General features: G+C 70.6%; 51 protein-coding genes, 6 tRNA genes and 1 riboswitch (2 of these 58 running past the window's edge). Of the genes, 31 read left to right on the top strand and 26 right to left on the bottom strand.

Annotated elements, in window-relative coordinates; genetic code table 11:
* Positions 1-114 carry the 3' end of a DUF6401 family natural product biosynthesis protein gene (locus C4V41_RS07240; RefSeq protein ID WP_103954989.1) on the top strand. Its footprint begins 153 nt before the window's first position, so only the last 114 of its 267 coding nucleotides appear in the window; its start codon lies off the left edge, out of view; its stop codon occupies positions 112-114.
* Between the two features lie 21 nt (positions 115-135).
* Here the strand turns inward: C4V41_RS07240 and C4V41_RS07235 are convergent, their stop codons facing one another.
* Positions 136-915 (bottom strand): mechanosensitive ion channel family protein, encoded by a 780-nt coding sequence (locus tag C4V41_RS07235; protein ID WP_103955668.1) that lies wholly within the window; start codon positions 913-915, stop codon positions 136-138.
* A gap of 130 nt (positions 916-1,045) precedes the next feature.
* Here C4V41_RS07235 and C4V41_RS07230 point away from each other — a divergent pair, with 130 nt between their 5' ends.
* On the top strand, positions 1,046-1,429 hold the full coding sequence (locus C4V41_RS07230) for a VOC family protein (protein WP_103955667.1): 384 nt from the start codon (positions 1,046-1,048) through the stop codon (positions 1,427-1,429).
* A gap of 51 nt (positions 1,430-1,480) precedes the next feature.
* The gene (locus tag C4V41_RS07225) at positions 1,481-4,609 is read left to right on the top strand and encodes an AAA family ATPase (protein ID WP_103954988.1); all 3,129 of its coding nucleotides are present in this window, start codon (positions 1,481-1,483) and stop codon (positions 4,607-4,609) included.
* Here the strand turns inward: C4V41_RS07225 and C4V41_RS07220 are convergent.
* The 9 genes from C4V41_RS07220 to C4V41_RS07180 all read right to left on the bottom strand — a co-directional run bounded on the left by C4V41_RS07220 (position 4,557) and on the right by C4V41_RS07180 (position 12,950).
* Positions 4,557-5,138, bottom strand: a complete 582-nt coding sequence (locus C4V41_RS07220) for a hypothetical protein (protein WP_146103579.1) — start codon at positions 5,136-5,138, stop codon at positions 4,557-4,559. The genes C4V41_RS07225 and C4V41_RS07220 overlap by 53 nt on opposite strands.
* 100 nt (positions 5,139-5,238) lie before the next feature.
* On the bottom strand, positions 5,239-6,003 hold the full coding sequence (locus C4V41_RS07215; protein WP_103954986.1) for an HpcH/HpaI aldolase family protein: 765 nt from the start codon (positions 6,001-6,003) through the stop codon (positions 5,239-5,241).
* Entirely contained in the window at positions 6,000-7,079 is a 1,080-nt protein-coding gene (locus C4V41_RS07210) for a sialidase family protein (RefSeq protein ID WP_103954985.1), read from the bottom strand. Before C4V41_RS07210 ends, C4V41_RS07215 begins: the two co-directional genes overlap by 4 nt.
* Positions 7,076-7,996, bottom strand: a complete 921-nt coding sequence (locus tag C4V41_RS07205; protein WP_103954984.1) for an aldo/keto reductase — start codon at positions 7,994-7,996, stop codon at positions 7,076-7,078. Before C4V41_RS07205 ends, C4V41_RS07210 begins: the two co-directional genes overlap by 4 nt.
* On the bottom strand, positions 7,993-8,811 hold the full coding sequence (locus C4V41_RS64060; protein ID WP_235029958.1) for an ATP-binding cassette domain-containing protein: 819 nt from the start codon (positions 8,809-8,811) through the stop codon (positions 7,993-7,995). Before C4V41_RS64060 ends, C4V41_RS07205 begins: the two co-directional genes overlap by 4 nt.
* Positions 8,808-9,596, bottom strand: a complete 789-nt coding sequence (locus C4V41_RS64055) for an ABC transporter ATP-binding protein (protein WP_103954983.1) — start codon at positions 9,594-9,596, stop codon at positions 8,808-8,810. Before C4V41_RS64055 ends, C4V41_RS64060 begins: the two co-directional genes overlap by 4 nt.
* 1 nt (position 9,597) lies before the next feature.
* Entirely contained in the window at positions 9,598-10,449 is an 852-nt protein-coding gene (locus tag C4V41_RS07190) for an ABC transporter permease (RefSeq protein WP_103954982.1), read from the bottom strand.
* Positions 10,446-11,381, bottom strand: a complete 936-nt coding sequence (locus C4V41_RS07185; RefSeq protein ID WP_103954981.1) for an ABC transporter permease — start codon at positions 11,379-11,381, stop codon at positions 10,446-10,448. Before C4V41_RS07185 ends, C4V41_RS07190 begins: the two co-directional genes overlap by 4 nt.
* A 3-nt stretch (positions 11,382-11,384) precedes the next feature.
* Entirely contained in the window at positions 11,385-12,950 is a 1,566-nt protein-coding gene (locus C4V41_RS07180) for an ABC transporter substrate-binding protein (RefSeq protein WP_103954980.1), read from the bottom strand.
* 90 nt (positions 12,951-13,040) lie between these two features.
* On the opposite strand from C4V41_RS07180, the gene C4V41_RS07175 reads away from it, so the two are divergent.
* The 4 genes from C4V41_RS07175 (at position 13,041) to C4V41_RS07160 (ending at position 17,445) form a co-directional block, all read left to right on the top strand.
* Positions 13,041-14,237 carry a four-carbon acid sugar kinase family protein gene (locus C4V41_RS07175; protein ID WP_103954979.1) on the top strand — a complete coding sequence of 399 codons (1,197 nt, stop codon included), beginning with the start codon at positions 13,041-13,043 and terminating at the stop codon, positions 14,235-14,237.
* Complete coding sequence (pdxA, locus tag C4V41_RS07170; RefSeq protein ID WP_103954978.1) at positions 14,234-15,232, top strand: 4-hydroxythreonine-4-phosphate dehydrogenase PdxA; 999 nt, start codon at positions 14,234-14,236, stop codon at positions 15,230-15,232. The genes C4V41_RS07175 and pdxA overlap by 4 nt, the downstream gene beginning before the upstream one ends.
* Before the next feature lie 20 nt (positions 15,233-15,252).
* On the top strand, positions 15,253-16,035 hold the full coding sequence (locus C4V41_RS07165; RefSeq protein WP_103954977.1) for a DeoR/GlpR family DNA-binding transcription regulator: 783 nt from the start codon (positions 15,253-15,255) through the stop codon (positions 16,033-16,035).
* Positions 16,036-16,152: 117 nt separating this feature from the next.
* Positions 16,153-17,445, top strand: a complete 1,293-nt coding sequence (locus C4V41_RS07160; RefSeq protein WP_103954976.1) for a DUF4276 family protein — start codon at positions 16,153-16,155, stop codon at positions 17,443-17,445.
* Between the two features lie 90 nt (positions 17,446-17,535).
* Here C4V41_RS07160 and C4V41_RS07155 read toward each other — a convergent pair whose 3' ends face one another.
* From C4V41_RS07155 to C4V41_RS07145, 3 genes are all read right to left on the bottom strand, one after another.
* Complete coding sequence (locus C4V41_RS07155; protein WP_103954975.1) at positions 17,536-18,072, bottom strand: GNAT family N-acetyltransferase; 537 nt, start codon at positions 18,070-18,072, stop codon at positions 17,536-17,538.
* Between the two features lie 78 nt (positions 18,073-18,150).
* On the bottom strand, positions 18,151-18,615 hold the full coding sequence (locus C4V41_RS07150; RefSeq protein ID WP_103954974.1) for a tetratricopeptide repeat protein: 465 nt from the start codon (positions 18,613-18,615) through the stop codon (positions 18,151-18,153).
* A 293-nt stretch (positions 18,616-18,908) separates the two neighbouring features.
* The gene (locus tag C4V41_RS07145) at positions 18,909-19,316 is read right to left on the bottom strand and encodes a hypothetical protein (protein WP_103954973.1); all 408 of its coding nucleotides are present in this window, start codon (positions 19,314-19,316) and stop codon (positions 18,909-18,911) included.
* Positions 19,317-19,743: 427 nt separating this feature from the next.
* Between C4V41_RS07145 and C4V41_RS07140 the strand changes: the two genes are divergently transcribed.
* Positions 19,744-20,376 (top strand): GNAT family N-acetyltransferase, encoded by a 633-nt coding sequence (locus tag C4V41_RS07140; protein ID WP_103954972.1) that lies wholly within the window; start codon positions 19,744-19,746, stop codon positions 20,374-20,376.
* Positions 20,377-20,394: 18 nt separating this feature from the next.
* Entirely contained in the window at positions 20,395-21,123 is a 729-nt protein-coding gene (locus C4V41_RS07135; RefSeq protein WP_146103578.1) for a hypothetical protein, read from the top strand.
* 135 nt (positions 21,124-21,258) lie between these two features.
* Here C4V41_RS07135 and C4V41_RS07130 read toward each other — a convergent pair whose 3' ends face one another.
* A complete protein-coding gene (locus C4V41_RS07130; RefSeq protein ID WP_103954970.1) occupies positions 21,259-22,305 on the bottom strand; it encodes a saccharopine dehydrogenase family protein in 1,047 nt (348 codons plus the stop codon).
* Positions 22,306-22,406: 101 nt separating this feature from the next.
* Between C4V41_RS07130 and C4V41_RS07125 the strand changes: the two genes are divergently transcribed.
* Positions 22,407-23,339: an AraC family transcriptional regulator gene (locus tag C4V41_RS07125; protein WP_103954969.1), complete on the top strand. Its 933-nt coding sequence runs from the start codon at positions 22,407-22,409 to the stop codon at positions 23,337-23,339.
* Positions 23,340-23,358: 19 nt separating this feature from the next.
* Here the strand turns inward: C4V41_RS07125 and C4V41_RS07120 are convergent.
* The 5 genes from C4V41_RS07120 to C4V41_RS07100 form a co-directional block, all read right to left on the bottom strand.
* Positions 23,359-23,430, bottom strand: a tRNA-Val gene (locus C4V41_RS07120).
* A gap of 21 nt (positions 23,431-23,451) precedes the next feature.
* Positions 23,452-23,523 (bottom strand) — tRNA-Gly (locus tag C4V41_RS07115).
* Between the two features lie 50 nt (positions 23,524-23,573).
* A tRNA-Cys gene (locus C4V41_RS07110) sits at positions 23,574-23,644 on the bottom strand.
* Positions 23,645-23,659: 15 nt separating this feature from the next.
* A tRNA-Gly gene (locus C4V41_RS07105) sits at positions 23,660-23,731 on the bottom strand.
* Positions 23,732-23,822: 91 nt separating this feature from the next.
* Positions 23,823-25,835 (bottom strand): N-acetylmuramoyl-L-alanine amidase, encoded by a 2,013-nt coding sequence (locus C4V41_RS07100; RefSeq protein WP_103955665.1) that lies wholly within the window; start codon positions 25,833-25,835, stop codon positions 23,823-23,825.
* A 248-nt stretch (positions 25,836-26,083) separates the two neighbouring features.
* Here C4V41_RS07100 and C4V41_RS07095 point away from each other — a divergent pair, with 248 nt between their 5' ends.
* The 6 genes from C4V41_RS07095 (at position 26,084) to C4V41_RS07070 (ending at position 32,113) form a co-directional block, all read left to right on the top strand.
* On the top strand, positions 26,084-27,223 hold the full coding sequence (locus C4V41_RS07095; protein WP_200823811.1) for a DUF418 domain-containing protein: 1,140 nt from the start codon (positions 26,084-26,086) through the stop codon (positions 27,221-27,223).
* An 11-nt stretch (positions 27,224-27,234) separates the two neighbouring features.
* Positions 27,235-28,437: a sensor histidine kinase gene (locus C4V41_RS07090; RefSeq protein WP_103954968.1), complete on the top strand. Its 1,203-nt coding sequence runs from the start codon at positions 27,235-27,237 to the stop codon at positions 28,435-28,437.
* Positions 28,434-29,057, top strand: a complete 624-nt coding sequence (locus C4V41_RS07085; protein ID WP_103955663.1) for a response regulator — start codon at positions 28,434-28,436, stop codon at positions 29,055-29,057. Before C4V41_RS07090 ends, C4V41_RS07085 begins: the two co-directional genes overlap by 4 nt.
* An 81-nt stretch (positions 29,058-29,138) precedes the next feature.
* Positions 29,139-29,420: a hypothetical protein gene (locus C4V41_RS07080; RefSeq protein WP_103955662.1), complete on the top strand. Its 282-nt coding sequence runs from the start codon at positions 29,139-29,141 to the stop codon at positions 29,418-29,420.
* 12 nt (positions 29,421-29,432) lie between these two features.
* Positions 29,433-31,253, top strand: a complete 1,821-nt coding sequence (gene glmS / locus C4V41_RS07075) for a glutamine--fructose-6-phosphate transaminase (isomerizing) (RefSeq protein WP_103954967.1) — start codon at positions 29,433-29,435, stop codon at positions 31,251-31,253.
* A gap of 71 nt (positions 31,254-31,324) precedes the next feature.
* On the top strand, positions 31,325-32,113 hold the full coding sequence (locus tag C4V41_RS07070) for an SAM-dependent methyltransferase (RefSeq protein ID WP_235029957.1): 789 nt from the start codon (positions 31,325-31,327) through the stop codon (positions 32,111-32,113).
* Here the strand turns inward: C4V41_RS07070 and C4V41_RS07065 are convergent.
* Positions 32,098-36,003, bottom strand: a complete 3,906-nt coding sequence (locus C4V41_RS07065) for a S8 family serine peptidase (protein ID WP_103954966.1) — start codon at positions 36,001-36,003, stop codon at positions 32,098-32,100. The two genes, C4V41_RS07070 and C4V41_RS07065, sit on opposite strands and share 16 nt — an antisense overlap.
* A 158-nt stretch (positions 36,004-36,161) precedes the next feature.
* On the opposite strand from C4V41_RS07065, the gene C4V41_RS07060 reads away from it, so the two are divergent.
* The 9 genes from C4V41_RS07060 to C4V41_RS07025 all read left to right on the top strand — a co-directional run bounded on the left by C4V41_RS07060 (position 36,162) and on the right by C4V41_RS07025 (position 45,618).
* Positions 36,162-37,130, top strand: coding sequence for a helix-turn-helix domain-containing protein (locus C4V41_RS07060; protein WP_103954965.1), 969 nt, complete (start codon positions 36,162-36,164; stop codon positions 37,128-37,130).
* 90 nt (positions 37,131-37,220) lie between these two features.
* Complete coding sequence (locus tag C4V41_RS61720) at positions 37,221-37,610, top strand: hypothetical protein (protein WP_160150209.1); 390 nt, start codon at positions 37,221-37,223, stop codon at positions 37,608-37,610.
* Between the two features lie 101 nt (positions 37,611-37,711).
* Complete coding sequence (locus C4V41_RS61715) at positions 37,712-38,680, top strand: Bug family tripartite tricarboxylate transporter substrate binding protein (protein ID WP_160150208.1); 969 nt, start codon at positions 37,712-37,714, stop codon at positions 38,678-38,680.
* 4 nt (positions 38,681-38,684) lie between these two features.
* A riboswitch (cobalamin riboswitch) is annotated at positions 38,685-38,891 on the top strand.
* A 119-nt stretch (positions 38,892-39,010) separates the two neighbouring features.
* Positions 39,011-41,164, top strand: a complete 2,154-nt coding sequence (locus tag C4V41_RS07050; protein ID WP_103954963.1) for a ribonucleoside-diphosphate reductase subunit alpha — start codon at positions 39,011-39,013, stop codon at positions 41,162-41,164.
* A gap of 10 nt (positions 41,165-41,174) precedes the next feature.
* Positions 41,175-42,170, top strand: a complete 996-nt coding sequence (locus C4V41_RS07045; RefSeq protein WP_103954962.1) for a ribonucleotide-diphosphate reductase subunit beta — start codon at positions 41,175-41,177, stop codon at positions 42,168-42,170.
* A 78-nt stretch (positions 42,171-42,248) separates the two neighbouring features.
* Positions 42,249-43,250 carry a mechanosensitive ion channel family protein gene (locus tag C4V41_RS07040; protein ID WP_235029956.1) on the top strand — a complete coding sequence of 334 codons (1,002 nt, stop codon included), beginning with the start codon at positions 42,249-42,251 and terminating at the stop codon, positions 43,248-43,250.
* A 188-nt stretch (positions 43,251-43,438) separates the two neighbouring features.
* Positions 43,439-43,514, top strand: a tRNA-Pro gene (locus C4V41_RS07035).
* A 116-nt stretch (positions 43,515-43,630) separates the two neighbouring features.
* Positions 43,631-43,704 (top strand) — tRNA-Leu (locus tag C4V41_RS07030).
* Positions 43,705-44,064: 360 nt separating this feature from the next.
* Complete coding sequence (locus tag C4V41_RS07025) at positions 44,065-45,618, top strand: carboxylesterase/lipase family protein (protein WP_103954960.1); 1,554 nt, start codon at positions 44,065-44,067, stop codon at positions 45,616-45,618.
* A gap of 334 nt (positions 45,619-45,952) precedes the next feature.
* On the opposite strand, the gene C4V41_RS07020 is transcribed toward C4V41_RS07025, so the two are convergent.
* Entirely contained in the window at positions 45,953-46,309 is a 357-nt protein-coding gene (locus C4V41_RS07020) for a hypothetical protein (RefSeq protein ID WP_146103577.1), read from the bottom strand.
* A 210-nt stretch (positions 46,310-46,519) separates the two neighbouring features.
* Between C4V41_RS07020 and C4V41_RS07015 the strand changes: the two genes are divergently transcribed.
* Positions 46,520-48,616 (top strand): tetratricopeptide repeat protein, encoded by a 2,097-nt coding sequence (locus C4V41_RS07015; protein WP_103954958.1) that lies wholly within the window; start codon positions 46,520-46,522, stop codon positions 48,614-48,616.
* An 11-nt stretch (positions 48,617-48,627) separates the two neighbouring features.
* On the opposite strand, the gene C4V41_RS07010 is transcribed toward C4V41_RS07015, so the two are convergent.
* Genes C4V41_RS07010 through C4V41_RS07000 form a run of 3 tightly spaced genes read right to left on the bottom strand, consistent with a single transcriptional unit; the run spans position 48,628 to position 50,842 of the window.
* The gene (locus tag C4V41_RS07010; RefSeq protein WP_103954957.1) at positions 48,628-49,242 is read right to left on the bottom strand and encodes a hypothetical protein; all 615 of its coding nucleotides are present in this window, start codon (positions 49,240-49,242) and stop codon (positions 48,628-48,630) included.
* Positions 49,239-49,550 carry a hypothetical protein gene (locus C4V41_RS07005; protein ID WP_103954956.1) on the bottom strand — a complete coding sequence of 104 codons (312 nt, stop codon included), beginning with the start codon at positions 49,548-49,550 and terminating at the stop codon, positions 49,239-49,241. The genes C4V41_RS07010 and C4V41_RS07005 overlap by 4 nt, the downstream gene beginning before the upstream one ends.
* A gap of 8 nt (positions 49,551-49,558) precedes the next feature.
* Positions 49,559-50,842 carry a CHAT domain-containing protein gene (locus C4V41_RS07000; protein WP_200823809.1) on the bottom strand — a complete coding sequence of 428 codons (1,284 nt, stop codon included), beginning with the start codon at positions 50,840-50,842 and terminating at the stop codon, positions 49,559-49,561.
* A 672-nt stretch (positions 50,843-51,514) separates the two neighbouring features.
* Here C4V41_RS07000 and C4V41_RS65280 point away from each other — a divergent pair.
* On the top strand, positions 51,515-51,643 hold the full coding sequence (locus C4V41_RS65280) for a hypothetical protein (RefSeq protein ID WP_268808549.1): 129 nt from the start codon (positions 51,515-51,517) through the stop codon (positions 51,641-51,643).
* A gap of 89 nt (positions 51,644-51,732) precedes the next feature.
* Positions 51,733-52,764 (top strand): WD40 repeat domain-containing protein, encoded by a 1,032-nt coding sequence (locus tag C4V41_RS06995; protein ID WP_146103620.1) that lies wholly within the window; start codon positions 51,733-51,735, stop codon positions 52,762-52,764.
* A gap of 230 nt (positions 52,765-52,994) precedes the next feature.
* Here C4V41_RS06995 and C4V41_RS06990 read toward each other — a convergent pair whose 3' ends face one another.
* Positions 52,995-53,594, bottom strand: coding sequence for a TetR/AcrR family transcriptional regulator (locus C4V41_RS06990; protein WP_103954953.1), 600 nt, complete (start codon positions 53,592-53,594; stop codon positions 52,995-52,997).
* Positions 53,595-53,721: 127 nt separating this feature from the next.
* On the opposite strand from C4V41_RS06990, the gene C4V41_RS06985 reads away from it, so the two are divergent.
* Both C4V41_RS06985 and C4V41_RS06980 read left to right on the top strand, forming a co-directional pair.
* Positions 53,722-54,462: an SDR family NAD(P)-dependent oxidoreductase gene (locus C4V41_RS06985; RefSeq protein WP_103955660.1), complete on the top strand. Its 741-nt coding sequence runs from the start codon at positions 53,722-53,724 to the stop codon at positions 54,460-54,462.
* Between the two features lie 293 nt (positions 54,463-54,755).
* Positions 54,756-55,505, top strand: a complete 750-nt coding sequence (locus C4V41_RS06980; protein WP_103954952.1) for an SDR family oxidoreductase — start codon at positions 54,756-54,758, stop codon at positions 55,503-55,505.
* Here C4V41_RS06980 and C4V41_RS60625 read toward each other — a convergent pair.
* Positions 55,389-55,901, bottom strand: coding sequence for a hypothetical protein (locus C4V41_RS60625; protein WP_146103576.1), 513 nt, complete (start codon positions 55,899-55,901; stop codon positions 55,389-55,391). The genes C4V41_RS06980 and C4V41_RS60625 overlap by 117 nt on opposite strands.
* Positions 55,902-56,085: 184 nt before the next feature.
* On the opposite strand from C4V41_RS60625, the gene C4V41_RS06975 reads away from it, so the two are divergent.
* Positions 56,086-56,431 carry the start of a CHAT domain-containing protein gene (locus C4V41_RS06975; RefSeq protein ID WP_103954951.1) on the top strand. 923 nt of this gene lie beyond the right edge of the window, so only the first 346 of its 1,269 coding nucleotides appear in the window; its start codon is at positions 56,086-56,088; its stop codon lies beyond the right edge, outside the window.

Genomic DNA, 56,431 nt, shown 5'->3' with positions numbered 1-56,431 from the left:
CGGCACCGGGGCTGGGTCTTCGGCGATGAGCCCGACGCGCCGTCGCTGCGGCTGACGGCGGTCTGCTGGCTCACCCGCGAACTGGACCTCCTGGAAGACGGCCTCGCCGCCTAACAGGAGGCCCAGCGGGGTGGGTCAGCCGGGCGGGATGTCGGAGCGGGTGGCGCCGCCCGGGGTGGTGCGGATCGGAGCGGTCTCCTCCGTCATCGAGCGAGCGTCCTCACGCCCCCGCTGGTACGCCTCCGCATGCGCCCTGGCCTGCGGCGCCTCCATCTCGATCCGGCCCAGCCAGCGCTCCCACCGCTGCTGCATCGGCCGGACGAGCCCGCCGCCGACGCCGATCGCCACGATCGCCCCGACAGTGGCGAGCACCGTGATCAGCACCGGCGTCGTGACCGTGGTGGCCACGCCGATCTGGTTGAGCGCCGCGATGATGCCGAGCGCCCAGATGAACACCGCGGCCGCGCCGGCCAGCCAGCGGCCGTACGACAGCCCGCCGAGCGCCCCCGCCACGATGTCCTGGACGGCCCTGGCCACGGCCCCGGCCACCACGATGATGATGATGGCGACGACGGCCCTGGGCAGCCAGGCCACCACGCCGGTCAGCAGCGCCGAGATCGGGTTCGGCCCGAAGACGCTGAAGGCAATCTGCAGGGTGATCAGCAGGATCGCATAGTAGACGAGCTTGGCGAGCAGGCTGCTGGCGTCGTACTTGCTGCGTTCCAGCCAGCGCTGTACGCCGCTGCGTTCTACCGCCCGGTCGAAACCGACCCGCTCGAGCACTTTGTCGACGATCTTCGCCAGCGCCTTGGCCACGATCCACCCGATGATGAGAATCACCAGGAACGCGACCAGCCTGGGCACGAACGTCGCTATGGTCCGCCAGGCGTCTGTAAGGCCCTGGCCTATGTTGATGTCCACGGTTTCCTCCTCCGAGGAGCCAATGCCTCGGCGCTACCCGTACAGAAACGGTATATACACGCTGCGCCACCAAAACTTCGCACAAGGCGACATTTCCCCGGCGTTCGGGGCTAAAGTGATCACCGTGCATCGCAGTCGTGTCTACGCCGTTCTGATCGATACCCCCACCTCTGAGGCCGGCCAGGCCGCCGCCTTCTGGGCGGCCGCGCTCGGCGCCACCGCCCGCCCCCTCCCGGGCGAGGAGCAGTTCATCTCCCTGCTCGACGACGAGCGGCGCGGCCCGCTCATGGCCGTGCAGGCCGTCGACGACGGGCCCCGCTACCACATGGACATCGAGACCGACGACCTCGAAGCCGAGACCCGGCGCCTGATCGAGCTGGGCGCGACCGAGGTGTCACGCTGGATGGAGTGCCGCGTCCTGCGCGCCCCCGGCGGGCACCTGCTGTGCGTGCTGCCGGTGGAGAGCCCCAAGGAGGTGTTCGACGCCGAAGCGAAAACCTGGCCCTGAGCCGCAAAAATACGTGGAGCCGGACGCCGCCGCCGGGGTTCCATCGGAGGTATGACCCCGTCGGGCGACGACATGTCAGCGATCGCGGTCACCCGGTTCGTCGGCCGTGAACGCGAGCTGAGCCAGGTGGGCCGGGTCGTCGCCGAGGCGGCCACGGGCGCCGCCCGGCTGGTCGTGGTCAGCGGCGAGGCGGGCATCGGCAAGACGACGTTCTGCCGCCGCGTGGTGGCGCGGGCCGCCGCCGACGGCTGGCGCGTGGCCATGACCTGCTGCTGGCCGGGCGCCGACGCCCCGCCCCTGTGGCCGTGGCCCGAGATCCTGCGGCTGCTGGACGCGCCGCGCGCCGACGACCTGCTGCTGTCGGAGCGGTTCGCCGGGTTCACCGCCGTCGCGCAGGCGCTGCGCACGGCCGGCGGCCCGGCGCTGATCGTGATCGACGACGCGCACGCCGCCGACTCGGGGACGCTGCTGCTGGCCAGGTTCCTGGCCCGCGCGCTGCCCGCGACCCCGCTCGTGCTGGTCCTGGCCTGCCGCGACGACGTCGGGCTGCTGGACGAGGCGGCGCTCGTGGTGCGGCTGGGGCCGTTCAGCGTGACGGAGACGGCCGCGTTCCTCGACGTCAACGGGCATGTGCCGCTCAAGGCCGGGCTCCTGGAGACCGTGCACCGGATCACCAGGGGCAACCCGCTGTTCCTGCGCCGGGTGAGCGCCCTGGGCCCGCCCGACGCGACTCAGGCGCCGGACAGCGTGCGCACGGCCGTACGGCAGGTGGCCGAAGGGCTGGGCGAGCCGGTCCTGCGGCTGCTCGGCGGCGCGGCGCTCCTCGGACGCTCCACGCCGGTCACCGACGCCGCCGTCGCGGCCGGGATGAGCGCGGAAGAGGCGTGGGAGCTGCTGCCGCCCGCCCAGGACGCCGGGCTGATCACGCTCGGCGCGCTCGGCCGCCTGGAGTTCACCCACGACCTGGTACGCGAGGCGCTGCTCGACACCCTCCCCGTCACCGAACTCCTGAGCGTCCACGCCCGAATGGCCGACCTGCTGGAACACCGCCACGTGTCCGACCCGGCGAGCCTGGCCGCCTACGCCCACCACGCGGCCGGCGCGGCCCCGCGCTCCCGGCAGGACGCGGCCCGCGCCGTGGCGGCCTGCCGGGCGGCCGCCGCCGCACTGCTGCGCGGCCTGTCGTACGAACGGGCGGCCGCCCTGCTGGAGACCGCCGTGCGGATCAAGGAGCAGCTCCCGGGCCCGGTCGCGCCGCTGCTGGTGGAGCGGGCCGAGGCGGTGCTGCTGTGCGGCCGGCTGTCCGACGCCCGCACGATGTTCGACCAGGCCGCCGCGGCCGCCACCCGGGAGGGCGACGTGCCCCGCCTGGCCAGGGCGGCCATCGGGCTGGGCGGCGTCTGGGTGGACGAGCACCGCACCCGCATCGAGTGGGAGCGGGTCACCGGCGTGCAGCGCCGCGCCCTGGCCGCGCTGCCGGAAGAGGAGACCCGGTTGCGCGCCCGCCTCGCGGTACGGCTGGCGGCCGAGGAGGTCTACCAGGGCGCGCCGGTCGAGCCCGTGCTGGCGGCGCTGGAGCAGGCCAGGAGCACCGGCGACGGCGAGGTCCTGGCGGAGGCGCTCTCGCTGACCCACCACGCGCTGCTCACCCCCCGGTACGCCCACACCCGCCCGGCCCTGTCCGAAGAGCTGATCAAGGTCGCCGCCGGGGCGGGCAAGGGCATGCTCGCGCTGATGGGGCTGTGCTGGCGCACTGTGGACCTGTTCCTGCTGGGAGACCCGGAGGCCGAGCGCTCCCTGGCCGAGCTGCGCGACCGCGCCGAGTTCCTGACCTGCAAGACCATCGGCTACATCGTGGACGCCATCGACGTCATGCTGCTGATCAGGGCGGGCCGGCTGGAGGAGGCCGAGGCCAGGGCCATGACCTGCTACGAGCTCGGTGAGCAGGTGGGCGACGCCGACGCGCTCGGCTATCTCGGCGCGCACCTGGCCGCGATCCGGTGGGCGCAGGGGCGGGAGGCGGAGGTGCTCGACATGGTCTCCGTCGTGGCCACCTCGCCCACGCTGGTGCCGGCCGAGTTCGCCTTCCGCGCCACCGTCGCCTGCTTCACCGCCGCCGCCGGCCGCCACGTCGAGGCCCGCACCCTCCTGACCCGCCTCACCGGCCCTGGTGCGTCCGCGCTGGCCGGCCTTCCCGAGTCCAGTACGTGGCTGGCGGGTCTGGCCGCCCTGGCGGAGGCCGCGTACCTGCTGGGCGACGCCGGACTGGCGCGCAGTGTGTATCCGCTGCTGGAGCCGTACGCCGACCTGCCCGTGATGCCCTCGCTGGCGGTCACCTGCCTCGGCTCGGCGCGGCGTCCCCTGGGCCTGGCCGCGCTCGCCATGGGAGAGCCGCGCCGCGCGGCGCGCCACCTGGCCGCCGCCGTCGAGGCCACCCGCCTGCTCGGCAACCGCCCCGTCACCGCCCTCACCCAGGCGAACCTGGCCGAGGCGCTCACCGCGCTGGGCGAGCACGAGCGCGCCGCCGAGCTGTACGGGGAGGCGGCGGACGCCGCGAACGAGATGGGCCTGCACCCGCGCGCCGAGCAGTGGGCCGCGCGGCGGCGGGAGATCACGCGGCGCGACGGCACGATCGGCAGGGACAACCGCACCTGGATCTTCACCCTCGGCCGCCGCCGCGCCATGGTCCCCGACATGGTCGGCGTCCGCCATCTGGTGACACTCCTGCTCAACCCGGGCACCCCGATCTCCGCCCTGGAGCTCGCCACGGGCGACGAGCCCGCGTCCATGGCGTCGGCCGCCCGCCAGCCCCTGCTGGACGAGCAGGCCCTGGCCGCCTACCGCGACCACGCCCGGCGGCTGGTTGACGAGATCGCGGAGGCGGAAGGGGAGGCGGCCGATCTGTTGCGCGCCCAGCTCGACGCCCTGGCGGGCGAGCTGCGGGCCGCCACCGGCAAGGGCGGGCGGTCCAGGAGCTTCGCCGACCCGGGCGAGCGCGCCCGTACCGCCGTCAGGAAGGCGGTCAAGCGGGCCATCGATGAGATCGCGGCGGCGGACCAGGAGATCGCCCGGTCCATCGCCGCGACCGTCAGCACCGGCGCGCAGTGCGTCTACACCCCCGGCGACGTCAGGTGGTGCACTTCCGGGCGTGAATCTCCATGGCCCGTGTCGTCGTCGTGACCCCGCTGCGGGTGCCCGCCTCGTTGCCGCTGGTGTCCCCCGTGACGCGGTACGACAGCACCAGGCTCGGGTGTGCCGTGCTGGTGACCGCCGGGCCGAGCACGTCGTCGGCGTGGTCGTCGTCGACGTAGATCTTGGAGTAGTCCACCAGGGTGAGCGTGCGCCCGATGGGGTCGGTGACCGACTGGATCACATATCCCGCCGGCACCGTGTAGAACGGGAACGACTTCGTCCCGTCGACCGCGGTCCAGTCCGACTTCGTCTCCCGCGCCTTCATGGTGATCCAGAAGACGAGTTTGGTGTGGTCGGCGTTGTACCGCAGCCGTCCCCAGACCTGTACCCGCGGCCCGTGCCCGTGGAAGTCCTTGTCGCCGGCCCCCGTCCACGGCGGCACGTACTTCCCGAACGAGCGCTCGGGTACGTTGAACGTCGAGTCGACGCACGCCGAGCTCCGCGCGCTCACCGGCGCCACGGCCAGGGCCGCCATGGCGACGGCCGAGACCGCCACCGCCATAGTGCGCTTTCCCATGTCGATTTCCTCTCCTCGAAGGTGCCTTTCACCTGGAATGCGTGACATCCCGGATGAAAGGCGTGCCGCCGGAGGACACGGGCGAGGCACATGGCGACTCCTACTCGCCCTTCGCGGCCTTCAGGTGCGCTGCGGCCGCCTGCTCCAGGTGCACGAGGTCGGAGGCGACGGTGGCGAAGGTGAAGCCCTCGGCCAGACGGCGGGCGGCCTGCTCGCCGGTCGGGTTGTGGATGCCGGCCGCGATGCCCGCCGCGGCGGCGGTGGTCCGGACCTTCTCCAGCGCGGCCTCGAACACGTCGGCGACCTCGGGGTCGTTCGGGAACCGGCCGCCCACGGCCAGGCACAGGTCGGACGGGCCGACGTACACGCCGTCCAGGCCCGGCGTGGCGCAGATGGCCTCGATGTTCGCGAGTCCGTCCGGGGTCTCGATCATCGCCAGGACCAGCACGCTGGCGTCCGCCTCCGCCGGGACGGGCCCGATGCGCAACATGGAGCGCATCGGGCCGTACGAGCGGCGGCCCTTGCCGGGATAGCGGGCGGCCGACACGGCGCTCGCCGCGTCGTCGGCCGTGTCGACCAGCGGCACGATCACCCCACCCGCGCCGAAGTCCAGCGCCCGGCCGATGGCGGCGGGGTCGCCGGACTCGACGCGCACGATGCCGACCGAGCGGCCGCCCGCGTCGATGGCCATGAGGTTGCTCAGCAGCCCCGCGTTGCCCATCAGGCCGTGCTGGCCGTCCAGCGCGACGTAGTCGTAGCCCAGCCGGGCCAGGCGCTCGGTGGCGACGGGCGCGTCGAGCACCGCCCAGTAACCGACGCACTGTTCCCGGTTGCGGATCCTCGCGGCGAGTTCGGCTGCGGTCATGAGATCTCCTGTGCCGTGATGCGGAGGTGTTTGATCACTTTGCGATGGTAGGTGTAGGCGACGTGCAAACTCCCGTCCGGCGTCTGCGCGATCGACGGATACGACAGCTCCCTGTTGAGCCCCTCGCGCGAGTTGTTGGTCATGCAGTAGCCGTCGCCGGTCTCCAGATCGCGCTGGTACGGCCACGTCCGGCCGCCGTCGTCCGACAGCGCCAGCGTCATCGGGGCCCGCGGCGCGCCCCAGAACGCGGCCCCCGTGGTCTGGCCGTGCCCCTCGATCTCGTCGTAGAGGGAGGCGCGCCGCTCGGTGGCGTCGAGCCGGCTGCTGCGGTTGAACACCAGCGCCACCCGCCCGTCGGCCAGCCGGGTGGCCTGGATGGAGGAGTTGTTGTTGGGCAGCGCCGTCGGCTTCGGCGGGCTCCACGTACGCCCTTCGTCGCCGGACCTGGACGCGTAGACGTGGTCCGCCCACCGGCTACGGAACAGCGCCAGCAGTGTGCCGTCGGCGAGGGGGACGACGTTCATGTGCACGCAGCCGGTGCTGTCCGGGATGTCCTGGCGTCGCCAGGTCCGGCCGTGGTCCTCGGAGACGTACAGGGCGCTGGTGTCGTGGTCGCCCGCCCACTTGCCGGTGGCCGGGCGCTTGCACCGGAAGGCCGGCAGCAGCCAGCGGTCCGCCAGCACCACGATCGGCTGGCGGACGAAGACGCCGCCGTCCGGATCGGCCGGGATCAGCGTCCGCACCGGCCCCCAGCTCTCGCCGCCGTCCGTGGAGATCCGCGTCCTGACCTCGGCGGTGTCCTGGTCGCCGGCGTGCTGGGCGGTGTAGAGCAGCCACAGCGTGCCGTCGGGCGCGGGGAACAGGACGGGGTTCTGCTCCGACCGGGTGCCGTCGTCGGACAGCCGGACGGGCTCCGACCAGGTGTCGTCGCGCAGCCGGGAGAACCAGATGGAAATGTCGGGCATGCCCTCCTGAGTGCCACCGAACCAGACGCAGCCGAGGTCGCCGCCGGGCAGCGGCATCAGGTTGGCCGCGTGCGCCTGAACGGTCGGCGTCGGCAGCAGATCGGCGCTCATCGGTTGTACGCCGGCATCGGGCCGCGCAGCGTCTCGCCGACGGCGTCACAGGCGGCGGCCACCTCCGCGGGCAGCGGACCGGCGGCCAGCGCGGCCAGGTTGGCGCGCAGGTGGCCGAGGCTGGAGGCGCCCAGCAGCACCGCGCTCACCACCGGTCTCCCGGCCAGCCAGCGCAGCGACAGCTCGGCCAGGGGCAGCCCGGCCTGGGTGGCGATCCCGTCCAGGGCCTCAACGGCCTTGAACAGGCCGGCGTCCCAGTAACGCTCCCGGTACATCGCCGCCAGCCGCGAGTCGCCGAAGCGGCCCTTGTCCGGCGCCCGGTCGAAGCGGTGCCGGCCGGTCAGCAGGCCGCCGCCGAGCGGGTTGTAGACCATGGTGCGCAGGCCGCCGGTCAGCGCGTACTCGGCGTACTCGTCCTCGATCCGCCGGGCCAGCAGGTTGTAGAGCTGCTGGGCGACCACGGGCGGCGTGCTCATCCCGGCGATCTGCCAGGCGGCGTAGTTGGACACGCCCAGCGCGCCGATCTTGCCCTCCTTGGTGAGCTCGGCCACCGTGGCCAGGGTCTCTTCCAGCGGCGTGTCCCGGTCGGGCTGGTGCAGGTAGAACAGGTCCACGTGGTCGACGCCGAGCCGCCGCAGGCTGCCTTCGAGGCTCGCGCGCAGCCCGGCAGGGGAGAGCGGCGCGTGATCACCGGCGTCCGGGTGCGGGATGCCCGCCTTGGTCGCGAGCACCACCCGGTCCCGTCGGCCGGGCAGCAGCTCGCCGAGGATCTCCTCGGCGGCGCCGCCCGCGTAGCCGTTGGCCGTGTCCACACCGGTGACGCCGGCGTCGAGGGCGAGGTCGAGCATCCGCCCCGCCGTGCCGAGATCGACGGTGTCGCCGAAGGTCATGGTTCCGAGCACCGGCTCGGGGGTCATGTAACGGTTCCTTTCGCTGCCGCGAGGACGTCGCGCGGCTTGCGTCCTCGCATGGTGGCCGGGTCGAGCGCGGCCGCGCGCAGTGCCCGGGTGTACGGCTCTTTCGGGGCGGACAGCACTGTTTCGGTCGGTCCGTGCTCGACCATCCGGCCGGCCCGCATGACCAGCACCTCGTCGCTGATCTCGCGGACCACGCCCAGGTTGTGCGAGATGAACACGTACGTCAGCCCGCTCTCCTGGCGCAGTTCGTTCAGCAGCTTCAGGACCTGCGCCTGGACGGACACGTCCAGCGCGCTGGTGGCCTCGTCGCAGACGAGCACCTCGGGGCGGCCGGCCAGCGCCCTGGCGATGCCGATGCGCTGGCGTTGCCCGCCGGAGAACTCCGCGGGCCGCCGCCGCAGCGCGCTCTGCGGCAGCCCCACCCGGTCGAGCAGCTCGGCCGCCGCGCGCTCGCGCTCCGGCCTGGAGCGCACACCGCGCAGTTTGAGCGGCTCGCCCACGATGTCGGCGGCGGTCATGCGCGGATCGAGCGAGCCGTACGGGTCCTGGAAGACCATCTGGATCCTGGACCTGATCGGCCGCAGCCGCCGCTCGTTCAGCCGGGCCAAATCCTGCCCGTCGAGCAGCACCTCGCCGGAGGTCGGGGTGAGCAGCCGGACCAGCGCCCTGGCGATCGTGGACTTGCCGCAGCCGGACTCGCCGACCACGGCCAGACTGCCGCCCTTGGCGACGGAGAAGCTCACGCCGTCGACGGCGCGGAAGCGGCCGCCGGCGGTGGTGTACTCGACGATCAGGTCGCGGACCTCCAGGATCACCGGAAATCACCCAATTTCGGTACGGCGCTCAGCAGCGAGCGGGTGTAGTCCTCGGCCGGCGCGTCCACGATCTGCTCCACCTCGCCGCTCTCCACGAATCTCCCGTCCTTCATGACATGGACCCGGTCGGACACCAGCCGCGCCACCCCGAGGTCGTGGGTGACCATCAAGATCCCCATCCCGGTCTCCTCCTGCAGCGTCAGCAGCAGGTCGAGGATGGCGGCCTGGACGGTGACGTCCAGCGCGCTGGTGGGCTCGTCGGCGACGAGCAGCTTGAGCCGCCCGGCCAGCGCCATCGCGATCAGCACGCGTTGCAGCATCCCGCCGGAGAGCTGGTGCGGATGCAGGCGCACCAGCCGGCGCGGCTCGGGGATGCCGACCTGGGTGAGCAGCTCCGCCGCCCGGTCCTCGGCCGCCCTCCGCGACAGGGCCGGGTCACGCAGCCGTACGGCCTCGCGCAGTTGGCCGCCGACGCTGTGCACGGGGCTGAGCGCGGTCATCGGATCCTGGGGGATCAGCGCGACCGTGCCGCCGCGCAGCCGGGCCGCGGCGCGCGGATCGGCGGCCACGTCGTGCCCGTCGATGGTGATCCGCCCGGAAACGACCGCCTCGTCCTCGGGCAGCAGCCGCAGCACGCCCATCGCGGTCGTCGACTTGCCCGATCCCGACTCGCCGATGATGGTCACCGTCTCACCGGCGCCGAGCGAGAACGAGACGCCGTCCACCGCGCGGACCACGCCGCGCTCGGTCATCAGCTCGATCCGCAGATCCTCGACGTCGAGCATGTCACCGCCTCTCGTACAGGGCGTCGCCGACGAGGTTGACCCCGACGACCAGCAGCACGATCACCAGGCCAGGCAGCGTCACCAGCCACCAGGAGGTGGTGATGTAGTCCTGGCCGTCGGAGATGATCCGGCCCCAGGTCGCGAACGGCCGCTGCGGGCCCGCGCCCAAGTAGCTGAGCGCGCTCTCCAGCAGCACGGCCTGCGCCAGCAGCAGCAGGACGACGAGCCCGGCGCGCCGGATGATGTTCGGGATGACGTGGACGGCCAGCACGGCGGCCCGGCGCAGGCCGAGCATGCGGGCGGCGTCCACGTACGGTTTCTCGCGTTCGACCAGCACCAGCGACCGGGACAGCCGGGCCACCTCCGGCCACTGCGCGAACGCGATCACCAGCGTGATGACCGGCACGGACGCCCCGAACAGGGCCACCACGAGCAGCAGCATCATCAGCAGCGGCAACGAGAGCTGCGCCTCCAGCAGCCGGGAGACGACCGCGTCCACCCAGCCGCCGAAATAGCCGGCCGCCGACCCGGCCAGGACGCCCACCAGCCCGGAGACCAGCACCGCGAGCACACCGATGAGCAGCGACACCTGCCCGCCGTGCAGCACCCTGGCCAGCAGGTCACGGCCGAGCTGGTCGGTGCCGAACAGGTGCCCGCCGGTCAGCGGCGGCAGCCGCCGCGCGCCGAGATCCTGCTGGTCGGAGCCGGGAATCGGCAGCACGTTCGCCAGCGCCACCGGCAGCACCACGATCGCGGTGCAGATCGAGCCCGCCACCAGCTTGAGCCTGCGTCCCTTGCGCCGCCGCGTCACGGCCGCCCGCGCCAGCAGCGCGGGCGTGACGGCTGTGGTCATCGGGTGACCGCCTTTCCCAGGCGAATGCGGGGATCGAGTACGGAGTAGGCCAGATCGACCAGGAACTGCACCAGCACCGCGGCCGCCGCCGTGACCAGCACGGTCGCCTGGATCAAGGGGTAGTCCCTGGTCTCCAGCGCCCGCACCACCAGCGAGCCGACGCCCGGCCAGGCGAACACCACCTCGACCACGACGACGCCGTTCACCATCGCCGCGAACCGCGTGCCCAGCGCCGTCAGCACCGGGATGGCCGAGTTCGCCATCGCGTACCGCCAGGTCAGCCCGAACACCGAGACGCCCCGCGAGCGCGCCACGGTGAGATAGGGGGCCGCGAGGTTCGTCACCATCTCCCGCCTGACCAGCCGCGAGATCAGCGCGACCTGCAGGATCGCCACGGTCGCCGTGGGCAGCACCAGCCCGCCCCACGTGGCGAAGCCGGAGGCCGGCAGCACCGGCACCACGATCGCGAACAGCGTGAGCAGCATGACGCCGGTCCAGAACTCCGGCATCGACTGGCCGGCGATCGTCAGCACGTTCGCGGCCAGCTCCCTGCGCGTGTCGGCGCGCCGCGCCATCCACACGCCCAGCGGGATGGCGATCACCGCCGTGAGCAGGATGGCGGACAGGGCCAGGGTGATCGTGTACGGCAGGCGGCCCAGCACCACGTCGAGCGCCGGGGCCTGGAAGGAGTAGGAAGTGCCGAAGTCGCCCGTCAGGAGATTTTTCAGGAAAAGTCCGTACTGGGCGGCCAGCGGCTCGTCCAGCCCGAACATCGCCCGAACCTTCGCCAGGTCCTCGGTCGTGGCCAGCGGCCCCGCGAACGACGCGGCCGGGTCGCCCGGCGCCAGCCGGATCAGCACGAACACCGTGGACACGGTGAGGAACACGGTCAGCACGCTCTGCCCGAGCCGCCGCACGGCGTAACCGATCATGGCTCACCCGTCCAGCCGCAGCGCGGCGAGGTCGTAGGAATTGGTCGGTTCGAGCGCCAGGCCGCGCACCCGCCTGCGGTGCGCCAGCAGCGAGCGCGGGACGAACGCCCACAGGCACGGCCACGTCTCCCACACCGCGCGCTGGGCCTCGGCCACGATCGCCAGCCTGGCCTGGGCGTCCACCTCCTGGGCCGCGCGTTCGAGCAGCGCCACCACGGCCGGTTGCACGTAGCCGTGGTAGGTGTCGCGGGTCTTCTCCTTCTCGGCGGTGCCGCCGTACATGCCCTGGAGCGCCGAGTACGCCAGCCCGGTCGGCACCGAGAACCCGTTGCCCAGCAGGTCCCAGTCGCCGGCGCGGCCCTGGCGCCACTTCGAGATGTCGCCGCCCGGCTCGAACTGCCGCAGCGTGGAGCGTACGCCGACGCGTTCGAGCATCTGCTGGACGCCCTCCATGAGCAGGGCGTCGCTGGGGAACTCGCCGCTCTCCCAGATGATCTTCAAGTTGAGGTCGCCGGGCCGGATGCCCGCCTCCTGGAGGAGCCGGGTGGCCATGGCGGGGTCGTACACGTACTGACCGGTCTTGACGGCGCCGGCCAGAATGCCGCTGACGACGCCCTCGGCCGCGATCACCGTGCCCTGCAGGACATCCTCGGCCAGCGTCCTGCCGTCCACCGCGAAGGTCAGCGCCCTGCGCACCCGCGCGTCGGCCAGCGGATGCCCGGCCGGCTTGCGGAAGTTGAAGAAGAGCTGGTTGATGCGGGTGCCGACGGCCGAGGTCAGCTCGACGTCCGGCAGGCCGCGCAACTGCTCGGCCGAGTCGGGCGAGATCGTGTCGATCACGTCGATCTCGCCGCTGCGCAGGGCGACGACCCGGCTCGACTCCTCCTGGATGAACCGCACGTGCACGGTACGCACGCTCGGCCGCGTACCCCAATAGGCCGGATTGGCCTGCAATGTGTAGACGCCCGTGCCCCGGTCGGAGGCGGTGACCGTGTAGGGGCCGCTGCCGAGGCCGTTCTGCAGCTCCTGCGGCCGGTTGGCGGCCGACGGGGTGATGAGGATGTTGGCCATCAGATAGTCGAGGACGGGCAGCGGCCTGCCCGTGCGCAGCCGGAACGTGCGCTCGTCGTCCTCCACCACCTCGGGCCACTCGGGGAAGAAGGAGGCGATGAACGAGCCGTTGACCTCCTGGTACATCTCCAGCGCCGTCCGTACGTCCTTCGCCGTGACGGGGGAGCCGTCGGAGTAGCGGGCGCCGGCGCGCAGCCGGACGGTCCACTCCGTGGGGGCGGTCAGCTCGAAGCGCTCGGCGAGCACCGGCTGGGTGGCCAGGTCCGGGCCGATCCTGGTCAGCGCCTGGCGCACGCCGCGCTGCACGGTGACCGCCGCTTCGAACTGGTTGAGCTTGTTGTCCAGGGAGACCAGGGAGCGGTTGAGCGCGAGGACCATCGATCCGGGCGCGGGGCTACCTGTCGGGCCGGCGCATCCGGCGGCGAGCCCGACGCCCGCCGCGGCCCCCAATCTCAGGAACGCGCGGCGTGAGACCTCCGGGGTTGTGGACTGAGACATTCAGCCCTCCATCTGGGGGGTGCGGGACACGCCCGCGTTACTTGCGGGCAACTGTGGCATAACGTGCGCGTTTCGTGCAATACTCATCGCGTGATTCACGCAATCGGCCGGCCCTGGGTTCCTCTCTTCGCCCTGGCCGACGATCTGTCGGGGGCGGCGGAGGTGGCGGCGGCACTCATGTCACCCGCGCGTCCTGCGCGAATCGCGCTGTCCGGGCCGTACGCGTCTTTCTCCGATCCGGTGCTCGTCGCCGACCTGGACTGCCGGCATCATCCGAGGGCCGCCGAGCTGGTACGGGAGGCGCTCGCGCAGGCGGGTGACCGCCGGATCTTCGTCAAGATCGACTCTTTGCTCCGGGGGGACGTGGCCGCCACCGTCTCCGCCGTCTCCGCCGTCTCCGGCCCTGTCGTCTTCGCGTCCGCGCTGCCGGCCGCGGGGCGTACCGTCGTGGGCGGGGTGCCGTACGTGAACGGGGTCCCGCTGCGCGAAACGCGCGCCTGGCACATCGAACCGCGCCCGGCACCCGCCTCTGTCGCCGCTGCTCTCGACGGGCTTACCGTGACCCACGTGCCGCTCGCCACCGTCCGCGCCGATCACCGGGGGTTGACGGCGGCGATCGGGCGGGCGAGCGGGGTGGCGGTGTGCGACGCGGAAACGGACCGCGACCTGGACGCGATCGTCGCCGCCGCCTTCGCGGCCGACCCGCGGACCCGCCTGATCGGCGCCGGCGGCCTCGCCACCGCCTTTGGCCGCACCTTCGCCGCCGTCCTCGGCCGCACCTTCCCGAATGACCCACCCGCGCCTTCGTCGCTTTCGTCTTTCGAGACGTCCCCGCTCCTTGTCGTGGTCGGCACCGCCGCCCCCAGCGCGGCCGCGCAGGCCGCACTCCTCATCGACCACGGCGCGCACCACATATCCCTCACCACCGCCGACCTGGACATTCCGGAAGCCACGGCGCGACGCCTCCGAGCGGCCCTCACCACCGGCCCCACGGTGCTGACCGTGGCAGAAGCCTCCCTCACGGATGCCCTGGCCCGGCTGGTTGCGCGGGCTCTTGATGGTTCCCCGGCGCGACTCATCCTGACCGGCGGAGAGACCGCTCGCCGCGTCCTGGAGGCGCTCGACGTGCGCGAACTGATCCCGGTCGGCCAGGTCCACCACGGCGCCGTACACAGCCGCACCCCTCAAGGCCACTCGGTGGTCACCAGACCCGGCAGCTTCGGCGACCGCGACAGCCTCCTCCGCATGGCCGCCCACCTCGCACCCTTCGACGAAAGGTTGACATGAGCACCCCTCTCATCGCCCTCACCATGGGGGACGGCTCCGGCGTTGGACCGGAGGTGATCGTCGGCGCGCTCCTCGCCCCCGAGGTCGCCACGTTCTGCCGCCCGGTCGTCATCGGTGACGCCGCACGCCTGCGCAGGGCCGCCGGCTTCCTCGGTGTACGGCCGGAGGTGGTGACCGTGAACGACGTCGCCGAGGCCGTGTTCGAGCCGGGCCGCGTCAACGTCATCGACCCGGGTCTCCTGCCCGACGACCTGCCGTGGGGCGAGGTGTCGCCGGTGGCGGGTCACGCGGCGTACGAGTACGTCCGGCTGGCCAGCGAGCTGGCGACGTCCGGCGAGGTCCGGGCCATCTGCACGGCCCCGCTGAACAAGGAGGCCCTGCACGCGGCCGGCCACCTCTTCCCCGGCCACACCGAGCTGCTGGCCCACCTCACCGGTACGGAGGAGGTGTCCATGATGCTCTCGACCCCCAAGGTCAAGGTCATCCACGTCACCACCCACATCGGCCTGATCGACGCGGTCGCCCGCATCGAACCCGGCCTGGTCGAACGCACCATCCGCCGGGGCGAGGCGGCCATGCGCGGCTCCGGCGTCGAGCGTCCCAAGATCGGCGTCTGCGGCATCAACCCGCACGCCGGCGAGAACGGCCTGTTCGGCTACGGCGAGGAAGAAGAGAAGATCGTCCCCGCGATCGGCCTCCTGCGCGCCGAAGGCATGGACGTCCACGGCCCGCTCCCCGCCGACACGGCCTTCTTCCTGGCCGGGCGCGGCGACTACCACCTCATCGTCGCCATGTACCACGACCAGGGCCACGGCCCCGTCAAGATCCTGGGCCTGGAGGCCGGCGTCAACATCACCGTCGGCCTGCCCGTGATCAGGACCTCGGTCGACCACGGCACCGCTTTCGACATCGCGGGGAAGGGCGTCGCGGACCCGGGTAGCATGATCGAGGCCCTGCGCCAGGCGGCCGAGCTGTCGTCCGCGCGGGGCCTGTGACGGGAAAGGACCGACCACCGATGGGCCGCGCAGCACAGGTTCGCCGCGACGAGATCGTCCGCCTGGCCACCACCACCGGGCTGGCCAGCGTCGAGGAGCTGTCGGCCCAACTGGGCGTGACGGCCTCCACGATCCGCCGCGACCTCGCCCATCTCAAGGCGGCGGGCCTGCTGGCCCGTACGTACGGCGGGGCGATGGCGGTCGTCACCCACCCGGAGGCGTCGCTACGGCAGCGCATCGGGGAGGCGTTCGAGGCCAAACGTGCCATCGCCGCCTGGGCCGCCGCCCAGATCCGCCCCGGCGAAACGGTCCTGCTCGACTCGGGCTCCACCACCGGCGCCCTCGCCCACGAACTTCGGCACGCGGTGGACCTGACGGTGGCCACGACGGGCCTGAACGCCCTGCAGGAGCTGGCCGGGGCGACGGGCGTACACGTCGAATGCCTCGGCGGCACCCTCCGCCACGTGAGCCAGGGCTTCATCGGCCCGTTGGCGGAAGCCGCCCTGACCCGCATGACCTTCGACCGCGTGTTCCTGGGCGCGGACGGGGTGACGGCGGAGGAGGGCATCTGCGAGGCCAGCCTGCAGCAGACCCGCTTCAAGGAACTGATGATGGACCGCGCACGCCACATCTACGTCCTGGTCCACGCCACCAAACTGGGCCGCCGCCCGTTCCACGCTTGGGCCCGCATGCCAGAGACTTGGACCCTGGTAACAGACGCAACCGCCACAGAAGAATCCCTGAAGCCTTTCACCGAAAAAGGCGTAGAAACCATAGTCGTCACCCCCCACCCCCTGGAGTAGGCCCCCTTGCCCGCTCACCAGGTGGGCCAATGGATTCCCGGTGCAGGGAGCGAAAGTCTCAGCCGTACCAACGCGTCCCCGAACTCCACGCGACCGGCACTCTCCGACTGAAGGAGGGTGAGCACGCCGCCCGGGTGGATCACCCTAAGCTGGGCACATGGCGCCGCAGAGATTGCCAAGGTGGAGTTGCGTGATCTCAATGTTCTGATCGGTGCCAACGGCGCGGGCAAGAGTAACTTCATCTCGGTCCTCGCCCTGCTAGGCCGCATCGTCGACGAAGAGCTGAACCTGTTCGTAGGCCAGGCGGGTGGAGCCTCCGCCCTGCTCCATCGCGGAAGTGAGAACGGCCCAGAGATCTACCTGAGCCTGGAATTCGCGACCGGCAAATATCATGCCAACCTCATCCCGGCGGCACGCGACGAGCTGATCTTCGGCACCGAAGATATCGAGTTGGACGGCGAAGGACATGTCCTGGGGCGGGGACATCGGGAGACCCGCCTCTTGGACGAGCTCGATGAGCAAGGCTTGTCCTCCGTCGCCGGGCAAGTCGTCGACACGCTGCGAGGCTGTCGCGTCTTCCATTTCCACGACACCAGCGCGAACGCCCCGGTCAAGCAGACAGGGTATGCCTCCGACAACATCGCGCTGCACCCCGACGCCCGAAACCTGGCCGCCGTCCTGCTTCGGCTTCAGCAGGAAGATCGCGCCGCGTACAGGAGGATCGTCCGAACCATCCAGCAGGTCGCGCCGTTCTTCAGAGACTTCGTGCTCATCGAGGAGAACGGCCGGCTCCGGCTGCGGTGGCAACAGGAGGGCTCGGACGTCGTCTTCCCGGCGGACGCGCTGTCGGACGGAACGCTCCGTTTCATCTGCCTCACGACCTTGCTGAGCCTGCCCGACCTTCCCAGCCTCGTCGTACTCGACGAACCTGAGCTCGGTCTGCACCCCTACGCCATCGTCCAACTGGCCGAGGTGGCAGGCCACAGGCCGAGCCGCGGTGACGGGAATGCGCCGCCTGCACATCCTGTGCGAGGGCCAGACCGAAGAGACCGTGGTACGCGAAGTCATCGAGCCCTACCTGCTCGGCTCCGATGCCTACGTCACCTGGTCCATCCTCACGACCAAACGGTCCTGCTGGGCCATGAGGCACTCGGCGAACTCACCGGCGATGACGCGCTCTCCCATGCCGTCCAAGCGATGGTGATGCACGCCCAAGGCGCCGAACTGGTCAACGACGGGGTCGGCACGGCCCCCTCCAAGCGTCTCCTGCGTCTGTATCCGCGCTACCGCAAGACCTCCGACGGCCCGCTCGTCATAGCCGAGATCGGCATAGACACCATCAGGAACGCCTGCCCTCACGCGGCCGCCTGGTTCTCCGCGATGAACACCGCGCTCAAGCAAGAACTTTGACACGAACCGGTTCCGGGCGCTGCGGCTCTCCAAGGCTTTGCTTGCTCTATTGCCGATCCCTTCTGAGGGGCGCTGTGTTGGATGTTGCGATCAGGTTCGGAACATGGAGAGGGGAGCGGTGCAGAGGGTCTGTTCGGCGCCGTACTCCTCGTACGTCCTGACAGGGCGGAAACCAAGGCGGGTGGCGAGCGTCAGAGATCGCTTGTTCGCGGTCTGGGTCACGAGCAAGACCGGCTGGTCGGGGAGTTCGTCGGCTGCGGCGCGCAGCGCGGTCGTCGCGGCCTCGAAGGCGAACCCCGCGCCCCACGCGCCGCGTCGCAGTACATAGCCCAGTTCCAGTTCCCCGCCATCCTCGGGGGACCGACGGTTGAGGGTCAATATTCCGAGAAATCGGTTCGTCGTGCCGTCCGCGATGACGTACCTGCCAGGCTTGGGCGTCACGTCGGCGAGTCTTGCGTCGACCTGCTGCTCGACGTCACTCCGAGGCTGGGGACCGCCGATGTACGCCTGTACCTCGGGATCGGTCAGGAGCTCGATGAATCCCTCACGGTCGGTGGCTTGCGCCGTGCGGAGCAGGAGACGTTTTGAAGGGACTTCCGTGGCGGATAGCGTGCGCGATTGCCTCATAGGCCCGTGATCATAGGCTGCGGGCGCAGCCGTCCGTACGCGCATCTGGCCGGCCTTCAGGTTCGGATCGGCTCGCGGTCAGGTGGCGGCGTCCAACTGTGCGGCCACCTGTTCCAGGCCGTCCCTGATGAGCTTTCCGTAGTCGTCGTCGCCGAGTGCGCCGATGCCGTCCCGTGCCCGCTGGAGGTGCTCACGGGCGCGGTCGAGGTCGCCCAGTTTGCGATAGCACTCGCTCAGGTTCAGGTGCAACGACGGGTACAGGCCGGCCACCGAAAGCGGCACGCCGGCCTGGGCCACCCGCTCGTCGGTGATCTGGCCGACGGCGGCGAGTGCTCGCAGGTCCCACATCAGCTCCTGGTCCACGTCGTCCTGCACGTCGGCCATCGAGTGGGCAAGGACGCAGACATGCAGAGGGTCGCCTTGCTCGCCGCCTATGTCGTCCCAGATCCGCGCGAACAAGTCGCGGGCTGCTTCACGCTGACCTTGGTGGTGATTCAGCTCCACCCCTTGGGCGATTCGGGCCATCGTGGGGTCGGCGGTCATGGGCGGCTCCTTTGCCATCGCGGACGATCGCGGTCAGCATACTTGCCTTTGGGGGCTTAACGATCTTCGATGGGCCGGCTGGTGGGTTCGCTTGAGAACTCCGGATGGCGAGGGCGTCCAGGGGTGGTGCGGGTTTGATCAGGGTGTGATGTCCGGTGGCGGCGTGCAACCGCCAGGGTGGGGCGAGGCTTGCCAGGGCGGCCAAGCCGGCTCGCCCCGGCCCTGGCCAGGCTCGTCCCTGGCCGCCACGTCGCCGCTCCCGGGGACGGATGGCAGCGCGGGTCGCGAGGCCGTCAAGCGGCGTCGAGGGCGGCGGTGATCTTGCGCATCATGTCGGCGAGGATGGGAGTGGGCTGGCCCAGGTGGGTGCGGGCGGCTGCTTCGATGGCGACGATGACGGTGCGGCGGAGGTTTTCCGCCTCTGCCGGGTCCTGCCGCTTGAGCAGCCTCATGGACGCGGTCAGGGCCGGCAGCACGAGGTCGGCCAGTTCGGCTACGGACTTGCCCTTCAGGTTCACGCCCTTGGGCCACTCGGCGAGGACGTGCCCGGACAGGCCGGTCGCGGAGGCCAGGGCGATGGAGCCTTCGGCGGCGGCCTTGTGGGGCCTGCCGCCGGCGTCGGCGGCGGCCATCAGCGAGACGGCGCCCCACGCGGCGGTGCGCAGGGTGATCTTGTCCTGGGCGGTCAGGGTGATGGACATGGTGTGTGCTCCTTAAAAACCGGTATGAATCGGGTGGACGGTGGGATGTGGTGCTGGTGGGGGCACCGGGCTTCTCGATGGCCGGGGCTCACCGTTGGGCGGACCTGCACGGGGGCCGGGAATGAGGTCGCCGTGGCCCCGAGGCCGCCGCGATCGCTGAGCCGTTCATGGGATCCACCATCGCCGACCGCTCTGATACCGGGCCGTCGCCGTCCTGACGCCGCCGCTGACACGCGGCGGGAAGCGGCGAGCGTGCGGTTCGACGGGCTGCTCGGAACCGGCCTGGCGGAGGACGGTTCGAAGGGCTGTTCGGAACCGGCCTGGCGGAGGACGGCCCGCTCCGGCTCGATGCGCGTCTGGGCAGAAATTCCTTGACGTCCCAGTTCAGGGTGGGTGAGGATGATCGCCCGCGAGCCGGGGAGTGCCGATGAGTTTCAAGCTTGAAGGGCCCACGCTGGAGGGCGCGCTCGTCCGCCTGGAGCCACTGGGCCACCAGCACGCGCACGACCTGGCCCTGGCCGCCGAAGAGGACCGGAGCTCGTACGAGTTCACCTGGGTCCCGGAGGCGGCCGAGGTGGGCGGGTACATCGAAGCGCAACTAGAGCGGGCCGCGACGGGCAGGCTGGCACCGTACGCGCAGGTGGCGAAGGCGTCGGGCCGGGCCATGGGAGCCACGGCCTTCTGGGACCCGCGCTTCTGGCCCGGGGGAGAGCGGTTGTGCGCGGTCGAGGTCGGGTTCACGTGGCTGGCGAAGTCGGCGCAGGGCACGGGGCTGAACCTGGAGTCGAAGCTGCTGCTGTTCGGCCACGCCTTCGAGGAATGGGACGTGGCCCGGGTCGACCTCAAGACGGACGCCCGCAACGGCCGTTCCCGCGCCGCGATCGAGAAGACCGGCGCGCGGTTCGAAGGGGTGCTCCGGAGCTGGTCGCCGTCCTGGGCCCCGGGGGAGGACGGTCTGCTCCGCGACTCGGCGATGTTCTCCGTGATCGCGCGGGAGTGGCCGGAATGCCGGTCGCACCTCGAAGCCCGCCTGAGCTCCGCTCTGAACCGCGCGACCTGAGTGATCGTCCTCAAGGGTATGAGATGGAGTGGAATCGTCGCACTGGTGCTGCTGCTCACGGCATGCGGCGGCACTGCGATCCACAAATCCCAGGCGTCTCCGGTCAGGCGTCCCGTCACCCAATGGTCGCACGTGGGCGGCCTGATGGCCCCCGGCCTCGTCGCCGTCCGCCCGCCGCTGTTGGTCCTGTACGCCGACGGCCTCGCCATCGCCGACACCACCCACGAACTACGCCTCCCACCCGCCGAAGTCGAAGCCCTGGTCAAGGCCCTGGACCGCGACCTGACCGGCCAGCCCGCCACCGCCACGCCGAAGCCCGGCTCTCGCAGGGTGCTGGACGCGCCCATCACGATCCTCGGCGTCGACAGCGGCACCGGAATGCGCGAGGTCTACGTACCGCACCTGGAAAACACCCCGGACAGCTACGCCCCCGCCCTCATCGACGCCCGGGACCGCCTCTCCCGCCTGGCCGACCGCGTCACCGGAACAGGCCGCAAGTACACCACCGACCGCGTCAGGCTGTACGCCGAGCACCTCACGACGGCCCAGGCCGAAGTCAAGCCTTGGCCCCAGGGCGTCCCCCTGCCGCCGGAAACGCAGCCGCGCTCCGGCAGGAAGAACTACAAGGGCAACAAGGCACGCACGATCGCCCGCCTGATACCACGCGACGGCCGCTGGAACATCTACCGGACGTCCTCAGGCGAGCTGATCGCACTCGCCTGGCATTACCTGCTCCCGCACGAGTGAGCCTCAGATCTCGGGATGCCGGATCCGGCGCGATCGGCGTCGATCAGGCCGCCGGACTCCCAGCCCGTGAGCCGGACTCCCCGCCCGTGAGCCGGCCTCGGCGGAAAGGCAGTCGCGGCGGCGACGCAGGATTGTTCACGTCTCCTCCTCGATGGTCCAGCGCACGTCGTGCGGCAGGAGAGAGTCCAGGAAGGCGGTCGGGTCGTAGGCCTCGGCGGGAGCGAGCACCCCGGGCTTGGCCGGGTCGGTGATCAGGCGGCGGGCGCTCTCGACCGCGATCACCGCGGTGATGCCGTAGGTGTCCGGGCCTTCCACCACGCCGCGGGCCCGGCGGCCGTCGAGCGCGACGGCGTCGATCAGGTACGTGAACCGCTGAGTGGTACGAGCCTGCTCGTCGGGCCCTTCGGGCAGACCGGCGATGATCGACGGGTCGATGGGAACGCTCAGCCGGGCGACAAGGGCGGCCTCGGCCAGCCCTTCGACATGCCGGACCCGGACATGGCGGGGGATGGTCACGACCTCCGACAGGGGAAACTTCGCCACCGGCACCGCTTCGGCGCTCCGCGGCGTAAAGATCGAGGTCGTACGGGCGGGGAGGCCTGTCCGCCAGTCACCGTCGTGATAGCCCAGGCCACCGGCCGCGATGATGTCGATGCTCTCGATCACCGACCGGAGTGATCCGCGGGACGGCGCGCCGCCGCCGGCGATGAGATGAACGCTGGTGATCTCCTCAAGCGCTCCGAGGCGTTCGGCGAGAAGGGCCGCGATCAGATCCGCCGGAACGCAGGCGTCGTTCGCGGCGGGCACCACGGTGACCCCGGCGGCCTGCGCCTGCGCCCCGAAGGTGTCGAAGATGCTCTTGACGTACGGCTGCTCGCCGGCGGTGTCGACGTAGTGGCGGCCCGCGGCGATCGCGGCCCGGACCACCGCGGCCCCGGTCGGGGTGAAAGGACCGACGCAGTTGACGACCGCGTCCGCCGCGCCGAAGGCGGCGACCAGCGCGTCATGGTCGTCGACGGGCGCAACGCGTATGTCGGGGCTGGACAGGCCGGCCGCATCGGCGGCGTGCCGCAGGCGCACGGCGTCGCGGCCCGCGAGTACGACGCTCAGGCCGCGCCGGACGGCCTCGGCCAGGACCAGCTTGCCTTGGTAACCACTCGCACCATAGATGGCGATCTTCACCTGAATCTCCCTTGTAAAGGACAATTGCCCCTACCGTAGGGAGCGCCATCAAGACTTCCCATGCGTTGAAAGCTCGACGCTTTGCTCTATCGTCTTCCGTCATGGATGTCTTGTCGGATGTGATCACCACCATGCGGGCCGGCCTGCCCCACTCGGCCCGCAGTGACCACAACGTCCCGTTCGGCCGCAGGTTCGCCTCCAGCGGCGCGGCGGGATTCCACGTGGTCCTGCAGGGCACGGCCTGGCTGATCCCGGAAACCGGTGAGCCCGTCGCGATCGGGCCGGGCGATGTGGTGTTCCTGCCGCGCGGCGCCGGGCACGGACTGGCCGACAGTCTCACCACCCCGCTCGCCGACGCGCCGGCGTCCTTGGCAGAGGTACGGCCCGGCACGGAGGCGCCAGGCACCGCCCCGGTCACGGTCACGCTCTGCGGCGCCTACCGGCTCGACCACTCACGCATGCATCCACTGCTGCAACAGTTGCCCGACATCGTCCATCTGCCCGCCCGCGTCGGCCGCCGCCCGGAGCTGCGCGCGGCACTCGACCTCCTCGGCGGAGAGCTGGAAAGGGCGCGCCCGGGCAGCGACGCCATGGTGCCCGCGCTGCTGGACGTGCTCCTGCTCCACATCCTTCGCGCCTGGTTCGACGAGCACAAGGACACCCCCACCGGCTGGACCGCCGCCTTGAACGACCCGCCCGTCGCGGCCGCCCTGCGTGCCATGCACGGCGAGCCACAACGCCAGTGGAGCGTCCAGGAACTGGCCGCGCAGGCGGGGCTGTCGCGGGCGGCCTTCGCCCGCCGGTTCACCACGCTGGTCGGCCAGCCGCCGCTGACCTACCTCACCTGGTGGCGCATGACCATCGCCGCCCGACTCCTGCGCGCTTCCGACATGCCCGCGAACGCGGTGGCGGCCAAGGTCGGCTACACCTCGGAGTACGCGTTCGCCCACGCCTTCAAACGCGCCTACGGCCGGCCTCCAGGCGCATATCGCCGTCAAGCACAGAAAACCCCAGACTCCCGGCGGGTGCCGTGAGCTGGGGTGGTAAAGCCGGTGGACGATACTGGGATTGAACCAGTGACCTCTTCCGTGTCAGGGAAGCGCTCTCCCGCTGAGCTAATCGTCCTTTATTGAGTTGGAAACTCCGAGCGGAAGACGGGATTCGAACCCGCGACCCTCACCTTGGCAAGGTGATGCTCTACCACTGAGCCACTTCCGCGTGGTGCCGCACTTTACTTTAGCGGATCCGGCGGAGTCCGCCGGTCGCCGAGGTGGAGACGGGATTTGAACCCGTGTAGACGGCTTTGCAGGCCGCTGCCTCGCCTCTCGGCCACTCCACCAGGAGTCTTGCTCCGAGCGGAAGACGGGATTCGAACCCGCGACCCTCACCTTGGCAAGGTGATGCTCTACCACTGAGCCACTTCCGCGTGAATCCCGGGCGACGTGCGCCGGGCCACGGGAAAACCATATCGCCTCCGGAGAGTGCCTGTGCGCACCGAGCGGGCCGCGGAGGCGAATTCAGCCGATCATGCGGACGTCCTTGGCCATCACGAACATGACCCGGTGGCCGAGCTGGATCTGGTGGTAGCGGATCTTGCCGGTGGTCGTGACGTGCCGGGCTGGGTTGAAGGCGTTGGCGGCGTAGTAGGAGCCGGTGATCGTGTCACCCACCGTGTACGTCTGCCCCGGCCCGATCCGATACTTCAACGGCGTCAGCGGCTGGTACGACGCGCTCTTGTACGCCGACTTCTCCGGGTACGCCCGCCCGTACACCTTGACGCCCGCCGACAGCGGCGTGACCATCGGGCCCTTGGCCGGGATGGCGGTCGGAGCGGCGGCCGGGTTGAGGAACCAGGCCTTCTGGCCCAGGTACCAGATGGCCGTCCAGTCGCCCTGCCGCCCCGCGACGGCGTACCGCTGGCCGGTCGAGGCGCGGGCGCTGTGGTCGTACACGCTGTACGTGCTCGGCTTGCCCGGGTGTTTGCCGAGGTCGGTGACCAGGGGAGCGGTCGCGCTCGGCGAGGTGTGCAGCCAGACGGTGGCGGCGCCGTGCGCGGGGCAGGCCTGCGCGGCCTTGGTGCTGACGCAGCCGGTGAAGTGAGGGCGGTTGGCGGTGTACGACGGGCGGATGATGATCGAATCGCCGTTCTTGGCGGCCTTGAACGGCTTGTTCATGAGCTCGAAATAGTGCGCCCAGTCCCAGTACGGGCCCGGGTCCTCGTGCATTCCGGCGACCGTCTTCTGGCTCGTGCCCGGCACGTTGTCGTGGCCGAGGATGTGGGCGCGGTTGAGTGGGACGTGGTGCTTGTCGGCCAGGAACCTGACCAGCCGCGCCGACGACCGGTACATCGCCTCGGTGTACCAGGCGCCGCCCTTGGCCAGGTAACCCTCGTGCTCGATGCCGATCGAACGGGTGTTGACATCCCAGTTGCCCGCGTGCCAGGCGATGTCGTTCGTCGGCACGTGCTGGGCGACATGTCCGTCGCGGGAGCGGATCGTGTAGTGCCAGCTCACGTACTTCGGGTTGCGGATCATGGAGGGGATGCCCTGGTAGGAGCCCTCAGTGTCGTGGATGACTATGTAGTCGACGGCGCGGGAGCGGCTCAGGTGGTCGTGGTTGCCGTAGTCCCGGTTCTTCTTCTTGCCGAAGCGTTTGTGGGCGGCGGGCATCCACTCGCAGGTGAGAGTGGTGGGGCATTCCGTGACCGGGCCGGCGGGCTGTGCTTTGGGACCCGCGGCCGGGAAGTCGTCCAGGTCGTCGGTGTCGGATCCCTGGTCTTCGGTGTCGGCCGTCGCCTCGTCGTCGACCGGTGCGGCGTCGGTGTCCAGTTCTTCGCTGGGCGTCGGCAGCGCGTCGGGGTCGGCCTGAGATTCCCCCTCGTCACCGGACGGTACGGGGTCGAGCCGCACGAACTCGCCATCGTCGGTGACCCGCTGCACGCCTTCCTCCATCACCGCGAACACCTCGTCCGCGAACGCCCCCGCCGCCACCGGATCGTCCGAACCCGAATACCGCGCCACCGCCCCGCGCCAATCCACCGGATCGGTGCTCGGCCGATCCTGGTAGGACGCCAGCAGCGCGGCGCCCGCCCGGATGTTCGCGGCCGGGTCGTCGCGCAGCCGGGTGGCCTCCACGCCGGCCAGCCGGCCCGCCTCGGGCAGGGTCGTCCGGGGCGCCGCGGTGCGCAGGGCGGCCGAGGCGGCGAGGTCGTCGGCGAGAGAGCGCGACATCGGTCGGGCGTCGTCGCCGCGTGGATCGCCGAGCGCGTCCAGCGGCAGGGTGTCGCCCTCGGGAAAGGCGTCCACCAGGTGCATCGGCCCGTACCCGCCCGCCGTGCTCGGCCGCCCCCCGTTGGCGTCCCACCGCGACTCCAGGTACGCCACCCCGAGCAGCACGCTCTCCGGCACCCCGAACTCCCGCGCGGCCGAGGCGAAGTCGGCCTGCCTCCCCGGAACGACCACGGTGACGGCCGGTGCGGTGAGCACACCGGTAACGCTGGCGGTCAGTACGGTGGCGAGCCAGAGCTGCATGAACATCTCCCCCAAGAACGTCACGCTGTGACTACTCACCGTAACTATTCCCAGAAAGGGATGTGTCAGACGGGTCGGGTGATACGGATGGGATGCGCCCAGATCCGCAGCCGAGGACCACGGCATCCTCCGAATGGAGGAGGCCGGCCATCGTCCGGCCGGGCGCCGAATCGCGCCCCGTCGCATGATTCGGCGACCGGGTCCCTCCCCGGACACTCGATGGACATCCATCGGACCGAGGAGGAACCGTGACTTCAGCCCTGGAGTTGAGGCCGGTCGAGCAGGGCGCCCGTCAACTCGCCCCCGACCTGGCCAGAGGGGTCATGCTGGCGCTCATCGCCGTCGCCAACTCGGCCATCTACCTGTACGGCCGCCCGTACGGCATCAGGCAGCACATCGTCGAGGACGGCCTGATCGACCACGTGGCGGCGGTGCTGAGCATGACGTTCGTGGACGCGCGGGCGTACCCGATGTTCGCCGCCCTGTTCGGCTACGGGATGGTGCAGATCTGGGACCGGCGGCGCGACGACGGCGAGGGCCGCCGGGTGCTGCGGCGGCGGAGCTTGTGGCTGCTCGCGTTCGGGGCGGTGCACGGCACGCTGCTGTTCTCCGGGGACGTGCTCGGGACCTACGGGCTGGCCGGTCTGGTGATCTGCCGGTTACTGCGGGTGCGTGACCGGACCCTGCTGGTTCTCGCCGCCGTCTGGCTCGTGCCCGTGGCGCTGATGTCCGCCCTGGTCTACAGCACGCCGGAGGGCGTGACCGAGCGCTCGTTCTTCTGGTCGTTCGCGGTGGGGGACCCGCTGACGGCGCTGGCCCTGCGGCCGGTCGAGTGGGTGACGACCCCGCTCGGGATGCTGGGCGTGGGCACCGCCGCCCTGGTCGGCGTGTGGGCGGGACGGCGGCGGCTGCTGACCGAACCCGGCGCGGTGGTGCGGCGGGCGGCGGTGTGGGGGCCGATCACCGGCGTGCTCGGCGGGCTACCCGTCGCGCTGGCCGCCGCCGGGGTGCTCACCGTGCGCGAGCCCGTGGCGATGATGGCGCTCAACGCCGCGCACGTGGTGACGGGCATCGCGGGCGGACTGGGGTACGCGGCGCTGGTCGGCCTCATCGCGCAGCGCGTCGGGGCGCGGCGTGGCCCGGTGGTGACCGCTTTGTCGGCCTGTGGGCAGCGTTCGATGACGTGCTACCTACTACAGTCGGTGGTGTTCGTGGGCTTGCTGGCCCCGTACACGCTCGGATTCGGCGGGAGCCTCGGATCCGCCGCCACGGTCGCGGTGGCGCTCGGCACGTGGGCGGCGACGGTGGTGGCGGCCGAGCTGATGCGCAGGGCCGGGGCGCGCGGACCCGCCGAGACGCTGCTGCGGCGCCTGACCTATCGGCGCTGAAAGGGGGCACGGTGCTCGACTTGGACCGGTTGTGGCGTGTCCTGCCCTTCGGCCTCCTGGCGGTGGCGACCCTGATCGCGGTGGCCGACTCGTCGCTGCCGCCGCCCGACAGGGTCGTCAACGTCGCGCTGTCCGCGACTGTGGCGGCGTGGCACTGGTGGATGGTGCTGGCACACCCTCAGTGGCCGGAGCGGGCACTGGCGCCGATGGCGGTCTATTTCGTCGTGCTCCTCGTGCTGGCGTGGCTGCTGGCCGCGCGCCACCCGGCGTACGCGCTGCTGGTGGTCGCCTGCTTCCCGGCCGCCTTCGTGGCGCTGCCCGGCTGGTACGCCTACCTCGGCGTGGCCGCCACCGCGGTCCTGATCACCGGCGGCCCGCTGGCGTTCACCTCGTCCCAGGTGCTGCCCGCGCTGGTGGGGGCGGCGCTGGCGGGGTTGTTCGGCTGGATCATCAGGGCCATGGAGTCCGAGGTCGAACGCCGCCGCGCCGCCAACCGCGCCCTGGAGAGCGCCAACCACCGCCTCACCCAACTGGGTGCGGAGAACGCCGAACTGCAGGGCAGACTGCTGACCGCCGCCCGCCAGACCGGTGTCGCCGGCGAGCGCGGCCGGCTGGCCAGGGAGATCCACGACACCGTCGCCCAGAGCCTGTCGGGCATCGTCACCCAGCTCGAAGCCGCGGAGGAGGCGGCCGACGACGCCGAGACGGTGCGCCGTCGCCTGGCCGTCGCCCGGAGCCTGGCCAGGGAGAGCCTGGTCGAGGTCCGCCGTTCCCTGGACGACCTGCGCCCCGGGCCGCTGGCGCGGAGCCGGTTACCGGAGGCGCTGTCGCCCCTGGTCGCCGGCTGGGGCGAAACTCACGGGCTGCCCGCGATCTTCACCGTCACCGGGGCCGCCCGGCTGCTGCATCCCGAGGTCGAGGTGACGGTGTTCAGGGCGGTGCAGGAGGCGCTGGCGAACGTGGCCCGCCACGCGGAGGCGGGCAAGGTGGGGGTCACGCTGTCGTATATGGAGGATGTGGTGGTGGCGGACATCCGGGACGATGGTGTCGGTTTCGACCCGGCGGAGGTGGACGGGTTCGGGCTGACCGCGATGCGGCAGCGGGTGGGCCGGCTGGCCGGGAACGTCGAGGTGGAGTCCGCGCCCGGCCAGGGCACCGCGATCAGCGTGAGCGTCCCCGCGATCCCCGCCGCGGCCGGGTGGGAGGCGTCGTGACGGTACGGCTGGTGATCGTGGACGACCATCCCGTGGTGCGTGACGGACTGCGCGGCATGTTCGTGGAGCAGGCCGACCTGGAGATCGTCGGCGAGGCGGGCGACGGCGAGCGCGGGCTGGCCGTGGCCGAGCGTGAACGCCCCGACGTGGTGCTCACCGACCTGCGCATGCCGGGGCTCGCGGGCGCGGAGTTCATCAGGCTGCTGGCCGAGCGGGTGCCGTCGGCCCGGGTGCTGGTGCTGACCACGTACGACGGGGACGACAACGTGCTGCCCGCGGTGGCGGCGGGCGCGATCGGCTACCTGCTCAAGGACTCGCCGCGCGAGGAGGTGTTCCGCGCGGTACGGGCGGCGGCGGTCGGCGAGACGGTGTTGTCGCCGGCGGTGGCGGCCCGGGTGCTCAACCAGGTCCGCGCGCCGGCGCCGGCCGAGCTGACCGAGCGCGAACACACGGTGCTGGGCCTGGTCGCGCGCGGCTCCACGAACAAGGAGGCGGCGGCCGCGCTGTTCATCAGCGAGACGACGGTCAAGACCCACTTGGCGCACATTTACGCGAAATTGGGGGTGTCCGACCGCGCCGCCGCCGTGGCCACCGCCTTCAGCCGCGGATTGCTCCCCTGATCGTCTGATAGGCGTTAATCCCTGCCCGATATCGGGCAGGATGTTGGCGTGTCTCGTTCCAGAGCCGTAGTGTCCTCGTCTGTGTCCACGGCACGGCAGCAGCATCCGTACGAAGATCTCATCGCGCACCTCACCAGGACGAGCCCGCTCGGCCCCGGCGAAGCGGCCCGCGTGGTCGCCGACGTGCTCTCATACTTCTCCGAGCCCGTCGAGGAGTTCGTCCGGCGTCGTCACGGGGAGTTGAAGGCGCGCGGCCGGACCAACGAGGAGATCTTCCCCAGGATCGCCGCCGAGTTACGCGGTCGCCGGGTGGCCGCGCCAGAGCTGTCCCTGAGGCAGCTACGCAGGATCGTTTACGGATAAGAGGAGACCTCGATGTGCGGAATCGTGGCCTATATCGGCCCCAAGGACGCGGCGCCCATCCTGCTGGAGGGCCTGCAGCGGCTGGAATACCGGGGCTACGACTCGGCCGGGGTCGTGGTGTCCAACAAAGGGCTGAAGCTGCGCAAGGTCAAGGGCCGGGTGGCCGACCTGGCGAAGGTGGTGCCGGCCAGGTTCAAGGGCGGCCTCGGCATCGGGCACACCCGGTGGGCCACGCACGGCGTGCCCAGTGACGAGAACGCGCACCCGCACCTGTCCGCCGACCAGCGCATCGCGGTCGTGCACAACGGCATCATCGAGAACGCCGGCGAGCTGCGCGCCAAGCTGGAGGCCGACGGCGTCGAGTTCCTCTCGGAGACCGACACCGAGGTGCTCGCCCACCTGATCGCGCACGCCGTGGACGAGAACGACTCGCTGGAAGAGGCGGTCAGGAAGACGCTCAAGAGCATCGTGGGCACGTACGGCATCGCCGTCATCGACGCCGAGCGGCCCGGCGAGGTGGTCGTGGCGCGCAACGGCAGCCCGATCGTGGTGGGCATCGGCGAGAAGGAGATGTTCGCCGCCTCCGACGTGGCCGCGCTGGTCCGCTACACCCGCCAGGTCGTGCACCTGGAGGACGGCGAGCTGGCCGTGCTCAAGGCCGACGGCTTCCACACCTTCGCCAGCGACGCCCGTGAGACGGCCAAGGAGCCGCTGACCGTCGACTGGGACGCCGGCCACTACGACACCGGCGGCTACGAGCACTACCTGCTCAAGGAGATCTCCGAGCAGCCCGAGACGATGACCCGCACCATGAGCGGCCGGCTCGACGAGCGCTTCCACGTCGCTCATCTCGGCGGGCTCAACATGGACGCCCGCGAGACGCGCGGCTTCCGCCGGGTGAAGATCATCGGCTGCGGTTCGGCCTACTACTCGGGCCAGATCGGCGCGCAGCTCATCGAGGAGCTGGCGCGCATCCCGGCCGACGCCGAGCCGGCCAGCGAGTTCCGCTACCGCAACCCGGTCGTCGACCCCGACACGCTCTACGTCGCGATCAGCCAGTCGGGCGAGACCTACGACACGCTCGCCGCCGTACAGGAGCTCAAGCGCAAGGGCGGCCGGGTCATCGGCATCGTCAACGCCGTGGGCAGCGCCATCGCCCGCGAGGTCGACGGCGGCATCTACCTGCACGCGGGCCCCGAGGTCTCGGTGGCCTCGACCAAGGCGTTCACCTCGACCTCGGTGGCGTTCGCGCTGCTCGCGCTGCACCTGGGCCGGGTGCGCGACCTGTCGCCCGCCGACGGGCGGCGCATCGTGGAGGGCCTGCGCCGCCTGCCCGGCCAGATCGAGCAGATCCTGGAGCAGGGCGAGGCCATCGCCGAGCTGGCCAAGAAGTACGCCGACCACCCGAGCATGATGTTCGTCGGCCGCGTGCGCGGCTACCCGGTGGCCAGGGAGGGCGCGCAGAAGCTCAAGGAGATCTCGTACGTGCACGCCGAGGCCTACCCGGCGAGCGAGCTCAAGCACGGCCCGCTCGCGCTGATCGGCCCCGAGATGCCGACGGTCGCGATCGTCCCCGACGACGAGCTGCTCGACAAGAACCTCACCACGCTCGGCGAGATCCGCGCCCGTGGCGGCCGGGTGCTCATGGTCGGCCACCGCGAGCCCGACGCCAAGCTGGCCGACGACGTCATCGTGATCCCGAAGAACGAGATCGAGCTCGACCCGATCCTGCTGACGATCCCGCTCCAGCTCCTCGCCTATCACGCGGCGGTGGCGCTCGGCCGCGATGTGGACAAGCCTCGCAATCTAGCCAAGAGCGTTACGGTCGAGTAGTCGGGACCAATTAAGCCCAAATTCAGCGCAGACTATCGTTATCTGGCTGGAGACGACATAAATTCGATACTGTGCGGCAGTTCGACCATCAGAGGCCCAATCCCGCACGCATGTACGACTACATGCTCGGCGGGAAGGACAACTTCGCGGTCGACCGCCAGGCCATCGACCGGCTCGCCGAGCTGATCCCGGAGGCGGTCCCGCTGGCCCGCGCGAACCGGGCCTTCCTGCAGCGTGCCGTACGTTATGTGGCCCGCGCCGGGGTCTGCCAGTTCCTCGACCTCGGCAGCGGGCTGCCCACCCAGGGCAGCGCGCACGAGGTGGCGCCCGAGGCCGCGGTGGTCTACGTCGATCACGATCCGGTCGTCGCCGCCCACGCCACGGCCCTGCTCGGGAGCTCCTGCCCCGGCAGGGCCGCTTTCGTCCACGCCGACCTGCTCGACCCCGGCGACGTGCTCGCCGGGGCCGGCACCCTTCTCGACCTGGATCGGCCGGTCGGGGTGCTGCTGGTGTCGATCCTGCACTTCCTGCCCGACTCCGCGCAGCCGCAGCGGGCCGTGGCCGTGCTGCGGGAGCGGATGGCGCCCGGCAGCTTCCTGGTGATCTCCCACGCCACGACGATGGGGCGCCTGGAGGACGAGGAACAGGTCAGGGGCGCCTACCGGGGACCGTCCGCCGGGGGCGGGACCGACCGGTCCCCGGCGGAGATCCGCGCTTTCTTCGGCGACCTCCCGCTGGAACCGCCCGGCCTCGTGCAGGCCACCGACTGGCGGCCTGACCGGCCCAAGCTGGTGGGCGACTGGTCGCTGCCCTCCGCGCTCATGGCCGGCGTCGGCCGGAAGGCCTACCGCACGAGGTAGGCGTCGGTGAGCACCTGCTGAACGGCGTTGCCGTCCCTGTCGCTCGCCTCGACCTTGATCGAGATCTTCGCCGGGCCCTTCGGGTTGACCGCGAGCACCTTGTCACCGGGCAGCACCACGGCCTGGGTCCAGTGCCCGCCGCCGTCGGCGGAGATCCAGGCCCGCCGCAGCGACGGCGACCTGCCGCCGTCCGGCTTGACGGTGAAGGTGAACGGCCTGCCGCCCTGGACGGTGTCGTCCGCCGGCAGCCCGAGCGCGTACCGGAGCCTGATCATCGGCACCTGGGCACAGGGCTGCCGGTCCTCCCACAGCACGGTGTCCAGGCAGGCGTGCGGCGAATCGTCGCTCGCCGGCCGGGCCGAGCGGAACGTCCAGGTCGTCTCGACCTTGCCGTCGGAGACCGCGTCCTTCCACGAGTCCGTCAGCCGGTAGGTGCCCGCGCCGGCGGGGACGGTGTAGTAGGGCACGCCCAGGTCGTCGAACTGCGGCTCGACCTCGGTGTTCCCGCTGAAGAGGTGGACCTCCTCGGTCCCCGGCGCGCCCTGGTAGCGGTGGGTCGGGTCGGAGGCGTCGGAGTAGTAGCCGAAGCCGACCGGGCTCAGCGCGCGCAGCCGCAGCCGGTCGCCCTGGCGGCAGCCGTCGCAGTAGAGGCCCACGCTGATCCAGTCCGGCAGGCCGGGGCCGGCCGCCAACTGCGCGGGCACGAGGGGCTCGTTCCAGTCCTCCCGCTCCCGGGTGGGGCGGGTGAAGCCGCGGGCGGAGGTGCCGTGCCGCGCTTCGCCGGCGGCGTAGTCGTTGAACGCGTAGTCGCGCTCCCACATCACGTCCCGGCCGGGCATGTTGTAGTACTCGGTCCTGGACGTGGGCCCGGCGAAGCCGTGCGAGCCGCGGATGCTGAAGCGCTGCTCGGGCGAGTAGGTGTGGTTGACCTCGGTGAAGTTCGGGTACGGCCCCCACGTCCCGGGCTGCGGCGCGAACCGCGCGTGGTAGGTCGTGTCGATCTCGGTGAGCTCGCGGGCCTTCGGCGCGAAGCTCAGACGGCCGGCCGTGGTCCCCTTCAGGTAGTAGGCCAGCTTGTACTCGAACGGGGTGGTCGGCGTGGCGCGCAGGGCGGCACTCGGGTACGGCCCGCGGGCCAGCGCCGCGCCCAGCCGGTCGGCCTCGCCGGTGTCGATCCACAGCACCGGGAGCTTGTTCTGGGTCGTGTACGCCGAGGCGCTGAGCAGCCAGGCGAACCGGTCGCTGGTGATCACGCCCGCGGCCCCGCCCTTGATGGCCGCCTCCAGATCGGCCAGCAGGAGCTGGAGCGAGTTCCTGGCCGTCAGGAAGATCAGTTTGCCGCGTACGTCCGCGCCGGCGCGCAGGTCGTCACCCGTGGTCAGCCGCAGCCGCCGGTCACTGGCGAACTTCGGCACCAGCGCGTCGTGCTCGCTGACGTAGCGCGGGTTGAGCCGCAGCCCCGGCACGTCCAGCTCGACCTCGGGCGCGCGGCGGATCTGGTCGAAGAGCAGGGTGGAGGTGCCCACCGTGGGTGCCCTCCGTACCGGTGTGACCCAGTACGTGCCCCGGTTGACCGGCTCGTAGCTGAGCAGCGACGCGCCCGCGTACATGCGGCCCGAGGCGGTGGTGCGGGCGTACATCACATTCATGAACACCGGCTCCGACGTGCGCGGCGTGCTCACCCGGAGCGGCTCGGCCTCGGTCGCGTCGAGGGTCACCGTGGTGTCGCCGTCGAGCTTGACCTCGGGGGCGAGCAGGGTGGCGTACTGGAGTTGCCGGCCCGGCTCGGTGTACCACCAGGGCATGTCACCGATGGAGTAGACGCCGCCGCGGGCGAGCCTGAGCTTCGTCTCCACCGTGCCGGGCGTGTCCGTGGCCCGCCAGGCATCGGTCATCACGGTCATCGGCTCGCCGGCGAGGAGCGGGTCGGTGTCGCTGACCCGGAGGGCGGACACCACGCCCGGGTTGAGCTTCCACTCCGGCTTGCCGACGAGCTTGATGCTCACGGTGGCCATCTCGGCCTGCTTGCGGAACGCGATCGGCGCCGTCAGCCGGGCCGTTCCGCCGGTGGCCGTCAGGCGGCCCTCGTACCAGCCGGCGTCGCCGATCGTGGGCTCGATCGTGAGGTCGGCGGTCGCCGTGCCGCCCGCGGGGACGGTCAGGGACGACGGGGTGAGCGTGGCCATCCCGGCGGCCGCCGGGGCGTCGCCGTGCTTCAGCGTCATCGACAGGGCCAGCGTGACCGGCTCCTGGCCGATGTTGCGGAAGGTCACCTTTTTGGTGAGCGTCTGGCCGGTGTACGGGTCGGTGAAGCCGGAGTGCACGGTGGCCAGGTCGTCGAAGACCTGCTGGGTGACGGCCCGTCCGAGGTCCAGCCGTCCCGAGCCCTGGTCGTAGACCGTGGAGTCGCCCGGCTTCGCGGTGCCCGCCAGCGCGTTCTTGAGCTGGTCGGGCGTCCAGCCGGGGTGCTGGGCGGCGAGGACGCCGGCGGCGGCGGCCACGTGCGGGGCGGCCATCGAGGTGCCGGACGCCGCGGTGTGGTGCTCGTCGATCGGGCCGCCGCCGGGGACGCTGCTGCCCTCGCCCAGCGAGGTGCCCGCCGCGCGGGCCGCGATGATGTTCACGCCGGGCGCGGTGATCTCCGGCTTGATCGCGACGTCGTCGCTCACGCGCGGTCCGCGGCTGGAGAAGTCGGCGATCCTGTCGGCCGAGTCCACCGCGCCGACGGTGAGCGCCGAGGTCGCCGCGCCGGGGGAGGCGACGGTGTAGCGGCCGGGGCCCGAGTTGCCCGCCGCGACCACGAAGAGCGTGCCGTACTCGGCGGTCAGCTCGTTGGCGGCCTGACTCAGCGGGTCGGTGCCGTCGGTCGCGTTCATGCTGCCCAGGCTCATGTTGACCACGCGGGCGCGCGCTGTGGCCGCCTGCCACTGCATGGCCGCGATGATCTCGGAGTTGTTGCCGCTGCCGGTGTCGTCCAGCGCCTTGGCGATGGTCAGCCGGGTGCCCGGGGCGACGCCCTTGTACCTGCCGCTGGAGGCGGCGCCGCTGCCCGCGATGATCGAGGCCACGTGGGTGCCGTGGCCGACCCGGTCGGCGACCTCGTCGGGATCGCCGCCGCCCGGCATGCCCGCCGGGACGAAGTTGCGCGCCGAGACGATCCTGTCCCGCAGGTCGGGGTGCGCGGCGTCGATGCCGGTGTCGATGACGCCCACTGTGGCGCCCGTGCCGTCATATCCGGCCGCCCAGGCCGTGGGCGCGCCGATCTGCGGGTTGCTCACGTCGTCGAGCGCCTTGGCCTTGCCGTCCAGCCACACCTTGCGCAGGCCGCTCGTCCTGGCGGTGTTCAGGGACTTCCAGAAGGTGGCGGCCTGCTTCTTGTCCACCTTGATCGCGGCGCCGTCGATGCTCTCCAGCACCATCGGCTCCGCGCCGCCCTTCAGCGACCTGGCCTTGCCCGCCAGGTCGGCGGCCTTGGCGCCGTCCTCGTACTGGACGATGAGCGGGAGCCGGGTGGCCTTGGCGTCGCCGTAGCCGTTGGCGGCCAGGTAGTCGACGTTGAACAGTTCCTTGTCCAGCAGGCCCTTGGCCACGTAAGGTGCGGCGTCAGCGGGGATCACGTAGTAGCCGTGCTCGTCCTGCTGAGCCTGATACGTCCGAGCCTCCCCGCTCGCGCCGGGCTCCAGAGTGGCCGAGGCGCGGCCGGCGCCGTCCTTCGCGTAGACGACGGTGTCCCCGGTGATCAGTGTGACCTTTTCCGGCGCGGCACCGGGCCTGGTGGGAGCGGCCGGTGCGGTGCTCGCGATGGCCGTTCGCGGTGCCGCGACGAGCGGTACGGCGAGGACGGCCGCGAGTAAGGCCGCGAGTCCGCGGTGCCGGGGGGTGGACAGCATGCGTACACCTTTCTCCAGACATGGGAAACGCCGGAGATCGTTTCCACGCTGACCTAATCTGGGAATGAGTCAGGGCACAAGCCCGCCGACCGGGCCAAAACCCGCCAGTTGGCGGTAACCCGCCACCCCCGGGGCCGCCCGGAGAAAGGTCGCCGCCGATGCTCGGAGCGATCGGCCTCTCACCGGCCGAGAGCCGCCTTTACGTGACGCTCGTCGAGAACCCGCGATCATCGGCCGCCGAACTCGCCACGCACTGCGGCGTCTCCACGCCGCTGGCGGCCCGCACGCTGGCGGCCTTCGCGCGGCGCGGTCTGGCCAGCAGGCTGCCGGGCCGCCAGGCGCGCTACGTCGCCGTCACTCCCGACATCGCCATCAGGCCGCTGCTCGCCCGGCGGGAGGAGGAGCTCCAGCAGGTGCGCACCGCCGTCCACGAGCTGACCACGTCGTTCCACCTGGCCTCCCGTTACGCGACGCATCCGGCCGAGCAGGTCGAGGTGGTCATGGGGAGCGACAACATCATCAGCAGGGCGTACGCGCTGCAGGACAGCGCCCAGAGCATGTTCCGCAACATCGACAAGCCCCCGTACGTCATGCGCGGGCACGCCGGCAACGTCGAGCGGGAGCGGCGGATGCTGCGGTCGGGCATCGACTACCGCAGCGTGTACGACCTGGAGTCGCTGGCGGTGCCCGGCAAGCTGCGGCTCGTCCAGGAGTCGATGGCCCACGGGGAGAAGGCCCGGGTGGTGTCCGGGGCGGCCGCCAAGATGTGGATCGCCGACGACGCGCTCGCGCTGATCCCCATCCGCAACGGGGCCTACTCCATCGACGCGGCGTTCATCCTGCACCGCTCCGCCCTGCTCGACGCGCTGATCGCGCTGTTCGAGCTGGAGTGGCGGCGAGGGTTTCCCTTACGCTCGGCGCCGCGTGGTCTGGACCCCGCTCCCGACGAGTCGACCAGGGAACTGCTGGAACTGCTCGCGGGCGGCCTGACGGACGAGGCCATCGCGCGGGCGCTGGGGCTCGGGCTGCGTACGGTGCAGCGCCGCATTCAGGCCGTCATGCAGGACCTGAACGCCATCACCCGCTTCCAGGCGGGCCTGGCCGCCCGGGAACGAGGGTGGATATAAAAGAAGTTTGAACCATTCACCGTCCGCCGTACGTGATGAAGGCGAACCACGCACGTGTCGTTGTCATCATCGGCAGATGGGAATCAGCCCATGTTCCACCGCACGCTCGCCCTGGTTTCCGGCGCGTTACTCGGCGCCGCCCTGCTCACCGGGCCCGCCTCAGCCACCACGGACACCACCCCGCCCAGCGCTCCCGTCCTTCTGACGGTCTTCGAGTTCCAGTTCCTCGAATTGATGTTCTCCTACTCGCTCTCCACCGACAATGTCACGCCGAAGGCCGACATCACGTACGAGCTCTATCTCGACGGCGTATTCGAGAGCGACATCGTCCCGTTCATCCGGCCGCAATTCCCGAACAGCTCCGTGGCGTTCGCCTACGCCGACGAGCCCGGCCCCGTCACGCTCACCCTGCTGGCGGTGGACGCGGCCGGCAACAGGTCCGCGCTGAGCAACGCGATCACGGTGACCGCAGTCGAATAAAACCCGAAAAATCGCGACATTTTGGCCCGAGACGCCGATGTGTAACTCTGCGTAATGTGTCAATAACTTCTAGTAATAGGAGGGCTTGGGGGGAGACACGCATGCGGCGTCGGCGGTTCTTGGCCTGGGGGGCGGGCGTGGCGGCGTGCGCGGCCGGGTGCGGCACGGAACGTGTCACCGGCGCGCCGCGTACCCGCTTCTCGATCAGTCCCGGCGGACGCCGCTGGACCCGGGTGGGGGAGGCGTTCGCCGGGGCGGCCCGCGCGGCCGGGTTCGCCACGGCGTCGTCCGGGGCCACGGCGATGTCCACGGCGATGTCGACAGCGATCACGGTGACCGGCCTGGCCGCGCTGTCCGCCGCCGAGCTGAACAACGGCCAGACCCTGCTCGACACCGCCACCCCGCTGGCCCGGCTCAGCGGCGACGTCGCCGTGGTGATTGTGCCCGGCGGCTCGCGCTTCAAGGACTTCGCGGACTTCGGCGCCCATCTCCTCGCCGACCCCGGCCGTACCCTGCTGGCGGGCGGCCCGCAGGGCGAGCCCGACCACCTGCTGTTCGGCCTGATCGCCAAGGGCCTCGGCGCCGACGCCCGGCAGGTCGTCTACACCGGCTATCCGACCAGCGGCGAGGCCGCCGCCGCGCTGCTGTCCGGCAAGGCGGCGGCCGCCGCCGGCCTGTTCGCCGACTGGCGCGAGCACCTCGGCAAGGGGCGGGTCAGGGCGCTCGCGGTGTCCTCGGCCGGGCGGGTGCCGGGCCTGGACGTGCCGACGCTGCTGGAGTCGGGCGTGCGGGTGGATTTCTCGGACTGGGTGGCCGCCTTCGGGCCCGACGACATGTCCGACGAAAGCCGCGAGCAGGCCGTGCGCATGTGTGACGAGGTGCTCGGATCGCCCGGCTGGCACGCCGCCTGCCTGGCCGCCGGCTGGCTGACGATCCCGCTCGCGGGCGACGACTTCGCCCGCTGGCTCGGCTCCGAGATCGAGCGCACCGGCGCGGTGTTGCGGGACCTCGGGCTCATCGACTCGACGAAGGCCACAACATGCTGGGGTAGTTGCGGGAACGGCCACTAGATGTAGGATCCTGCTCGTCGCTGGTTCGCCTCTCCGGAGGCGGAGCAAAAGGGAACCCGGTGAGATTCCGGGGCTGCCCCGCAGCGGTGAGCGGGAACGACCGCCGTCATGAGCACTGGAGTGATCCGGGAAGCGACGGCCAGTAGGAGCCCAGCCGGAGTGCTGGAGCGCGCCCGCGAGCCCGAAGACCTGCCAGCGGCATGCCGGAATTCCGGCATGCAGTGTTCAGGGCCTCGAGGGTGGGCCAGGGCGCGACGCGGCACGGAGGTCCGGGCCGTCGTGCTCTGACGTGCTCTCGCGGCGGGTGGGCTCGCGAGGAGAGAGAGCACGTTGACGCAGATCGTTGAGGTTGACCGCCGGCTGGCCATCGAGGAGGCCGCCGCCCGGGTGATCGCCGACCCGGCCAACTCCCGGGTCGCCGCCCGGCTGCTGGCCGAGGAGATCGCCGACGAGGCCGCCGGGCACGGGGTGCGGTCGTTCTCCGAGTCCATCGCCGCCACCCACGCGGCCGGGCTGATCCAGGACGGGCTCGCGGAGTTCGTCGCCGCGCACGCCGCCGCGCTGGACGCGCTCGTCGCGGGGGACGCGGACGACCGGTTCGAGTATTTCGGGCTGCGTACGATCTACGACCGCTACCTGCTGCGCCACCCCGAGTCGCGGGCGGTGCTGGAGCGGCCGCAGCACTTCTTCCTCCGCGTGGCCTGCGGGTTGTCGGAGACGGTCGCGGAGGCGGCCGAGCTGTACGCGCTCATGTCCACGTTGTCGTACCTGCCGAGCTCGCCCACCCTGTTCAACTCGGGCGCGCGCCGGCCGCAGCTTTCCTCGTGCTTCCTGCTCGACTCGCCGCGCGACGAGCTGGAGGCGATCTACGACCGGTACGGGCAGGTGGCGCGGCTGTCCAAGTACGCCGGGGGCATCGGCGTGTCCTGGACCCGGGTGCGCTCGCGCGGCTCGCTGATCAGGGGCACGAACGGGCACTCCAACGGCATCGTGCCCTGGCTGCGCACGCTGGACTCGTCGGTGGCCGCCGTCAACCAGGGCGGGCGGCGCAAGGGCGCGGCCTGCGTCTATCTGGAGACCTGGCACGCCGACATCGAGGAGTTCCTGGAGCTGCGCGACAACACCGGTGAGGACGCTCGCCGTACGCACAATCTCAACCTGGCCAACTGGGTGCCCGACGAGTTCATGCGCCGGGTCGAGGCGGACGAGATGTGGTCGCTGTTCGACCCGAAGGAGGTGCCCGACCTCACGGACCTGTACGGGGCGGACTTCGACGCGAAATATCGCGCTTACGAGGCCGACGGGCGATTTATCAAGCAAATCCCGGCTCGTACCCTCTACGGCCGCATGATGCGTACCCTCGCCCAGACCGGCAACGGCTGGATGACCTTCAAGGACGCCGCCAACCGTACCTCCAACCAGACCGCCCGCCCTGAGAACGTCATCCACCTGTCGAACCTGTGCACCGAGATCCTCGAGGTCACCAGCGACGCCGAGACGGCGGTCTGCAACCTCGGCTCCGTCAACCTGGCCGCCCACCTCAGCGGCGGCGACGTGGACTGGGACCGGCTGCGCGCCACCGTCCGCACGGCCGTGCGCTTCCTGGACCGGACCATCGACCTCGGCTTCTACCCGACGCCCGAGGCCGAGGCCGCGAACAGGCGCTGGCGGCCGATCGGGCTCGGCGTGATGGGGCTGGCCGACGTGTTCTTCACGCTGCGGCTCCCGTTCGACTCCCCGCGGGCGCTGGAGCTGTCCACCCGGATCGCCGAGGAGATCGCCCTGGTGGCCTATGACACCTCGGCCGACCTGGCCACCGAACGCGGCCGGCACCCGTCGTACGACGACACCCGCGCGGCCGGGGGAGTGCTGCACCCGGACCACTACCGGGCGAGCACACCCCGCTGGGACGCCCTCCGCGACAAGATCGCCGGCACCGGCCTGCGCAACTCCCTCATGATCGCCATCGCGCCCACCGCCACGATCGCCTCCATCGCCGGCTGCTACGAGTGCATCGAGCCGCAGGTGTCCAACGTGTTCAAGCGCGAGACCCTGTCAGGCGAGTTCCTCCAGGTCAACCGCTACCTGGTCGCCGATCTGCAGGCGCGCGGGCTGTGGACTCAGCGGCTCCGCGACGACCTCAAGCGCGCCGACGGCTCGGTCCAGACCGTCCCCGGCATCCCGGACGACCTCAAGCTCCTCTACCGCACGGCCTGGGAGCTGCCGCAGAAGGCGCTGATCGACCTGGCGGCCGCGCGCACGCCGTACATCGACCAGTCGCAGTCGCTCAACCTCTTCATGGCCAGCCCGACCATCGGCAAGCTCTCCTCGATGTACGCCTACGCCTGGAAGCAGGGCCTGAAGACCACGTACTACCTGCGCTCCCGCCCCGCCACCAGGATCGCCCAGACCACGGTCGCCGCTCCTCCGGAAGCGATCGCGTGCTCCCTGGAAAACCCCGAATCCTGCGAAGCCTGCCAGTAAGGAGTCTTTTGTGCTGCTCGACCCCGGCATGGACCTCACCCTCCGGCCCATGCGCTACCCCGACTTCTACGAGCGCTACCGCGCCGCCATCCGCAACACCTGGACCGTCGAGGAGGTGGACCTGCACAACGACCTCGCCGACCTGGCCAAGATGACCCCCCAGGAACGGCACCTGATCAACCGCCTGGTCGCCTTCTTCGCCACCGGCGACTCCATCGTGGCCAACAACCTGGTGCTCAACCTCTACCAGCACGTCAACGCCCCAGAAGCGCGCCTCTACCTCAGCAGGCAGCTCTTCGAGGAGGCCGTCCACGTGCAGTTCTACCTGACGCTGCTGGACACCTACCTGCCCGACCCCGACGAGCGCGTGAAGGCGTTCGCCGCGATCGAGCACATTCCGTCGATCCGCGACAAGGCCGAGTTCTGCTTCAAGTGGATCGACTCGATCGGCGGCCTGCGGCGGCTGGAGACCGCCGACGAGCGCCGTGGTTTCCTGCTGAACCTCATCTGCTTCGCCGCCTGCATCGAGGGCCTGTTCTTCTACGGCGCGTTCGCGTACGTCTACTGGTTCCGCTCCCGGGGCCTCCTCGGCGGGCTGGCCACCGGGACGAACTGGGTCTTCAGGGACGAGTCCATGCACATGGAGTTCGCGTTCAGCGTGGTGGACACGGTCCGGGCCGAGGAGCCGTCGCTGTTCGACGACGAGCTGGGCAAGCAGGTCACGCTCATGCTGGAGGAGGCCGTCGCCGCCGAACTGGCCTTCGCCGAGGACCTGTGCGGCGACGGCATGCCCGGCATGGGGGCCGGCCAGATGCGCCAATACCTCGAATACGTCACCGACCAGCGCCTGGCCAGGCTCGGCATGCCCCGCCGGTACGGGTCGGCCAACCCCTTCGCCTTCATGGAGTTGCAGGACGTGCAGGAACTGGCCAACTTCTTTGAACGGCGGGTTTCTGCTTACCAAGTGGCGGTTGAGGGCAATGTGACCTTTGACGAGACGTTCTAATACATAGGAGGCATGAGCGTGCAGTCTCCAGCGGACTGGCCGATCCTCGTAATCTCCGTGGTCGGCTCAATCCTTCTGGTGGAAGTGGTCAGACGGGTGCTGATCAGGGTGGGGCGCAAATGGGCGCTCGCCCGGCACCTGGTGGAGCACTGCACGTGGCCGGCCTTCACGGTGGCCGCCGTGGTGGCCTTCAACCTGGTGTTCGGGCCGGGGATGTTCGGGGACTCGGCGAGCGAGCGGGGTGCGGCGAGCTCGGTGCAGCGGGTGCTCGGCCTCGTCACGATCGGCGCGATCACCTGGCTGATCGTGGAGGCCACGTACGCGCTGACGGACGTCGTCCTTGAGCGGCTCGTCCGGATCGAGGGCGAGCGCAACCGCCGGGCGCGGCGCATCATGACCCAGATCGCGCTGGTCCGCCGCATCGTCGCCGCCGTCATCGTCGTGGTCGCGGTCGGCGCCATGCTCTTCTCCTTTCCCCAGGTACGCGCCCTCGGAGCCGGCCTGCTCGCCTCGGCGGGCATCGCGGGCGCGGTCGTCGGCATCGCGGCCCAGCCCACGATCGGCAACGTCCTGGCCGGCCTCCAACTGGCCTTCAGCGACGCGCTGCGCCTGGACGACGTGGTCGTGGTCGAGAACGAGTGGGGCCGGATCGAGGAACTCACGCTCACGTACGTGGTGGTGCGGCTGTGGGACGAACGCCGGCTCGTGCTGCCGGTGTCGTACTTCACGCAGACCCCGTTCGAAAACTGGACCCGCCACGGCAGCCGCGTCCTCGCCGTGGTGTTCCTGCGCGTGGACTGGTCGGTCCCGGTCCCCAAACTGCGCGAGGCCCTGTACGAGTTTCTCCAGGGCAACCCGCTGTGGGACCAGAAGGACTGGACGCTGCAGGTCACCGACGTCCTGCCGAACGGCCTGGTCGAACTGCGCGCCCTGATGAGCGCCGCCGACTCGCCGTCCTCATGGGACCTCAAGTGCGACGTACGCGAATTCCTGGTCAACTTCGTCCGCGACAACTACCCCGAGTCCCTACCCCGTTTCCGCGTCGAAACCCCGGAGACCCGCGTGGGCGTTCCCGATTAAATATGTGGCACACCAGCCGACCCCGGGTTTAACGTGGACAACGTCCAGCAACAACGAAGGAAGGCGGAAGAAAGTGCGCAACACCCTGCCGGCCTTCCCTTCGCTGTTGCTCTCGGGATAACCCTCCACGGAATTCTTCGGAAAGCCGTCTCGGGGGATTTCGAGGCGGCTTCTTTTCATGTGAACGACCGAGTGTGGGGCAGTTTGGTCAGCCCGCCTGCCTTGGGAGCAGGAGCACCGCAGGTTCGAATCCTGCCGCTCGGACAACGGCCCTGAAAGAAAAGGGCCGCGGGCTACGGCCTGGCCGACGGGATTGGCGCCCCCCGGCCGGACCCGGCCCTTGCCCCGGGCCGGCCCACGCCAGCCAAGCCCGGGGCCCAGCCGCTCTGGCCCAACTGGCAGAGGCGCCGTCTTCAGGAGGCGGAGGTTCAGGGTTCGACTCCCTGGGGCGGCACCTGAACTTTCAGCGACCGCGCAAGGTGTGGGGAAGCGCATCGCCGTGCGCGGGGCGCCAGCGATGGGAACCGGGTCACGGGTTACGGGAGCGGTGTCGCCGGATCGGTGGATTCGGTGGACGACCACGGCGGCAGTTCTCGTGCTGGTCGGAATCGCTGCTGTGGTGTCGTTCCGGCATATGCGGGAGCCGGCCATCGCGCATGGCAGGCACCCGCTGGCCGGGGAAGCCCACCGCCGTGACCTGGCCGTTCCCGTCACCTGGACCAGGGCTGATCGCTGGTATGGGTGTACCTAGCTGCACCCCAGGCCGGGATTCAGCGCCCTTACCCCCTCGTACCGTCGTCCCTAGGCTCGCGGCATGACATTGATGCGTACTCTCGGCTCAGCCGTTTTAAGCTTGGCATTCGTCATGGCAGGGGCCGCGCCGGCGAATGCGGCCTCGCGGGATGTCGTACGGACCGATACGGGCTGGGTGCGAGGCGAGGTCGCCCGGGACCACCGGATCTTCCAGGGCATCCCCTACGCCGCTTCTCCGGTCGGCGACCTGCGCTGGCAGTCGCCCCAGCCGGTAACTGCCTGGCGTGGTGTCCGCGCCGCGACACGCCCCGGTGACAGGTGCGCCCAGTCCACGGATCTGTGGGGGTTGCCGGCCAGCGACAGCGAGGACTGCCTGTATCTCAACGTGACCGTCCCGCGCTCGGCCACTCCGCGCCGCCCCCGGCCCGTCATGGTCTGGTTGCACGGCGGCAGCCTGACGAAGGGGGCCGGCAACGACTACGACGCCAGCCGCCTGACAACGCGCGGCGACGTCGTGGTGGTCACCGTCAACTACCGGCTTGGCGTTTTCGGCTTCTTCGGGCATCCCGGACTGGCGGGCAGCGGGGCCTACGGGCTGGAGGACCAGCAGGCGGCATTGCGATGGGTCCAGCGCAATATAGCGGCCTTCGGAGGCGACCCACGCAACGTCACGTTGTTCGGGGAGTCCGCCGGAGCGCACTCGGTGTGCGCCCACCTGGCGTCACCCACCGCCGCCGGCCTCTTCCACCGGGCGATCACCCAAAGCACGTTCTGCTCCCAGACCGCCTTCACCGGCAGCCGCCTGAGGCCGGTCATGGACCTCCCGATGTGGGTTCCCAAGGCCGCCCACGAGGCGCACGGAGCCACCACCGCCACCGCGCTCGGCTGCACCGATCCGAAGACAGCCGTCACCTGCCTGCGTGGCAAGCCCGTCTCCAAGCTCCTCGCGCAGGAGCCGCTCGCCCTTCCGGGCTACGGCAACGCCGTGCTGCCCGCCGATCCCGCGACCGTCTTCGCGCAGGGCCGCTTCCACCGCGTGCCGATCCTCACCGGCATCACCCGTGACGAGGGGACTCTGTTCACCGCGCTGATCTTCCCCGGTCTCACCGAGCAGGGATACCAGGAGGGCCTGCGTCACATCTTCGGTGACAACGCCGCGGCGATCGCGGCGAAGTACCCGTCCCGTGGGCGGCCGACGCAAGCCGTAGCGGCGATCATGAGCGATCTCGACTGGGCGTGGGCCGGTCGTGCCAGTGACCGAATGCTCAGTGAGCACACCCCGGTCTACTCCTACGGGTTCGCCGACCGTACCGCACCGCCGATCTTCCCCCTTCCCGGTGGCGTGGAGCCGCTCGCCTCGCACGGATCGGAACTGTCGTTCCTGTTCCCCGGGGCCCCGCTCACCCGCGAGCAGCGGAAGCTCGGCGACATGATGATCACATACTGGTCGCGCTTCGCGGCGACGGGCGACCCCAACGCTCCTGGCCTGCCGCGCTGGAGCCCCGTGCGCACCGGGCACGTCCATCGCCTGGCCCCGGGCCCCGGTGGCGTCGGCGTCTACGATCAGGACGCCCTCCACGAACTGGCCTTCTGGGACCGCCTGGCCGGCCACTGACCTCGCCGACACCCTGAACGAGACCATGCGCCGCCTGGCCCGCGCCGGCGACCTCAAGCAGGCTGACATCGTCCTGGACCAGCTCGTGGACACCCTCCGCGACAAGGACGTCCCCCCCACCCGTCCTGGCCACCATCGTCGAACAAGCCGAAACCACCCGCGCCCAGCTCCACGACCAGGCCTGACAACCCCCACAGCACGTGAACGAGGCGCTCACGCAGGAGGGAGGCTCGCGGCGGACCATGTTCGCCGCGAGCGCCGCCGGGTCAGGCGCCGGGTCATCAAAGGTCATTTCTCTCTTGGTCGCCAGCTGACCGGCGCGAGCCGGTCAGCCTCATGCTCGCTTGGTGAACTGCGCGCGTACCCACAGGTAGCCAAGCAACGAGAGCCCGGCGCACCCGGCGATCGCCATAACGACCGGGCCCGCCGACGGCGGGCCGGCCAGCAGGCCGCGCACGGTCTCGACGAGCGGAGTGAACGACAGGTGCCGAGCTATGGGCCGCACCCCCGGCCCCTTCTTGCCGACCGGCACGAGCCCGATGACGATCCCGATGGCCACGAGGCTCGCGAGCATGACGTCATAGCGGGCCAGCGGGCCCCGCATCGTGTGGCGGAAGCCGATGCCGTCCAGGACGATCTGGTCCTTGTACGCCTTACGCGGCGTCGCGGCCGCAATCACTGAGCCATTCATGGTCGTTACGGTCGCGGAACGCTCTGATGCCCGGCCGGTGTCGCGCTGACACGGCCGCTGACACGGCCGGTCCCGGCGCAGGCATGGGACTCGCCTCGGAGCACATGCCTGCAACGCCGGCCAACAGGCCTTACGTGCCTGACAAGATCGCAACGCTCTGACCTGCAAGAAGAGGCTGAGAACCCAAGATGGCTATGGCACTCTGAGGACATGTCTCTCGAAGAGGACGCTGTCCGGGCGGTCGAGCGAGCATCGGACATCCTGCACGGGATGCCTGACCCGGCGGAAATCGACCAGGCCGTGGCCCTGCTGCGGGAAGCACGTTCGGTCCTTCCCGACGGGCATCCCGAGCGGGCGAAGTGCCTGGGCAACCTCGCGGCGGCCCTGCAACTGCGCTACAGCCGGACGGGTGACGTAGACGATCTGGACGAGGCCGTTGACACGGGCCGGCTGGTCGTGACCAAGGAACCCGATCCCCTGGACCTGTCCAACCTGTGTAACGCGTTGCGGCTGCGCTACGCCCGGCTGGGCGATCCGGAGGATCTCGACGCGGCGGTGGACGCCGGGCGGCGGGCGGGGAGCATCGTCGAGCTCGACGACCCCGTGCTCGGGGGCTGCCTGAGCAATCTGAGCGGCGCCCTTCTGGCCAGGTACGGAAGATTTCATGATCCCGCCGATCTGGAAGAGGCCGCCGAGATCGGCCGACGGGCGGTGGAGGTCACCGAGCCCGGCGATCCGCAACTCGCCCAGCGCCTGTCGGACCTGGGCGGAGTGTCGCAGCAGCGCTACCTCCTGACGCTGAAGATTCCTCATCTGGAGGAGGCGGTGAACGCCGGGCGCCGGGCGCTGGACCTGATCCAGCCGGGGCATCCCGCGCTCGGCATGTACCTGTCGAACCTCGCCGGCAGCCTGCAACTGCGGTTCGCCCACGACGGCGACAGGGCGGATCTGGACGAGGCGCTGGATCACGCGAGGCGGGCGGTGGCCGTCACCGGGGCGGACCACCCCGACCTCGGCCTTTATCTGACCGGTCTCTGCGGGCTGGCGCAGTTCCTGTCCTGGCACACCAGTGCGGCGGTGGACCTGGACGAGGCAGTGGAGACAGGACGACGGTCCGTGCTCGTCACCGCCCACGACCATCCCGATCGGCCAAGACGGTTGTCCAATCTGGCCGGAGCCCTGCACTTCCGGTTCCGCGCCTCAGGGATGCTGAGCGACCTCGACGAGGCGCTGACCGCCGTACGGTCGGCGGTCGCGCTCACGCCCGCCGACGATCCCGACCTGGCCAGGCGGGTGAGCCTCCTCGGTACGCTGCTGCTCGCCCGTTTCATCCTGGCCGGGTCGCTGGAAGATCTGCACGGGGCCGTCGAGGCAGGCAGGCGGGCGGCGGTTTCGCCGCTGCTGAACGACCTCACCAGGGCCGGTTACCTGTCCACGCTCACCCAGGCGCTGGTGATCCGGTTCCACAACACCGGGCAGGTGGCGGACCTGGACGAGGCCGCGGAGCACGGTACCCGCGCGGTGGCGGCGGTCTCCGTCAGTGACCCCGCCAGGTCCTGGTATCTGTCCAACCTGAGCAACATCCTGCGGGCGCGGCACGCGGCCACGGGGGCGCCGGACGACCTCGACGAGGCGTTGCGGCTGGCCAGGGAGGCGGCCTCCGGTGACGACACCTACCGCGGCGCGTACCTCGTCATCCTGTGCCAGGCACTGCAGTTACGGTATGACAGGACCGGGCTGGCCGCCGATCTGGACGAGGCCGTAGCGGCGGGGCGAGAGGCGCTGTCCCTGACCGCTCAAGGTGTCCCCGACCGGGCCACCTACCTGTACCAGGTCGCCACTCTTCTGCTCGATCGGCAGGGGCCCGGCGACCTGGAGGAGGCGGCGGAGATGTGCCGCGAGGCCGCCGGCATGGCGGCGGCACCACCGTCCGCGCGAGTGCAGGCGGCGCAGGGGTGGGGCATCGCGGTGGCGCTCGCGGGAGCCTGGGCGACGGCGGCGGAAGGATTCGCCACAGCGGTGGAGCTGCTGCCCCGCGCCGTATGGCGCGGCCTGCGGCGGATGGACGGCGAGCATCACCTGAGGCAGTTCGCGGGCCTCGGCAATGACGCGGCCGCGGCCGCGCTTCTCGCCGGCCGGGTGGAGCAGGCGGGAGAGCTGCTGGAACAGGCGAGAGGCGTGTTGTGGGCACAGCGCCTGGACACCTGGACGGACCTGGCCGCGCTCAGCGAGGCCGCACCTGAGATCGCCGCCAGGCTGGAGGCGATCCGCGCCGAGCTGGACGCCCCCGCTCCCGCGGGAGGGTGAGGCGGCCAGGATCAGCCGGTCGGGCACGTCTCCACCGCGCGGATTCCGGTCGCCGTGGCCAGTTCGACGCCCGTCTCTCCGCCGGCGGTCTTGAGCGTCAGCGTGCCTCGCGCCATGCGTACGATCGAGCCGCACACGTCCCCGTCGGGCGTCGTCACCTGGAGCCTCGGCGCGTCCTTCGCGGGGCCGTACCAGGTCACTCCCACCGCGGCGACGAGCAGCGCCGTGCACAGGAGAGTCAGCACGATGCCCCGGTCGAGGGCACGCCGCGCCCGCATGGCCTCGTCGTGATCGTCCCCGGCCCTCAGCTTCCGCCGCTCGACGGCGGCGGGCCGGCCGTGCGCCGCCCAGAGCAGCATGAACGCGCCGGCCGCGCCGGCCAGGAGCGCCGCCAGCAGCAGGCCGCCGACCACGACGTCCCATGGCGGGGCCAGCCTGCTCACGTCGGACCTGCCCTTGATCAGGCTGAAGCCGAGAAGACCGGCGAGCAGCCCCGCCAGGCCGTTACGCCAGGCGGTCGCGGCGGCCCGGACCCGCGGCAACTCGTCGCGGAGCAGGCGCTGGACGGCCTGTGCGGTCCGATGGCCGGAGACGGTGGGCTTGCCGCCCGGCGACAGGCGGATCATGAGTCGGAGATCTTCAGGTTCCAGTACGCCCCGCAGCCCACGTTGCCGTCCGGCCGGTCGGGGTGGTCGGCGCCGCACGTGCACAACATCGTCTCTTCTGTGGTCTCCGGCTCACCGCCGGAGCGGTCTAGGTGGACGCGCCGGCGTACGACCTGTTCGGTGATCCTGTAGTCCATCACGTGACGGCAGCGGGGGCAGGCTCCGCGCAGGAGGATCGTGTGCGGGTCGGGCTGCTCCACCTGGAAGGTCCTGGCGACCTCCTCGGCGAAGGCCGGCCGGGTGACCTCTTCGTACGGGGTCTCGGTCAACGGTCCTCCTATGGCCCGGTGTGGGTGAAGGGTGTCCAGACGCTCGGTGTGCCGAGGTAGCGGTCGCGCAGGGCGCGGGTCGCCCTGTGCAGGGCGTACGCACTGCGCTCTGCCCGCATCCTTCCGTCCGCCGCCAGGTCTTGATAGACCGTCTGGAACAGGTCGCTGGTTCCGGTGGTGTCGTAGACGGACCACAGTGTGCCGATGACGTGGCGGAAGCCGGTGTAGTGCAGCGCGGCGGCGAGCGTGATCGCCTCGTCCAGGAGATCGACCCCGCCCGTCGCGGTCTTGCAGGCCGACAGGCCGGCGAACTCGGCGTGGTACTGCCCGGTGCTGATGTCCGTGATGGTCAGCATGTCGTCGTGGAGCACGAGCCCGCCCTGGGAGGGATCGGCGAGGTTCTGGTCGCCGTGACAACTGAAGTGCACCCAGCGGTGGCCGGGCAGCTCGCGCCTGACCCTCGCCCTGATGGCCTCCTCCCCCTGCAGCAGGGTGGCGGGGAACAGCCTCGTCAGCAGGTCGACCTCATCCGCGACACCCGCCAGGGGGCGCTCGCCAGGTGTGTCGGCCAGCGCGACGATCAAGAAGCGGTCGTCTCCGGCGGCGGGACCGAGCGGCTCGCGAGCCTTCAGCAGGGCGCGCAGAGTCGGCGTGTACGAGGACACCACCCTGTCCATGACCGTCGCCCTCTGCTCGTGGCGGCCTGCGGCGTGCAGCGGCAACAGGGTCAGCGGCCCGGTCGGGCACCACCACAGCCGGGGCCACGGCCCATCGGGAGTGCCGTGGAAGCCCAGCTCGGACAGCACGGGCTCGGCGATCGTGTCCCAGAGCCACGCCAGCAACTCGGTGAGCATCGTCTCGGTGGCGGCTCGCGCCTCGTCGAGTGCGCGTTGCGCCCGGTAGGCGGTCTGCCTGTCGGCCATCGTGCCGGTGGCCCTGACCCGGCGCCTGGCTGTCTCGTACGTGTCGGCCGTCGTCTCGGCCTCGGCCAGCGCCCCCAGATAGCGGTTGGCCTGATCCGCCGCATCCTGCACGGTCAGACCGGTCAACGGCCGCACCGTGACGCCCTCCGGCCGGACGAGGAGCGCGTCACACCGCCACTCGCTGACATTGACGATCACGACCGGTCCGCCGCCCGCGGCGGGAAGCATTCTCTCCATGCTGGGCGGCCTGAGGAAGTCCACGAAACCATCCAGCTCGCGCACCCGCTCGACGAGGTCGTCCCACTCCCGCGCGAGCGCCATCCTCCGGTCCACCAGCTGCGAAACGTCCTCCGGCATGCCCTCGCGCATCGTTCGGCGAACCTCCATTCTGCGGGAACAACGGTCATCGCCAGATGATAGGCATCCGGGTCCACTTCGACGAGCCTGGCCGGAAAATTCTCATTGTCGCGGACGGCCGACTACCGAGCCACGAGCGATCGGCAGGCACGGGCAGCAGAGGAATAATGCGCTATGAGCGGCTTTGTCTCTTCCTGGGTGCAATCAACTGACTAATCCACTGAAAGGGTGTGGCGAACGCCCATGAAATTTAAGTGGCTGGTCCCAATGTCCTCGAGGACGCCGGCCCCGCCGCGGACCCCGCGGACGGGAAGACCATGCCGGAACCACTGACCGGCCGGGTGAAGGAAGCAGTCGCCGCCGAGCGCGCCGCGCGCACCCGCGCCGCCGGGCCTGCCGCGACTGCGGCGGCGCCCTGCCACCGGGCAAGCGCGCCGACGCGCTGGACTGCAGCCCCGATCACCGCACCCCCTACCACCGCGAGCGCGTCGCGGCCGAGACCGCCGCCGCCCGCGACAGCGGCCAGGTGCGCCTGGAACAGGCCCAGGCCGTGCTCGGGCCGCCCGTGAGCCGCAGGAGGCCGATCGCGCTGTCGGCAACTTGCTGTGGAGATCAGCCAACGTGCCCCACGTGAAAGAAGAGATCATCACGCTCTGACCAGCGGGAAGAGACTATTAACCCTAGATGACCATTAAACGCCGGGCGGTCATCAGCAACGGTGACCTGGACAGGGACTGGACCTTCCACATCGACCACGAACAACGCCGCATCCATCAAGACGGTCACCAGGACCGATACGCCCTCAGCATCTAACGGACCACTGCCAGGAGCGCCAGTCACCTCCCCTGTCACAACCGGGTATTTTGCTGATCATTGTCGGGCTCCGCGCTTAAGATCCACCCATGCCTGCACTCCGACCCGTCCTGACCAGCCAGGTGCCCTCCGAAAGCGCCGTCCTGGATTTCGACCTCGTCGTCGTGGCTGAACGCCCTTTGGTGGTGTGCACGCACCATGTCAGCCGGCGCGTCTGCACGTGGGATCCGACGACCGATGAGTGGGCCGAGTACCAACTCGATAATCCGTGGCTTGATGAAGGTAACTCGGACAGGGTGGATTACACCGATCTCACCGCGCTCGGAGCCGCGGTGGTCAACGGCCGGATCGTGGTCGGTGGCGGCGGTGACCACCAGGGTTTCGCGCAATGGGACCTGGAAACCGGCGCGGTACTAGACGGTGCCGAACCCACAAGCGTGAGCTCGGCTCGCGCGGTGACACTCAGCGGACAGACCCTCTTCGTTCTCGGTTTTGCCGCCCCGGGTATGGAGGTGCAGAGCCCGGCGAAGAACGACAGTCTCTTCTGGCTGACCGACGAACTGGAATGCGAAGGGAGCATCGCGGCCGGAACACTGTGGGGACGGTCGGTCATCGCGGCCAACGGCGTGCAGGGCGGCATCACCGTGTGGGACTTCGACGAAGACGAACCCATCGTCGAACTCGACGTGCCCGACGACATCGATGACGGCTTTAACCATTTCGCGCTGGTCACCGTTCAAGACCAGGCGTTCCTGGTCGCGGCCGGAGAACGGGTCCTTGCGGTGTGCGATGTGAGCGACGCCGACGACCCGGTCTGGGCCGAGCCGATCACCGTGCCGGGAGGCAATGTCGAGTGCCTCGATGCCGGTGTCGTGGACGGTCGCGTGGTCGCGGCGACCGGCGGCGAGGACGGCACGCTCTGCCTGTGGGACATCGCGGACCGGCGCCTGCTGGCAGAGCCGAACACCGCGCACCGGCGGGAGGAAAGCGACGCCTCCAGCGAGGTGTTCGCCGTCCGGTTCACCGAACTGAATGCCCGCCCCGCCGTCATCACCGCCGGCCGAGACCACACCGTCCGCCTCTGGGACCTTCCGGAGATCAAAAGCAACGAGTCCCGCTAGGCGTTCACGCCAAGTCCGCATCCACCGCCGAACTATCCGGGGGGCGAGCACGAAGCCGCGGCAGGCGTGCGCGAGTGTGACCGGGGCGGGCTGATCGTTGAGCCGGGTGGCGGCGGTGATGTCGGCGGTCAGTGCCGTCAGGTGGGCGGCCAGGGGCTCGGCGGGGGCGTGTGGGTCGGGGGTGCTCGCCGGACCGGTCGATGGTGCGGTTGGGGCCTCGTGCCCGCGGATTAAGCGCGGAGGGCGTCGATCAGGGCGTCGACGGCAGCGAGTGCGGCAGAGGTGTCGAGCCCGGCGCGGGAGACCAGGGAAAGGCCCTGGACGGTGAACAGCAGGAGCTGCGCCTGGGCCTCGGGGGTGGCGGCCTGGGTGACCTCGCCGTCGGCCTGCGCGCGCCGTAGGCCGGCGGCGACGATCTGGGTGAAGCGGGCGTGCGAGCGGGCCACGATCTCGCGGGCCTCGGCATCGTGCGGGACCAGTTCGGCGGTGGTGTTGCCGATCATGCACCCTTGTGGAACGCCGACGTCGGAGGCGTGCTCCTGCGCCCGGGCCGGGTTGGCGAGGACCTCGCGCAGCGCCGGCAGCACCGGGCCGGCCGCCAGTGCCGTGACCAGCTGGCGCTCGTAGGTGTCCCAGTACAACTGGACCGCCGCCAGGTAGAACTGCCGCTTGTCGCCGAAGGCGCCGTACAGGCTGCCTCGCTCCAGGGCCAGCGCGTCGACCAGGTCCTGAACGGAGGTCTCTCCGTAGCCCCGGGACCAGAACAGCAGGAGCGCGCGCTCCAGGGCCTGGTCTTTGTCGAATGCGCGGGGGCGTCCTGTCCGTGCCATACCCCCAGGGTACGACTTTTTGACCGCTTGCACGAAATACCGTACCGTGACGGCTGAGCGACTTATTGAACGATCACATAGAAGTTGGCGGCGAGTGAACGCGCCGGCGGACGAGAGGCAGGACCACATGGACTTCAACGGAAAGGCGGCACTGATCACCGGATCGGGTGCCATCGGCGGGCTCGGGCACGCGACAGCGAGGATCCTCGCCGCCGGCGGGGCCAACGTGATCATCACCGGCACCGACCCGGAGCGCGCCGCCCGGGTCGTGGACGACGTGCAGGCGAGCGCGGGCGGCTCCGTGCGCTTCATTCCCGCCGACCTGGCCGACCCGCAGGCCGTGCAGCGGTTGGCCGAGGACGCCGGTGCGGTGGACATCCTCGTCAACAACGCGGGTGTCGTCCCGTTCAGCGCGACCGCCGAGCAGGACCTCGCCGCCTACGACGCCGCCTTCGCGGTCAACGTGCGCGCGCCGTTCAGCCTGGTCGCCCGGCTCGCGCCGAAGATGGCCGCCGGCGGGGGCGGCAGCATCGTCAACGTCAGCTCCACGGCGGCCGCCCTGGGCATGCCGCCGATGGCGGTCTACGGCGCCACCAAGGCGGCGCTTGAGTCCCTGACCCGCACCTGGGCGGCCGAGTTCGCCGCCTCCAACGTGCGCGTCAACGCCGTGGCGCCCGGCCCGATGACCACCTCCAAGGTGGTGGCGGCCATGGGCCCGGACCTCGGCGGCATGGGCCTGACGACCGCGCTGAAGCGCACCGCCGACCCGGCCGAGGTCGCCCGGGTCATCGCCTTCATCGCCAGTGACCAGGCCGGCTACGTCACCGGCGCCGTCGTGGCCGCCGACGGCGGCCGGACCGCCATCTGATTCCGGACGCGCCGATACGCGGAGGCGGCCTGGGCGTTCTCCGATCGTCTGTATTCCCATGCCGGGCCTGCCAGGGCCGTACAGGGACTCGGCCACCACCACGACACTCATGCCTCCCGGGGACGAGGCCTGGAAGATCAAGAAATGTGTTTCGGTCCGCCGGGGAAAGCCGTCGGCCACAGCCCTGACCGCAGGCAGGAGCCGCCTGCGGCGGGTGCCCCGTGATGGCGGGAACGGCCCGTCATCGCTACCAGAACGACGCGCCTTTGGCGTGAGTGAGGACATTGAGTTCAATGGGTCGTCTTGACGGAAAGTACGCACTGATCACAGGCGGGACGAGCGGCATCGGCCTCGAGACAGCCCGGCAGTTCCTCGCCGAGGGAGCGGCTGTCGCGATCACCGGCCGCTCGCGGGAACGGCTGGATGAGGTCGCCCGGCAGTTGGACGGCCCGCTGCTGCCCATCCTCAGCGACGCCGGCGACGTGCCCGGCCAGGCGGCGCTCGCGGCGCGGCTGCAGGAGGAGTGGCCGCAGCTCGACATCGTGATGAGCAACGCCGCCGACGTCACCCATCTCTCGATCGAGCAATGGACCGAGGAGGCATTCGACAGGCTCGTCGCCACCAACCTCAAGGGACCGTTTTTCCTGATCAAGGCCTTGCTGCCGCTCTTGTCACGGCAAGCCTCGGTCATTCTCGTCGGCTCGGTCTCGGCTTTCATCGGGCACGAGAACGCGGCGGTCTACGGTGCCGCCAAGGCGGGCCTGCTGTCCCTTTCCCGCGGGCTGACCTATGAGCTGAAGGACCGGGGTGTCCGGGTCAACGGGCTGAGCCCGGGGCCGACCCTCACGGACACGTTCAAGTCGCTTGGCCCCGAGCGGCAGGCCGCCATCTACGACGAACTCCGGCGGACCGTGCCCCTCCATCGCCTAGGGACCGCCACCGAACTGGCGAAGGCAGCCGTCTATCTCGCCTCGGAGGAGTCCGCCTACACCGCGGGCACCGTGCTGCGCGTCGATGGCGGCATCGGGGAGCTTGCCTACTGAGCGCTCGTGCCGCCTCATTACCGGTGTCATCTTTGGTGACCTGGACGTCCTGCGGGACGTCCGGGACCACCAGCTGTGGCGCGGCTTACGGGCCAGCACATCGGCGTCGGCCGCATCGGCCTCACCCGCGAAATCGGCGACCTTCGAAGCGGCGATACCCTCCAGCACCTCCTCGGTGTCGCACACCCCCTCCACCCACGCCAGGTGGGTGGCCTGCTCCTTGAACTTCGACCAGCTCGCCCGCCGCGCCGGCTTCTTCAACCGGTCCAGATCGCTCTTGCCGCCCGGCCCGACCACCAGCAACGCCTCGATCCGGGCACGGTCCCCGGCGCTCAGCCGCCGCCAGATCGTCTGGAAGGTCTGCCCGTTGACCTGGCCGCGGATCGTCGACTCCATGCTGTCCAGCGTCGAGAACGCCGGCAGCTCTTTGGTGACTTGCGCGATTCCCCGTACCTGGAGATACGGCCGTAAGCCTGGGGCACCTCCGTGGACGACCCCGAATACCGGATGGCCTCGTGGCATGGTCGCTGTCACAATCTGATCGATAGCTCGTTGTGACATCCACCACGCTGGAGGTCTCATGCAGGGAGCGACGGGGTCGAGCGGCACACCACGCATCGTCCTCGTTGAATACTTCCTGAGCGACGAGCGCGCCCTTGTCTTCGGCATCACCGCCGACTCCTCTGAAGCGGATCTGGCCACCGTTCCTTTCTCTCGCGCCGAGGTCCGCGCGCTGGCCGAGCGGATCCGGGCGGAGCTGGGCGGGGGCCGTCCGGCGCTGGGCGCGCTGTTGCGTGAGGAGCCGCTGGCCCGGCTGGTGGCGCCCGTGACGCGGTGGGCGCGGCCGGGGGACCTGGTGTACTTGGTTCCGCACGACGTGCTGCACCGGTTGCCGCTGCACGCCGTGCCCGTGGACGACGGGATTG

It is taken from the genome of Nonomuraea solani, from assembly GCF_900108335.1.
In the GTDB taxonomy this organism is placed as follows: domain Bacteria; phylum Actinomycetota; class Actinomycetes; order Streptosporangiales; family Streptosporangiaceae; genus Nonomuraea; species Nonomuraea solani.
The sequence above is the reverse complement of the archived record's forward strand: the minus strand, read 5'-3'. Positions and strand labels throughout refer to the sequence as shown.

Excerpts from the sequence above, each read along its gene's own strand:
- C4V41_RS07225 (WP_103954988.1), top strand. The coding sequence starts at position 1,481 with ATGACCCCGTCGGGCGACGACATGTCAGCGATCGCGGTCACCCGGTTC.
- C4V41_RS07220 (WP_146103579.1), bottom strand. The coding sequence starts at position 5,138 with ATGGGAAAGCGCACTATGGCGGTGGCGGTCTCGGCCGTCGCCATGGCG.
- C4V41_RS07215 (WP_103954986.1), bottom strand. The coding sequence starts at position 6,003 with ATGACCGCAGCCGAACTCGCCGCGAGGATCCGCAACCGGGAACAGTGC.
- C4V41_RS07210 (WP_103954985.1), bottom strand. The coding sequence starts at position 7,079 with ATGAGCGCCGATCTGCTGCCGACGCCGACCGTTCAGGCGCACGCGGCC.
- C4V41_RS07205 (WP_103954984.1), bottom strand. The coding sequence starts at position 7,996 with ATGACCCCCGAGCCGGTGCTCGGAACCATGACCTTCGGCGACACCGTC.
- C4V41_RS64055 (WP_103954983.1), bottom strand. The coding sequence starts at position 9,596 with ATGCTCGACGTCGAGGATCTGCGGATCGAGCTGATGACCGAGCGCGGC.
- C4V41_RS07190 (WP_103954982.1), bottom strand. The coding sequence starts at position 10,449 with ATGACCACAGCCGTCACGCCCGCGCTGCTGGCGCGGGCGGCCGTGACG.
- C4V41_RS07185 (WP_103954981.1), bottom strand. The coding sequence starts at position 11,381 with ATGATCGGTTACGCCGTGCGGCGGCTCGGGCAGAGCGTGCTGACCGTG.
- C4V41_RS07180 (WP_103954980.1), bottom strand. The coding sequence starts at position 12,950 with ATGTCTCAGTCCACAACCCCGGAGGTCTCACGCCGCGCGTTCCTGAGA.
- pdxA (WP_103954978.1), top strand. The coding sequence starts at position 14,234 with ATGAGCACCCCTCTCATCGCCCTCACCATGGGGGACGGCTCCGGCGTT.
- C4V41_RS07165 (WP_103954977.1), top strand. The coding sequence starts at position 15,253 with ATGGGCCGCGCAGCACAGGTTCGCCGCGACGAGATCGTCCGCCTGGCC.
- C4V41_RS07155 (WP_103954975.1), bottom strand. The coding sequence starts at position 18,072 with ATGAGGCAATCGCGCACGCTATCCGCCACGGAAGTCCCTTCAAAACGT.
- C4V41_RS07150 (WP_103954974.1), bottom strand. The coding sequence starts at position 18,615 with ATGACCGCCGACCCCACGATGGCCCGAATCGCCCAAGGGGTGGAGCTG.
- C4V41_RS07145 (WP_103954973.1), bottom strand. The coding sequence starts at position 19,316 with ATGTCCATCACCCTGACCGCCCAGGACAAGATCACCCTGCGCACCGCC.
- C4V41_RS07140 (WP_103954972.1), top strand. The coding sequence starts at position 19,744 with ATGAGTTTCAAGCTTGAAGGGCCCACGCTGGAGGGCGCGCTCGTCCGC.
- C4V41_RS07135 (WP_146103578.1), top strand. The coding sequence starts at position 20,395 with ATGAGATGGAGTGGAATCGTCGCACTGGTGCTGCTGCTCACGGCATGC.
- C4V41_RS07125 (WP_103954969.1), top strand. The coding sequence starts at position 22,407 with ATGGATGTCTTGTCGGATGTGATCACCACCATGCGGGCCGGCCTGCCC.
- C4V41_RS07100 (WP_103955665.1), bottom strand. The coding sequence starts at position 25,835 with ATGCAGCTCTGGCTCGCCACCGTACTGACCGCCAGCGTTACCGGTGTG.
- glmS (WP_103954967.1), top strand. The coding sequence starts at position 29,433 with ATGTGCGGAATCGTGGCCTATATCGGCCCCAAGGACGCGGCGCCCATC.
- C4V41_RS07065 (WP_103954966.1), bottom strand. The coding sequence starts at position 36,003 with ATGCTGTCCACCCCCCGGCACCGCGGACTCGCGGCCTTACTCGCGGCC.
- C4V41_RS07060 (WP_103954965.1), top strand. The coding sequence starts at position 36,162 with ATGCTCGGAGCGATCGGCCTCTCACCGGCCGAGAGCCGCCTTTACGTG.
- C4V41_RS61720 (WP_160150209.1), top strand. The coding sequence starts at position 37,221 with ATGTTCCACCGCACGCTCGCCCTGGTTTCCGGCGCGTTACTCGGCGCC.
- C4V41_RS61715 (WP_160150208.1), top strand. The coding sequence starts at position 37,712 with ATGCGGCGTCGGCGGTTCTTGGCCTGGGGGGCGGGCGTGGCGGCGTGC.
- C4V41_RS07025 (WP_103954960.1), top strand. The coding sequence starts at position 44,065 with ATGACATTGATGCGTACTCTCGGCTCAGCCGTTTTAAGCTTGGCATTC.
- C4V41_RS07020 (WP_146103577.1), bottom strand. The coding sequence starts at position 46,309 with ATGAATGGCTCAGTGATTGCGGCCGCGACGCCGCGTAAGGCGTACAAG.
- C4V41_RS07015 (WP_103954958.1), top strand. The coding sequence starts at position 46,520 with ATGTCTCTCGAAGAGGACGCTGTCCGGGCGGTCGAGCGAGCATCGGAC.
- C4V41_RS07010 (WP_103954957.1), bottom strand. The coding sequence starts at position 49,242 with ATGATCCGCCTGTCGCCGGGCGGCAAGCCCACCGTCTCCGGCCATCGG.
- C4V41_RS07000 (WP_200823809.1), bottom strand. The coding sequence starts at position 50,842 with ATGCGCGAGGGCATGCCGGAGGACGTTTCGCAGCTGGTGGACCGGAGG.
- C4V41_RS65280 (WP_268808549.1), top strand. The coding sequence starts at position 51,515 with ATGACCATTAAACGCCGGGCGGTCATCAGCAACGGTGACCTGGACAGG.
- C4V41_RS06995 (WP_146103620.1), top strand. The coding sequence starts at position 51,733 with ATGCCTGCACTCCGACCCGTCCTGACCAGCCAGGTGCCCTCCGAAAGC.
- C4V41_RS06990 (WP_103954953.1), bottom strand. The coding sequence starts at position 53,594 with ATGGCACGGACAGGACGCCCCCGCGCATTCGACAAAGACCAGGCCCTG.
- C4V41_RS06985 (WP_103955660.1), top strand. The coding sequence starts at position 53,722 with ATGGACTTCAACGGAAAGGCGGCACTGATCACCGGATCGGGTGCCATC.
- C4V41_RS06980 (WP_103954952.1), top strand. The coding sequence starts at position 54,756 with ATGGGTCGTCTTGACGGAAAGTACGCACTGATCACAGGCGGGACGAGC.
- C4V41_RS60625 (WP_146103576.1), bottom strand. The coding sequence starts at position 55,901 with ATGGAGTCGACGATCCGCGGCCAGGTCAACGGGCAGACCTTCCAGACG.